Genomic DNA, 57,671 nt, shown 5'->3' on the forward strand with positions numbered 1-57,671 from the left:
CAAATCGAGCTGTTGTTCCGTTGGATCAAGCAACATCTCGACATCCGCAAATTTCTCGGCGCCAACGACAATGCGGTCCGGCTCCAGGTGTTTGCCGCAATGATCGCCTACCTGTTGCTGCGTATCGCCGCCAAAGCCAACTGCCTCGCCATGCTTCCGATTAGGTTCGCTGAACTCGTCAGCCAGCTTCTATTCACGCGCCGGGCCATCGCCGCAATCGACAAGCCTCCACCCATCAACCCAAGCAAACGCAGATCCCACAGCCACCCAGACCAGATCGAGCTATCCTATGCCTAACTTCCCCGGACAGCCCTGCGTTCTTACGGGGAGAGGGTTGGGGTGAGGGGCTGCTTCCGCAATCACGGTGAGAGTTGGACTCGCGGAGGGTCCCCCTCACCCGGAATCCGCGCTACGCGCGAATTCCGGCCTCTCCCCGCAAGCGGGGAGAGGCGAAGAAGTGCCCCTACTCCAAACTCTCCACCCGCCGCAGGCTCGGAAACAGCTTCATCCACAACAGCGCCACCGCAACGGTGCAGACGCCGCCGAGCACCGCCGCCGGCATCGCGCCGAACAATGCGGCCGCCACGCCGCTCTCGAACTGGCCGAGCTGGTTGGAGGCGTTGATGAAGAGGAAATTCACCGCGCCGACCCGGCCGCGCATCTCGTCGGGAGTGGACAGCTGCACCAGCGAGAAGCGGATCACGACGCTGATCGTGTCGGCGGCGCCGAGGATCGCGAGCGACAGCACCGACAGCCACATCCATGACGACAGCGCGAACACGATGGTCGCGATGCCGAACACGATCACGGCCTGGAACATGCGCAAACCCACATGCCGCGAGATGGCGTGGCGCGCCAGCACCATGGTCATCAGCAGCGCGCCGACCGCGGGCGCGGCGCGCAACACGCCGAGCCCGACCGGACCGGTCTGGAGGATGTCGCGGGCATAGATCGGCAACAGCGCGGTAACGCCGCCGAACAGCACCGCGAACAGGTCGAGCGAGATGGTGCCGAGGATCGCCGGATTGCGCCGGATGAAGCGGACCCCGGCAAAGATATTGTCCGAACTCGTCCCCTCCTTGGCCACCGCCTGCGGGCGCGGCCGGATGAAGCCGGTCAAGATCATCCCGAGAATCCAGAACAGCAGCATCACGGCATAGGCAAGATGCGGCGCGACCGCGTAGGCAAAACCGCCGAGCGCGGGACCTGTGATGGTCGCGACCTGCCCCGCGCCGCTCGCGACTGCCGTTGCCCGCTGGAGCGAGCCCTGCGGCGCGATCAGCGGCAGCAGCGCCGCGGTGGTCGGGCTTTCGAAGGCGCCGGCGATGCCGAGCACGAAGGTCGCGATGAAGATCTGCACTTCGCTGACCGCACCGAGATAGGTGATGATTGCGAGATAGAGCGCGGTCGCGGCTTCCACGAGCTGGCAGAGCTGGACCACGCGCTTGCGCTCGAAGCGGTCGGCGGCGTGGCCGGCGACGAAGACGAGCAGCGCGGTGGGCAGGAACTGCACCAAGCCGACCATGCCGAGGTCGAAAGCCGAACCGGTGAGGTCGTAGATCTGCCAGCCTATCGCGACCGCCGCGATCTGGCTGGAAAAGCGCGACAGGCTGCGCGAGAGCAGGAAGAACAGGAAGGCGCGGTGGGAGAGCAGCGCGCCGGCGCTGACCGGCGGATGATCGGATATTGGCTGCTCTGGCATCGCCTCTTGGATCGCCTTTTGGGTCACCCTCGACCGCTCGCCCCCTTGACGTCGACGTGCCCCCGCGTGACTGAGGCGGGCCTGCTTGTCAACAGCCGGACGTTTCCCGCGCGTCCCGGCATTGCCTTTGCAACGCACGCGCGGCCATAATCATGGAGGGATTGGGGACATCATGCTGCGGCTGCAATCGGCACTCGGCATTTTCGCATTGCTGCTGATCGCGTGGGCGTTGGCAGAGAATCGCCGCGCGGTCTCGCTGCGCCAGGCGGCGATCGGCCTTGTCATGACCTTCGTCACCGCGGCCGTGCTCCTGAAGCTGCCGGTCGTCGCCCATGCCTTCGGCGCCATCAACGACGCGGTCGGCGCGATCTCCGCGGCCTCGCGCGCCGGCTCCTCCTTCGTGTTCGGCTATGTCGGCGGCGGCCCCCTGCCCTTCGAGCTGAAGGCGCCCGGCGCCGACTTCATCCTGGCGTTCCAGGCGCTGCCGATCGTCCTGGTCATGAGCGTGCTGACGACGCTGCTGTTCTATTGGCGGGTGCTGCCGCCGATCGTGCGCGGCATGGCCTGGCTCCTTGAACGCACGCTCGGCGTCGGCGGCGCGGTGGGCCTGTCGACCGCGGCCAACATCTTCCTCGGGATGGTCGAGGCGCCGCTGTTCGTGCGGCCGTATCTTGTGCAGATGACGCGCAGCGAATTGTTCCTGGTGATGACCGGCGGCATGGCCGGCATCGCCGGCACGGTGCTGGTGCTCTATGCGACGCTCCTTGCTCCTCTCATCCCCGACGCTGCGGCGCATTTCGTCATCGCCTCGGTACTGGGCGCGCCGGCTGCGATCCTCGTCAGCCTGATCATGGTGCCGGAGACATCAGACAAGCGCACCGGCGGCGCGCTGGAGGATCCCGAGATGGAGGTCTCCGGCACGATGGATGCGATCGTGAAGGGCACGAGCGCAGGGATTGAGCTGCTGATCAACATCGTCGCGATGCTGCTGGTGCTGGTGGCGCTGGTCTATCTCGTCAACGCCATCCTCGGCCTGTTGCCTGATATCGGCGGCGCCGCGATCTCGTTGCAGCGCCTGCTCGGCCTCGTCATGGCGCCGGTGTGCTGGCTGATGGGACTGCCATGGGACCAAGCCGTCACCGCCGGCAGCCTGATGGGCACGAAAACGGTGCTCAACGAACTGATCGCCTATGTCGACCTGTCGAAGCTCGCGCCGGATGCGCTGGACACACGCTCGCGCCTGATCATGCTCTACGCCATGTGTGGCTTCGCCAACTTCGCCAGCCTCGGCATCATGATCGGCGGCTTAGGGGTGATGGCGCCTGAGCGCCGCGAGGAGATCAACGCGCTCGGGCTGAAGTCGATCGTCTCGGGGACGCTGACGACGTGCCTCATGGGGGCGATCGTGGGGGTGTTGAATTAGCTCTCTCCGCCCGTCATTCCGGGGCGCGCGTAGCGCGAGCCCGGAATCCATCTGGCCGCAGCACTCGGGGTGAAATGGATTCCGGGCTCGCGCCAAGAGGCGCGCCCCGGAATGACGGCGGAGAACGACAACGCGCGACCGCGCGTCAACTTACGCCTTCAGCTCCACCGTCTTGAACTCCGCCGGCAGGATCACCTCCAGCAGCTCGACGTCGTCAGAATAATCCAGGATCATGTGCTTGATCTTCGGTGGCTGGGTCCAGGCGCTGCCTTCCTTCATCAGCGTCTCGCCCTGCCCGTCCATGTAGGTCTTCACCCAGCCCTTGAGGACATAGACCATCTGGAATTCGACGTCGTGGAAGTGAAGCTTTGAGACTTCCGCGGGATTGCAGGGGCCTTGCAGGCGGATCACATGCGCTTGCGCAAGGCCGTGGCTCGCGTCAGCAATGCCGAGGTCGCGGTACTTTGCGTAGGCACGCAGGCCGTCGGCCTTGAAGTCTTCCTCGCGGTGATGGCTGATCGCGATGCGCTGCCTGGGACGCACGGGCTTCTTCGGCGAGGTCGTGCGAGCCTTTGCCTTCACCGCCTTGCGCGCCGAGGATCGCGCCGCCGCCTTGGCGCCGCTCCGCTTCTTCACCGCGGTCTTGGTTGCGGGTCTTGATGCCTTTTGCTTGGCCATTGTCTACCTCCCTGATCCGGGCCGTGCCCACCGGACGGGTACGACCCGAAGGCAGACTATCCAGTCTTGGACGAGGCAGCAATTGCGGGCTTGGGCCAGTAACGCCATGACCCCGATCGGTCGTAGCTTGTCCCAAGCTGGCGTCGCGAGCGGCCGTCGTCTCGTATTCGTTCCCTCGCTGAATTAGTCTCGCCGGGAGATTCTGGGGGAATTGATTCATGAGCAACAGCGTAGGCCAGCGTGCATTCAAGAATGCCCGGCTTCAGAAACGGCAGGAAGCCGAGGTGCTGCCATTGCTCGGGAACGCCCTCCAGTTGCATAAGAAGGGGCTTCTCCCCGAGGCCCGGGCGGCCTATCGCCAGCTCCTGCAGCTCGCGCCCAACCAGTTCATCGCGCTGCATATGCTCGGCGTTTTGGAGTCTGATGCCAAAAACTATCAGCAAGCCGAAATTCTGCTGAGCCGGGCGGTTGCCGTGGATCCGCGATCTGCCGATGCTCACATGAGCCGCGGCGTCGCGCTGAACGGGCAACGACGTCACGATGAGGCCCGCGAGAGCTATCGAAGGGCCCTCGCCTTGCGCCCCAACTACGCCCTCGCCCTGTCCAATCTCGGCAACGCGAGCGTGACCGTCGATCTTCAGGAAGCGCTCGAGTGCTACGACAAGGCGCTCGCAATTGACGGAAACCTTGCCGAAGCCCACAACGGCCGGGGTTGGGTGCTCTGCCGTCTGCGCAATTATGACGAGGCCATCGCAAGCTTGAACCGCGCGCTGTCGATCAAGCCTGGCTATGCCTCGGCGCTGGCGAACCGCGCCATCGCATTGCGGGAGCTTCTGCGATTTGACGAAGCCATGGCGGATTGCAATCAGGCAATCGCCCTTGCACCCGACGACGCGAACGGATGGCTCGGGCGCGCCAGTGTCTCGCTCCAAATCCGGCAACTGGCCGAAGCATTGCACGATTGCGAGAAAGCTCTCGCGATCGATCCCGATTCCGTTCAAACTCACTTGGTGCGGGGCCTTTGTCTCGCCGACCTTGGCCGGGTCGACGAAGCCCTGGCCAGTTTCGACAGGGCCCTTGACATCGAGCCCGACTACCCGAGCGCGATCTCCAACAAGATATTCACGCTCGATTTCTTGGCGGATGCCAGCGTCGAGCAGCATCAGCAAGCGCGGCAAGTCTGGTGGGAGCGGATCGGCGCGAAAATCGCTTCAGATGCGGCGAGACCGCACGACAACAGCCGCGATCCGGATCGCCCTCTGGTGCTTGGCTATGTCTCGTCGGATTTCAACGCGCATTCGGCCGCGTTCATTTTCAAGCCGGTCCTGCAATACCATGACCGGGCACAGTTCGAGATCGTGTGCTACTCATGCTCGTCAAAAGCGGATGCGGCGACCGACGAATTTCAAAAGATCGCCGATCGCTGGCGCGATGCCTCGCAATGGAGCGACGATCGCCTCGCCAGTCAGATCCGCGCCGATGGCGTCGATATCCTGATCGATCTGTCCGGCCATACCAAGGGAAACCGCCTCGGCGTGTTTGCGCGCAAGCCGGCGCCGATCCAGGTCCATGGCTGGGGCCACGGCACCGGCACCGGTCTGCCAACGATCGATTATCTGTTCTCGGACCCGGTCGCGATTCCACTCGCGGTTCGGCATCTGTTTGCGGAAACCGTTGTCGATCTGCCGTGCTTTGTGACGCTGGAGCCGCTGCCGATCGAGCTTGCGCGGGCGTCAACGCCGGCGACCTCGAACGGCTTCGTCACATTCGGTGTCTTCAACCGCATCAGCAAGATTTCAGACGAGGCCGCGGAAGCCTGGGCCAGGATTCTCGAGCGGGTGCCGGGGTCACGACTGCTGATCAAGGATGTTGCGCTGGACGATCAACTGGTCCGCGACAATCTGCTGGCACGGCTTGCAACTTGCCGATTGCCGGCCGAACGCATCGATCTGCTCGGAACCACCTTGCGAATCGAACATCTGGCATCATTCAATCGCGTCGATATTGCCCTCGACCCGTTCCCGCAGAATGGCGGCGTCAGCACTTTGGAAGCCCTGCAGATGGGCGTGCCGGTGGTGGCGAAGCTCGGGAACAGTCTGCCCAGCCGTGCCGCCGGCGCCATCCTCACCGCGCTTGGCCTGCCGGACTGGGTTGCGGACAGCGCTGAGGCGTATGTCGAGATCGCAGTGAGCCGTGCGTCGCAGGTCGGCGACCTCGACAAGTTGCGCCGCGAACTGCCCGGACAGATCAGGGCTGCGGTCGCCAGCAACCCGGTCTCCTACGCGCAGGCGGTGGACGAGGCCTATCGCGCGATGTGGAAACGCTACTGCAACGGCGGCACCTGATCGCTGCGTCAATGCAGCCTGAAGACGCCGTCGACCGCACGTAGCTCGGCCGGCTTGATCAGCTTGGAATGCGCGACGGTGACCGAGAACAAGGGACCGTCGAGCTTCTGCTGCCAGAACGCCAGGAAGTCGGTCAGCGCCGGGAATTTCGGGAAGAGATCGTAGTTCTGCCAGACATAGGTCTGAAGCAGCGAAGGATGATCCGGCATCCGATAGAGAATTTCAGCCGTCGTCAGCCCGTAACCCAGCACCTGTTTCCGGAAGTCGTCGGAAACAACCCCAACCCGCGAGACCATGCCAACCTCCTTTGCAGGAGCGCATTCAGGGGGCGGCTTGATCCGGTACGCTGCTTACGAGCCACCCGGTGGAGATGCGCTCACATGAGAGAAATGTGACGCAAACTGACAACTCATCTCAAGCCCAAAAGTTTAACAAGCTGTTGAAATTCAATGCGTTAGCAGCAGAGATGGCTCCGTGCTAATACGGTCCGGCTGACGGTTAACGATGGGAAAGAGATTCCGGCAGAGCGCGCTTCCGAGTGCCGATTTTTCTGCTAGAAGCCCTTGCCCCCGCAAAATTCCTGTCCTATTTCAGCCTCGCCTGTGCTAGCACTCGCGGGCACAGACTGCTAACAATCTGAAATCATCAACCCGAGCAATTGCTTAGGAGGACTGCATGAAATTCCGTCCGCTTCACGACCGCGTCGTGGTCAAGCGCATCGACGCAGAAGAGAAGACCGCTGGCGGCATCATCATTCCCGACACGGCCAAGGAAAAACCCTCCCAGGGCGAAATCGTCGCCGTCGGCCCCGGTGGCCGCGACGAAGCCGGCAAGCTGATCCCGATCGACCTGAAGGTCGGCGACCGCGTGCTGTTCGGCAAGTGGTCCGGCACCGAGGTCAAGATCGACGGCGTCGATCTGCTGATCATGAAGGAAAGCGACATCATGGGCGTCCTCGACGTCCCCGCTTCCAAGAAGAAGGCGGCCTAAGAGCCCCCCTCTCGCCCCCAGCAAAACACCTAAGGAAAAATCCAGATGGCAGCTAAAGAAGTCAAATTCTCGGTTGAAGCGCGCGACAAGATGCTGCGCGGCGTCGACATTCTCGCCAACGCGGTGAAGGTCACACTCGGTCCGAAGGGCCGCAACGTCGTGCTCGACAAGTCGTTCGGCGCTCCCCGCATCACCAAGGACGGCGTCACCGTCGCCAAGGAGATCGAGCTCGAGGACAAGTTCGAGAACATGGGCGCCCAGATGGTGCGCGAAGTCGCCTCCAAGTCCGCTGACGCGGCCGGCGACGGCACCACCACCGCCACCGTGCTGGCCCAGGCGATCGTGCGCGAAGGCGCCAAGTCGGTTGCCGCCGGCATGAACCCGATGGACCTCAAGCGCGGTATCGACCTCGCGGTCGAAGCCGTCGTTGCGGACCTCGTCAAGAACTCCAAGAAGGTCACCTCGAACGACGAGATCGCCCAGGTCGGCACCATCTCGGCCAACGGCGACCAGGAGATCGGCAAGTTCCTCTCCGACGCCATGAAGAAGGTCGGCAACGAGGGTGTCATCACCGTCGAGGAAGCCAAGTCGCTCGAGACCGAGCTCGACGTCGTCGAGGGCATGCAGTTCGACCGCGGCTACATCTCGCCCTACTTCGTCACCAACGCCGACAAGATGCGCGTTGAGATGGACGACGCCTACATCCTCATCAACGAGAAGAAGCTCTCCTCGCTGAACGAGCTGCTGCCGCTGCTCGAGGCCGTGGTGCAGACCGGCAAGCCGCTGGTCATCGTCGCCGAGGACGTCGAAGGCGAAGCCCTCGCCACCCTGGTCGTGAACCGCCTCCGTGGCGGCCTGAAGGTCGCGGCCGTCAAGGCTCCGGGCTTCGGCGATCGCCGCAAGGCCATGCTGCAGGACATCGCGATCCTGACCGGCGGCCAGGCGATCTCGGAAGATCTCGGCATCAAGCTCGAGAACGTCACGCTCAACATGCTCGGTCGCGCCAAGAAGGTGATGATCGACAAGGAGAACACCACGATCGTCAACGGCGCCGGCAAGAAGGCCGACATCGAGGCGCGCGTGGCCCAGATCAAGGCGCAGATCGAGGAAACCACCTCGGACTACGACCGTGAGAAGCTCCAGGAGCGTCTCGCCAAGCTCGCTGGCGGCGTCGCGGTGATCCGCGTCGGCGGCGCGACCGAGGTCGAGGTGAAGGAGCGCAAGGACCGCGTTGATGACGCGATGCATGCGACCCGCGCGGCCGTGGAAGAAGGCATCGTCCCGGGCGGCGGCGTCGCCCTGCTCCGTGCCTCCGAGCAGCTCAAGGGCCTGCGCACCAAGAACGACGACCAGAAGACCGGCGTCGAGATCGTGCGCAAGGCGCTGTCGGCTCCCGCTCGCCAGATCGCGATCAACGCCGGTGAAGACGGCTCGGTGATCGTCGGCAAGGTTCTGGAGAACAAGTCGTACGCCTACGGCTTCGACTCCCAGACCGGCGAATACGGCGACCTCGTCAAGAAGGGCATCATCGACCCGACCAAGGTGGTCCGCACCGCGATCCAGAACGCAGCCTCGGTTGCGGCCCTGCTGATCACCACGGAAGCCATGGTCGCCGAGCTGCCCAAGAAGGGCGGCGCCGGCCCCGCGATGCCTCCGGGCGGCGGCATGGGCGGCATGGACTTCTAAGTCCGGCCGTTCAGGCAAGACGCGAAATGCGAAACCCCGGCAGCGATGCCGGGGTTTTTGTTTTTGAATGATACACGCAAAAGTGGCAATCTTGGTCATTCCGGGGCGGCGCGAAGCGCCGAGCCCGGAATCCATTTCACCACTTGCTCATGGCCTATTACGTCTATCTTCTCGCCAGCAAGAAATACGGCACGCTCTATCTCGGCGTGACGAACGACATCGTTCGCCGCATCCATGAACATAAGAGCAAAGTCGTCGCAGGGTTCAGCAAGCGTTACTCCGTCGACAGGTTGGTCTGGTTCGAGATCTACGATGATCCCGTCACGGCCATCGAACGCGAAAAGGAATTGAATAAGTGGCGGAGGGACTGGAAGGTCCGGCTCATTGAGGAGAAGAATCCTCAATGGATCGACCTGTATCCGCAAATTGCGAGCTGAGCTTGCGGATCAATGGATTCCGGGCTCGCGCTTCGCGCGCCCCGGAATGACGGCCGAGACAGTCGGGCCTTACTCCACCTTCCCCAGTCGCTCCATATGCGGCTCGCCGTCTTCGTCGAGCGACCAGAAGATCCGCGTCACCTGGCCGACGAGATGGTCCATCGGGACGAAGCCCATCACCGACATCATGCGGCTGTCGGTGGAGTTGTCTCTGTTATCACCGAGCGCGAAGAAATGACCTGACGGCACCGTGTAGACGCTGGTGTTGTCGAGGTATCCATTGTCGACGCAGTCGTAGGTCAGATAGCTCCTGCCGTTCGGCAGCGTCTCGCGCCAGCGCTTGACCTTCGCGCCGGGCTCGAGCCCGCAGGTGGAGTCGCCAGGCACGCTCGCCAGCGCAACGCGGGTCACCGGCCTGTCGTTGAGGATGAGCCGGCCGTCGCGCATCTGGACCCGGTCGCCCGGCAGCGCCACCACACGCTTGACGTAGTCCACTGAGGCGTCCTTCGCCGTGCGAAACACGACGACGTCGCCGTAGTCGGGATCGGCGGCGAAGATGCGGCCCGAAATCCAGGACGGCGCGAAAGGAAACGAATAGCGGTCGTAGCCGTAGGCCGATTTCGCGGCAAAGACGTAGTCGCCCACCACCAGCGTCGGCGCCATCGAATTGGAGGGGATGTTGAATGGCTGGTACAGGAAGAAGCGAAACAGGAACGGCGGCGACCACAGCACCGGGATCAGCAGGATCAGGATGACGATCGCCTTCCATTCCCGCGATTGCGCCGAGGGGCGGATCGTTTGCTCAAGAGTGGTCATGGGCCTGCCCTGATCAAGACCGTGATCGTCATCGCGAGATTACGCAACCTTTGCGCGCGCGCAATCCCCTCGCAGGATTTGGTCGCACCGGCCCGCTTGCGCGTTCATCGCAAGCGAGGACAACGGAGATATGAAGGGCCGCCCGTAGGCGGCCCTTCTGCTTCACGCGCTCTCGGGCGCCTTGAGGCGCACGAGCCGGGTCAAGAGGGCATCGAGGCCCTCGCCGTTGCCGGCGTGGAGGTCGATGCGGCCGACCTTCTCGACCAGCCGCTCCAGCGACTCCAGCTCCTTGAGCCGCAGCAGCAGGGGGTTCTCCTCCATCAGGCGGGCGGTGTTCAGGAGCGAACGCGTCGCCGCGGTCTCCTCCTGCCGACGGATCAGGTTCGCCTTCGCAACCCGCTCCGCCTCCACCACCTTGTTCACCAGCTCCCGGATCTCGCCGGGCAGGATCACGTCCTTGACGCCGAGCTCGATCACCTCGACGCCGGACTCTGCGACGCGTGCGCGCACATAGTCGCGCAGCTCCGCATCCAGCACCGCCTTTGCGGACAGCACCTCGTCCAGCGTCCGGCCCGCAACCGCCTCGCGGATCGCGAACTGCACCAGGCGGTACAGCCACGCGTCCACGTCGGGCACGCTCGCAACCGTCCGCTCGGGATCAACCACCCGGCGGAACGCCGTCAGCGTCACCCGCAGCGCGATGCGGTCCTTGGTCAGCATCTCCTGCGCGGTGATCTCGACCGCCTGGGGCCGCAGGTCGAGGCGCTTCACCTCGATCTTGCGGCCGACGGTCCAGAAGGCGTGCCGGCCGGGCGCAAGCCGCTCCACGAGCCGGCCCTCGACATAGAGCAGGCCCGCCTCGTGGTTCTCGACCACCGCTTCCATCACGACGGTCGAGCGGTTGCGCTCGATCATGGTCAGGTACCGCGCGCCGACACGGGGATCAGCGGACACATCGATGCGCTCGACATCGATGCGGGTCGCGACCTTCCAGTAGACGCGCACCTGCCAGGGCGTCATCAGATGCACGGGCCGGCCGTCGAGGCTGACGATGGCGATCTCGTCCGCCTTGGTCTCGACCGCCTCGAACAGCTCGGCGGCAAGATCGAGCCGCGCGGCCTTCAGCACCGCATAGCGATCCGCAGGGAATTCGCTGCGGACCACGTCGAGCACCTCGGCCTTCAGCTCGTGCAGGGGATCGAACAGGCGATGCTTGCCGGGCGCGAGCACGCGCGTGAGCTGCCCGTTGCGCGTGAGCAACGCACGCTCGCCGTCCTTCACCGTCACGTTCAGCATCAGCAAATGCCAGCTCATGGCACGCCTCCTTCATGTTGCCTCCGGCCGAACGCGGCCGGACAGCGGGTTTCATTTGCAAAGGACGTGAGGACGCGGACGACGCTTCCCGGGAAATCGGCGGGCCGGGGCTTGAGCTTGCATGACGACGGGCGCACGCGCGCGATCGCTCGACGCGTGTCGAGCGGTCATGCGGAGCCACCCGGCATCAGCGCAAGCGGTATCTACCCGCGGCGCAAAGCCGGTCTCACAGTGTCTAGGTTCGGACGGAAAGCCTTTCGGCAAAACGGCCGGACTGCGACTGAAGCGCGCGTCCGGTCCTCGTCAGAGGTATCAGCTTTTCAGGCTGAAACGGAGCGCTGGAGCGGGAGTCGAACCCGCGACAGGATGAACCACAATCATCTGCTCTACCAAACTGAGCTATCCCTTGTGCAAGAGACCGGAATCGAACCGATGCCTTCGGGTCTTCAACCCGACGCTCTCCATGAGCTACGTCCTGCGTTTGCCCTTCATTCGGCGGAACACGAGACCGGAAACCGGATCGCGCCAGTCGGGATCTCAGAGAGCCCGAACCCATGGCCTAGCGAAGGAGCGGGCTAATAGACGAAGCAAGTTCGGGTTGCAAGGGGGTGGTTCAGGATTTTTCGTCGCGCATTGCGCACTGTGACGCGATGATCACAATGCGATGCGAGGTCATTTGCGAGACGTGTCCTGGAAACACGCCCTCACCCAGTCGATCGTCAGGCGCGTCGCGGGATCGCGCTTGAGGTGGTTCTGCACCAGCAGCCAGACGTCGCGGCGCCTCGGCAGAAGCGTGGCGCGCAAGCTGCGGTCGGCAAGCAGCGCCCCGCAGCTGTGCTCGGGCAGCACGCCGACGGCCTGATGCGACTGGATCATGGTCCTGATGATCCGGACATTGTCGGTGACGCAGCGGACGTTCTTCAGCCGTTTCGCGCGCAGGAACTGCTGTTCGGGAATGGCATCGAGCTCGTCCGGATAGACGCAGGCGACCGGCTCGCCGCCGCTGCGGTCCGTGGGCTCGAAGAAATACAGCCTGACATCGGCGAGCTTGGAGATGGTGAAGTCGCCCTTCTCGGGCTTGCGCAGGCGAATGGCAAGGTCGGCCTGCCAGCGCGAGAATTTGACGTTGCCGCTGGAGGTGAGGAATTGCAGGGTCAGGCCGGGGTGATCGCGCAGGAAGGCGCCGGCGCGCGGCGCCAGCAGCTCTTCGGCGACCGCATTGGTCGAGGCGATGCGCAGGCGGCCGACCGCCCCCGCCCGGCTCTCACCGATACGGTCGATCGCCGCGACATGCGCGGCCATCGCGCTGACATGCTCAAGCACCGCTTCGCAATGGCGCGTCGGCCGCCGCTGGCCGTCCACCGCATCGAACAGCGGCACGCCGAGATCGCGCTGGATGCGCGCGAGCCGGCGGCCGACGGTGGTTTCGTCGATGCGCAGCCGCGCGCTGGCGCCGGCATAGGTGCCCTCGTCCCTCACCGCGGCGATGATGCGCAGATCGTCCCAGTTCATGGGAATGAGCCTAGCAGGCGCCGCCTCGCCCTGCAAATCTGCAGCCATATGCTGCAACAATCCTGCACAATGGCAGGCTTCCGCCGCGCTAGTGTCGCCGCATCGATTGCTCCCGAAAGGCCTGACCGACATGACCGCTCCCAAGACCCTGCTCGAACTCGCCGGCGCCGATCTCACTCCGCCCAAGCTCGCCGATTCCTGCCTCGTGCTGATCGACATCCAGAACGAATATCGCGCCGGCCCCCTCGCCTTGCCCGACGCCGAGCCCGCGATCGCCGTCGCCGCGAAGCTGCTCGCGCGCGCCCGGCAGAGCGGCGCCGCGATCTTCCACATCGCGCACAAGGGCCGCGCCGGCAGCCTGTTCGACCGTGAGGCCGAGCGCGGCGCGATCGTCGCGAGCCTGGAGCCGCTCGCGACCGAGCCGGTGATCGAGAAGGCGCTGCCGAATGCGTTTGCCGGCACCGACCTGCAGGCACGATTGGCGGCGACCGGGCGCACGAACATCGTGCTGGCGGGCTTCATGACCCACATGTGCGTCTCATCGACCGCGCGCGCGGCGCTCGACCTCGGCCTGCGCACGACCATCGCGGCCGACGCCTGCGCCACGCGGGACCTGCCCGACGGCCGCGGCGGAGCCCTCTCGGCAAGGACCATTCACGACGTCGCGCTGGCGGAATTGTCGGACCGCTTCGCGATCATCGCGCCAAGCGATGCGCTGGCGTGAGGGAGGCGATTGCCACCGAGATGGCGCTACGCAAAACAGTGGCGGCTTGATTGTCTGAACATGATCTTTTCGGAAAACCGCTGCACGCTTTTCCGGATCATGCTCAGAGCACGCCTCACTCCACCCGCGCCAGCACCGCGAGCTTGCGGATGCCCTTGTTGCGGTAGGCGTCGAGGAACGCGTAATAGTCCTTGAACGACACGCAGCCGTTGGAGTCGCCGTTCGGCCCGAGCATGAAGGTGTGCGCGAGCAGGCCGTCGCGGCCGTAGATCGCGCTCTCGCCGCCGATCGGGGTCAGGCGCAGCGCCGGCACGCCGTGGAACAGCGCCTCGCGCGGCTTCAGCGTGTAGATGTGCGGCGGGGTCACGCCGCGCATGCGGACGCGCGAGGAACGGGGATCGTCGAGATTGGAGCCGAGGCCGGAATGCGCCTCGAGCTTGGTGCCGTCGGGCAGATAAACCATCTTGGCGGTGATGTCGTAGACCGCGGTGTCACGCTCATAGGGCGCCGAACCGCCGAGCATGGGGTTCTGCTCCCTCGGCGCGATGGACGCGGTCACGCTGGCATCGGCCGAGGCATAGGCCAGCAGCCCGCCGGAGGGCTCGCGCTTGCCCCAGAGCTTATCGACCATCGACTGGCGCGGCCCGGTGATCGACATCACCGCGGCCTTGGCGCGGTCGGCGAAGAATTTTGGCTTCGCTTCGGGCGCCGGCACGATCTCGGCCGGATCGGCCGAAGCCAATTGCACCGGCGCATCCGGAGCGCGCTTGGCCTTGGCGGCGTCGGCGATCTTTTCAGTGGTCTTTTCAGCGACCTTGGCCGGGGCGGACGGCTTCAGCGCTTCGGCGACCTTCGCGATCACGCTCGGCTTCGCGGTGTCGGCGACCTTCGTTGCGGGAGCCTGAGCTACGGCACTCGCCGCATTGGATTCCACGCCTTGCGTCGCAGCCGCGGCAAAGCGTTCGTTGAACATCTCGCGCGAGATGGGGGCTGCGACCTGCAAACGGTCGGGCAGGAGCGCAAAAGCTTCCTTGATGGCGTCGCCCGCCTCGCGCAGCGCGACCTTGGGCGCGCGCTTGACCACGGGCTCGTCGTAGCCGTTGCTGCCGACGGTCGGATAGACGCTGGCGGCGAAGATGTTGCTGTAGACGGTCCAGCCGGCGCCAAGCACGACGCAGCCGATCAAGGCGGCGCCAAGCACGTTTTGGGTGGTCATTTTCCGGGAAGGCTTCCGATGTGGATTCTTGCCAGGATTTTTGGACTTCCGTGCCGCGTTATTTTGCGCAGCGATACTCGTACTCATTCGCCTTGCGTCCAGGACGGTGTCACTCAGTCCCCCTTCGAAGTGCCGCTGCTGGCCACGTTCCGGGAACAGCATCTCGCAGAGGGTCGGAGCGTCATTAAGGCGACTTTTAGTTAAATGCGGATTAAGTTCGGGCGGATATGGGGCAACTCGTTAACGCCGTCCCATTTCGAGAAAAAAGCCCGCAGAACTACGGACTTAGCGGCGTCTGTTAACTATAATTCTCGGCCTGATCGGTGCGGTCAGGGGACGTCTTTGACGGCCTCTCTAGGCGCATCCAACCAAGTCATTTTCGTGGTCTTTAATACCGCTGGACCATAGCGGCGAAGCATTGCGCGAGGCTGGCGCGTGCGGGCGTTCCCTCCGTCATTCGGCGCACCGATGTCAGCGGAATGGCGGCAACGCTCACGCACATCACACAGCGCACCGCGCGCTCACGCAGCACGGCACCCTGACTGAAAGTTGATCGCGCCGGTCTGGAAAAGGCCGCGGCAACTAAATACCTGCGAGAAGCAGCACTTTTCAGCAGCCTCCGCGTGTGATACGGTACCGTATCAACATCGCCTTGAACTGTGCCACGCACGCAAACCACGCACGCTAACGGAGGCTGGCATGAGAGGGATCGCACGTGCCGGATTTTTCGCTCTGGCGTGGTCGTCGCTGTTGACGGGATACGTGGCCGCGCAGCCTGCCAATGCGGGCTGCACGCCGGCACCATCCGCCGCCGGCACGCAGACCTGGCGCTGCGACAACGGCATCACCATCGTTGCGGAAAACGGCGCCAGATTTGAACTTAAGGACGCCAACCGCGACGGACATATAGACTCCGTGGAGTTGAGCAGCAAAGCGCTGCTGGTCCAGGTGCCCAAAAAGCCCGGCGGCAATCCCTTCAAGGTGCTGACGCCGCAGGCGATCGCCGCGGTGCGGGGCACCAAATGGGCCGTCGACGTCGCCGACGCAAAAACCTCGGTCTTCGTCGCCGACGGCCGTGTCGGCGTGAGCCGCAGGAGCCGCGGACGCGGCGTCGTTCTGGGCCCTGGCGAAGGCGTCGATGTCGAGACAACCGGTCCATTGACCGTCAAGACATGGGGCCAGCCGCGCGTCGACGCGCTGATGGCAAGACTAGGTCAATAAGGCCCGGACCATAAGACAAAGAAGATTGCAGCACGTAATGACTAGACGCGTTCAGATCCTGGTGGCACTCGTCCTCACCGCGCTGTGGGGGGCAGGCATCTATGCCGCTCACGCCAACGGCCATCTGCGCTTTCTCGACCGCCTCGAAGCAACCCTGACCGACCTGCGGACGCAGGTCCGCGGCGTGCAGACTCCGCCCGATCTCGTCACCATCGTCGCGATCGACGACACCGTCGTCAAACGCGGCGGCAGCTATCCCCTGCCGCGCGCCGATCTCGCCCGTATCGTCGACACCATCGTGCAGTTCAAGCCGAAGGTCGTCGCGATCGACCTCTTGCTGGTCGACCGCAGCGCCGCGATCGGCGACGCCACGCTGGCCAACACGCTCGCCACCGGTCCGATGGTCCTCGCCGCCGCGGCGATCTTCCCGACTGCCAGCGAGACCGTGGCGCCCGGCAGCCAGGGCCCCCTCGCCGTCCTGCCGCAAGCCGAGCGCTTCCTGCTGCCCTTGCCCGCATTTGCCGATCACGCCGAGGTCGGCGTCGTCAACGTCGCGACGGGGCAATCCGGCTCGCCGCTCTCGGTCCCGATGCTGTTCCGGACGCACGACAAGGTCGAGCTGTCATTCCCCTTGCGCGTCGCAACCCGCGCGCTCGACAAGCCGCTGACGATCGCGCCGGATCACCTCATGCTGGGCGATCGCGCGGTGCCGACCGACACCGACTTCGCGCTGCCGATCACCTATTACGGCCCGCGCCGCACCATCCGCACCGTCAGCGCGCAGAGCATCTTCGACGGCACGCTCAGTCGCGCCGCCATCGAGAACCGGATCGTCGTGATCGGCGCCTCGGTCGCCGGCGGCGGTGATTTCTATCCGACGCCGTTCGATTCCCTCATGCCCGGCGTCGAGGTGATCTCCACCGCGATCACCCATCTCGTCGCCGGCGACGGCATCGTGCGCGACCGCAAGGTGCATATCGCCGACGCGCTCGCCGCGATCCTGCTGCCGATGTTGCTGGTGGGCCTGCTCGCCTGGCGGCGGAGCGCGATCGGCGTCGTCGCGGCAGCTGCCGTGATGCTCGCCTGGGCCGGGCTCAATCTGTTCGCGTTCACCCATGGCATCTGGCTGAATGCCGCGACCACGCTCGCAGCCGCGGTGCCGCCGGTTGCGGTGTTTGCCGGCGTGCAATTGTGGGCGGGAGGACGTCGCACGCAGTATTTCGCCGCCAAGAGCAGATCGCTTGCGCTGTTCCAGGCACCCGCCGTGCAGGAGTGGCTGGCGCGCGATCCGAACTTCCTGTCGAAGCCTGTCCGGCAGGATGCCGCCGTGGTCTTCATCGATCTCTCCGGCTTCACGGCGCTGAGCGAACGGACCGATCCGGACGCGCTCAGGGATCTCCTGAAGGCTTTTCACGCGCTGATCGACCAGGCGGCAGTCGATTGCGGCGGCATGGTCACCGGCTTTCTCGGCGACGGCGCCATGATCCTGTTCGGACTGCCACACGCAATGCCGGATGACGCGGCGCGCGCGCTGAAATGTTCGATCGACCTGCATCGCGGCGTCGAACGCTGGATCACCTCGCTGCCCCCTGCGATCGGGGGCCAGCTCGGCTTCAAGATCGGCGCGCATTTCGGCCCGATCGTCGCCTCCCGTCTCGGCGAAAGCCACCAGCACATCACGGCGACCGGCGACACCGTCAACGTGGCGAGCCGGCTGATGGAGGTCGCCGCCCAGAACGATGCGCGACTCGCGCTGACCGATACGCTGCTGGATGCCGCCGACTTCCACGGCGCTCCCGACGGCGTCCTGACAGGCCCCCTGCTCACGCAGGTCCGCGGCCGCTCCGGCGTCGTGACCGTCTGGTTCTGGCGCGACCGGAACGGGCCCAGCCAGGCCGCGACCAAGGCCGAGATGATCGATTGATAGCCGTTCTGCTCGCCAAATACTCCGCCGTCGTCCCGGCGGAGGCCGGGACCCATAACCACAGGGAGCGGTGTGGCGAAGACTGGCAGTGAATGGGTCTTCACGCGGTACAGATACCTGCGCTCATCGATAGATCACGCGGTATGGGTCCCGGCGTTCGCCGGGACGACGAGACGGCCCGCTATCGCGCTTCCGGTGGCGGCGAGCGGTCCAGCACGTCGCCCTTGGCGCCTTCGAGCAGATCGATGCCGTAGGTCTCGACCACGAGCGGCCCGCGCTTGCGCTGCAATTGCGCAACCTGCGTCACCTGCGCAAAGAGATCGTGGACGGCGGGATGGCCGCCCTCACGCAGCTCATCGATATAGAGCAGCTTGCCGGCAAGCAGCTTTGGATCGGGCTCGGGCATGTTGACCCAGCGGATGCGCTGGTTCTGCTGCACCACGCAGCTGCCGCGCGGCAGATAGAAGGCGAGCCAGCCGGTGGTGCCGTAATCCGGCGCCAGCACGCACGTCGCACCGGTGCGGGCGCGCACGGCTTCGATCTCCGCGGCGAGCTCGCGCCAGCCGACGCCGACGCTGCGCACGGTCGCATCGCGTCGATAGCCGGACAGCCAGCCGGTGTTGGCCTGCACAATGAGGGCTGCGAACATCACGATACCGGCAGGCGCGGCCCAGCGCAGACAAAAGTCGACCATGCGGCGCGCACGCGGTTTCCACTGCACGAGGTTGGCGGCGGCCGCAGCCGCAACCACGAAGGGCGGATAGACCGGCGCGAACCAGTTGGCCTCGACGCGGGCATGCAGCGAATGCCAGACGAAATAGGCGACGATGGTCCAGAACAGCGTCTCGATCAGCACGCGCGAGGCCAGCGCGCCGGCCCGGCGCCAGGTCAGCGCGTGCAGCCCCATCGCGCCGAGAATGAAGACCAGCGGCGTTGCGAACGCGATCTGGGTTGGGATCAGCTCGGCGATGAAGACGGGACGGAAATCCTCGATCCTGGCGCGCCCGAGCTGCTTTGCGAACGAGACCCATTGGTGATCCGCATTCCAGAGGATCACCGGCGAGAACAGCGCAAGGGCAACGAGGCCACCGAGATAGGGCCAGGGTGAGAGGAACCAGCGCCTGAGTTTCGGCACGGCCGCGAGCCAGATCAGGATCGCCGGCCCGAAGAACATCGCGGTGTATTTCGACAGCAGCGCCGCACCGACGGCTGCACCGACCGCGAGCCACCAGACGCCGCGGCCGGTTTCCAGCACTTTTGCGAGAAAGAACAGCACGAAGCTGGAGGCGACCAGCAGCGGCGCATCGGGCGTGACGATCAGCGTGCCGACCGCGGCCAGCAGCGTCACGTTGAGCAGGATGGCACTGGTGGCCGCGACGCGGGCGCCCCCGAACAGGATCGCGGCCGAGCGATAGATCGCATAGCTCATCGGCAGCGCGAGCAGGATCGAGGCGAGGCGGACGCCGAGCTCGGTGTCGCCGGCGATCATCGTGCCGGCGCGAATGACGTAGGCAACCATCGGCGGGTGGTCGTAATAGCCGCCCGCCAGATTCTTCGACCACATCCAGTAATAGGCTTCGTCGAAGGTGATCGGCGTGAAGGCGGCCGCGACCAGCCGCAAGCCGACCAGCGCAAGGATCACCAGCGCGGTATTGCGGACGACCCGCGCGTCAGTCTCACCCATCGTGAGCTATTTCTTGCGCCAGACGAACAGTCCGGACATCGCATAGTTCCACACCACGCCCATCAGCGCGCCGGCCATGCCGGCCAGCCACCAGATCGGCTCCTGGTCGTAGACCGAGAAGGCGACGCCGACATTGGCGAGCAGGCCGACGCTGCACACGATGTAGAACGCGATCAGGCCGCGTAGCAGTGCAAAACCCTTCAGCCGCTGATCGCGATAGGTGAGGAAGTTGTTGAGGATGAAATTGCTGGTCATGGCGACGATGGCGCCCGCGGCCTGCGCCTCCGCGAACGGCGCCTTGAAGACCTGAAGGGCGATGAACAGCGTGGTCAAGTGCACCACGAGACCGATGCCGCCGACCATCGCGAACAGGATGAAGCGCAGCGAGACGATGTCGTTGCTCAATTTGGCCAGCACCAGGCCAAGGAAGTCGAGCGCGACCATGGAATCCAGCTTGCTCTCGCCGTGCTGGCGGGCACCGAAGGTGTAGGGAATCTCGACGGCGCGCAAGCTGCCGTGGGCGGTGGCGACGAGGTCGAGCAGGATCTTGAAGCCATGCACCGAAAGTTTCGGTGCCAATTCCTCGAAACGGTCGCGGCGAACCATGAAGAAGCCGCTCATGGGATCGGCGATCTCGACCCGCAGCATCTTCCGGGCGACCTCGGTCGCCAGAGCGCTGGCGCCGGCGCGCTGCTTGTTGAAGCCTTCGCTCTTGTAGCCTTCGATATAGCGGCTGCCGACCACCAGATCGGCCTCGTCGCTGGCGAGCAGCAGCAGCATCTTCGGCAGCTGCGTCTCGTCGTGCTGAAGATCGGCGTCGATCACGGCGACAAAGGGCGCGCTGGAGGCCAGGATGCCCTCGATGCAGGCGCCGGACAGGCCGCGGCGGCCGATGCGGCGGACACAGCGCACGCGGCTGTCGCGCTGCGCCAGCGCGCGCACGACGTCCCAGGTGCCGTCGGGCGAATTGTCGTCCACGAACACGACTTCCCAGGCGACGTTGGCGAACGTCGCCTCCAGGCGCCGGTACAGCACCATGACGTTGTCGCGCTCGTTGAAGGTCGGGACGATGACCGACAGTTCCGGCCCCTCTTGAGCCTGGGGCGGATTGTCGGAGCCCGGTCTGATCGCTTCATTCATGACGGCAGCGTATATCCGCCGCGTCCTGCGCTGCCAAGCCGGGGTTTCCAAGGGGAAGGGCCTAAAAGCGCCCCAAAATGCCAACGACCCCGGAACGGCGGACCGCGCGTACATCCGGCGCAGTCTGAGCTATTCCAAGGTCGTTCCAGCGCCGGAGTCTTTCTCTCAACGTCGCCGTTAGTACCCAGATGGGGACGGCAAAACCGCTTTTCAAGGGGCAAGAGCACCCCTTTTTCAGGCCGACGACTAGTTCGGGACTTCCTTGATCACCGGGCCGCGCGGCGCGGGCGCGGCAGGGGCTGCCGGCGCGGCCGCCGGGGCCGGATCGACCTTGGCCGGCTTGGGCGGCTTGCCGTACTGGCCGATCGGCCCGAGGACGACGGCGACCGCAAGCACGACCGCCGCGACGATCGCGCCCAAAATGCCACCCACCGACTCAGACGACATGGAATCCCATCCCTGTTCCAGATACGATCATTGATACCATGGATGAGCGCGCAGCCGGAAGAGCCACGGGACCGCAACGGCGGTTCGAATCATTTCTGCGGCGGCCTGTGCTTTACGAAAGCCGTCACGATGTCCTTCTGCGCCGACTCCACCGCCCTGTTCGCGGTCGCGAGATGGGCGCCGGAATCGATGTTCGGATATTGCGTGGTGAGATAGTCGAGTAATGCCACCCGGTAATATTGCCGCTCCGACGGACAGGCGCCCGCAACCGAGCGGCCAAAATCCTGTTCCGACAGGCCCTGATTGCTGTCGCGCGAATATTCCCGCGCCAGGCAATGCCAGTAATCGTCGCGCCCCTGCATGGCGAGCTTCTGCGCGCCCCTGGCATCGTCGTCATCCGCCATGACAGAATATGTCATGGCAGCAGATGTCATCATGAGCGCCGCTCCCAGCATCAGCATCCGCATCTTGTTCTCCTTCTTCGCAGATGTCATCAGACAATATAGTTTTTGAAGATACGGCAAAACGTCCAATCATTTCAAAACCCTTTGAAGCGCGCCTATCTCTAGAGTTTTAGCGGCGAGGTCATTGTGCGGCTTGTGACTAGCAGAATAGTTTTTACCGGCCTCACAAGTTTATGCGACACAACGTTGATCGGCGGACAGCGCCATTCGCACTTCCCTTGCGATTAAAACGAAAGTCGACAAGCTTTTCTCGATCAAAATGCTTGATTTGTAGGTAGACGTCAGCAGCTGTATCTAATGTGCCAGGCTCCCCTTCGTCGCCACCCTACCCACACGAGATTTAGATAGAATCCTCGCGCACCGTGGCATTCTAGCTGATTTTGAATTTAGATTCTTGATGCCACATTCCCGCTCCAATGCAGCGTAAGAAAGCTGCTTGCTCCCAGGCTTCGACCTAAGCGCCACTATCGCCGATCGAATTACGGACGCGCATGCCTTATCCAATGCTTGCCAATCTTTCTTAGGCCCGGTGGAACCATGCCACCCCGACTTTCCCAGTGTCGTTAGCCAAACACGATCAAGTTTGTAGAGTTTATCGTACACATCTTTTGATCTTTTCTTCAGCCAATCTTTCCGCAGCTCCGTGATCGAGCGCTCATCGCGCGCGCGTTCGAACTTGCTAGCTTTTCCCGCGGCCAATCGCGCAGCAGTTTCGACGGACATACTCATTTGAGAAGCCACCTTCTTAATCGAAAGCCCATTATCCTTGAGACGTTTGACCTCCATCGCAATGTAAGGTCCCCACATCGATACCTTAGATATCTTTGGAACCAACGGATCTGCTGCGGTCCCCTCACGGAATGAAAATCCGAATCCGCACGAACACACAGCCGCGAAGTGCCACTTCTTCAGACGTGATTGCCATCGTCGCTCGACCATTGGAATACGGAATAGATTATCGTGGTGCGCGTAGACATTGGGACATTTCCATTCGCCGATCATCGACTCGTCACTCATCCCCGCAACCGCGCCACTGGGCGTTTGCCGCAACCTTTCCTCGAGAAAGATTTGAACCAGCGCATGCAGGAATGGATTCAAGTGCACTTGGCTAGGCCGAAAAATCCTTTTCAGCCAACTATCGTGATCGACCAAATTTGTGTTGCAGCAGCCCATTTTCATGATCAGTTCTTGACTAAATACATTTGTGAAATCCGATACTAATTGGCGATGGGAGACGAACCTAGGATTCCCTGTCTCGTGTGAGTACCCGCAACGTATTGCCGCTCGCCGGTACTGCAGGTGAACATCGACAGCATTCCACGCTGTTCCCACTGCGCCTAAAAACTCAACACATCGAGTCGCCACTCGCCGGGCAAGGACGCGCTCCCCATCTTCCAAACTGGCGCACTGAGGCGCACATTTGAGATCGGCAAATGCAGTCGCATCTTGCAACCTGCTTGTTTTTGCAACCACCTCCGCTCGACTCACCCTAAGGGTCTCGCCGTGAGCTGCGCAAACAAGTGCGCCACTTATTTGGTGCGACCTCCGCCAGAACGTTTCACCAAAAGTAGAAAGGTCGTTCTGAACACAGGATCTGCAGAACCTCATAAAAGTCGGAAATCGCACGTATCTTTGCGCCTGCAGTCCAAGTTTCGTCGTAACGATCCCCTTACCCTCAGACCCCATCGCCTTCATGCACTTGGCGACGTCGGACGACGAATGAAAGCGCCCATAAAATGGAAGCATGGTATGCTGATTAATTACATCTGAGGAAGATAACCCCCAGCACCGCTCTATCACATCTTGGAGCTGATCCACAGGTGGTCCGAAGAGAACAGAGGTGTACCGACGACCAAACACCTCGGCCAGAGACCGAGGCGCAAAATAAGCACGCGGCGCCGATGAAATTGCCGAATTCATTTTTGGTGAGCGCGGAAGTCGTCGCCAAGTCTATTACCTCGCCGAGCGCTCGCGGCTACCTGTTTTCGGGCTCGGCTCTGTCCTCTGTGCACGCAAGAGCGTATTGCTTAAATGGATATCGGGACAGGAAAGCCGGGTACTGGATTCATCGGGTTAGGCTAGTCTCGAGAATTAGCTCGCAGAAGCGGTCGATAACCAACATCTTTCGTGAATCCAAATCGGAACACGATCACGCCGCCGATCCAGTCATTCGGGAACTGTTGGATAGAGTAGAGGGCACGGAAGCGCGTTCGACCTTGGGCTCACCTTAAAAGATGTTCCGCAAGTCCGTACATTCCTACAACGAATATGAGCCGGCTGACAAAGCGCGATCCGTGTCCTCGGCGGCTTGCGCGAGCCAGTTTACCAGAACTTTGGTGTGTGGATCTTCCGTGCGATCCTGGCTCCAACGCGCAATGTGAACCTTGTTTGATAGCACATGGGGAACGTTTGCTAGTGCGGGCACAAGGCGCCCGTCGCTGATTGCATCGGCGACGAGGAGAGAGCGGCCGATGGCGACGCCAGCCCCCTCCACGGCAGCGGCCAGACAAAGGCCCATGTCCCCCAATAAAAGACCGCGCGGCTCGGTGCGTTTAAGCCCAAGTTTCCCGAACCAATAGGCCCAACTCCATTCTCCCTCGGGAGGATGACCTTTCTGTATCAACGGGAGATCCAACAGTCCGGTTGGGTCCGACAAGGGCATGCCATGAGGAAGCAGAGACGGAGCGCAGACTGGAAAGATACGTTCGCGTAGAAGTGGTTGTTGCAATGGCGTGGCGCGGGACTCGGCGAGAGTGGTCCACAATATCCGCACGTCCAGCGGCGGTTCACCGACAGCCTCTGACTCGACTAACCGGAAATCGATCTCAATTTCCGAGTTGAAATGGCGAAAGCTCCTCAACCGGCGAACCAACCACCATCCGGCCAACGACGAGCCAGCTCCCAAGCGCAGCGTCTGTCGGGCCGTCCTATTTCTTAAGCTAGGCCCAAGACCGGCAATCTCGTTGAGGAGTGGTCCAAGCTCGCCCTCTAACTTTGCCCCGTCATCGCTCAGTTCGACTCCCGGATTACGTCGTATCAAAAGTTGCGTACCGAAGAATTCTTCGAGGCGGCGTACCTGATGACTGATTGCGCTCTGGGTAACTCCCAGTTCGTCGGCCGCGCGCGTAAACGAGCGATGGCGGGCGACTGCGTCGAACGCGACAAGTGGGCCGAAGGGTGGCATGCGGCGGATCATTTGGGCCTCGTGTACATGATACAGATTCATCCCGTTTTGAGAAGGGATCATTCGCGTCCCTCGGAGCTGTACGGCATTAAAGCGGTATGACTGTTGCCCCTTCGAGAAACGAACATCGATCGCAAAGCCTGCATTTTATGCAACAGCAGAAGCCAATCCGGGGTAGGCAGCCCCAGCTGGGGCCCTAGCGCGTCGTCATGCAGATTGCCAATGCTGTCGCCGCTCGATCAGGGACTATCCGAGACTTCCGAAACCACGATCTCCGCATGAATATCGCACATCCGTTCCGCTCGAGCTCCCACCAAGGCACTCTGAAAAGCGCTTTGGCCCGACTGGTGGCAGATCGCGCGGGACTTCTCGTAGGATTGTTCATTATTGGAGGAGCCAGCTCGCAAGACAGGCAACGGCGCATGAGCGCTTTATTCGCGAAGCAATATCTGACCTTTCAAACGAGATGCCGTTTGAGCCGACGATTTACAGTCCTGCTTTCAAAGTTGTGATTGAAGTTGAGTGTCATGATGTTTTTTGTTCCTCAACAAAAGATGATTTTTATCGGCATATCTGGACACCCACAAATCGCAACCATAGGATGCAACGCTAAGTCGGAAGGTTGGACGTCGTCAATGAACATCAGTCTTTCTGCGCGAGAAAAAGAATGCCTTAGCTGGGCTGCTCAAGGAAAATCATCATCAGAGATCGCGGATATTGTATCGATAAGTGTCCACACCGTTAATTTTCATCTTAAGAACTCGATGAAAAAGCTCGGCGTCAATTCTCGAACGACCGCTTGTCTTCACGCGGTTCGCCTAGGATTCATTGATACCCCGGCAGCTATGCACCATATGACGTAGCTGAGGTGCCTTTAAGCTCAGATACAGCGTGCCTCTGGCCAACATCTGACCGAACTCTTCAAGGAACGGTCGACGAAAGCGAGTTGATAATTCGACACCGATGCCGCGCCCGCGAACGCCTGCCGTCTGGGCATGGTTACGCAACTAGGCCTCTGAAACTCTGATTATGTGGATGTCCATAATCTCCTGGGAGGTTCGAGGAACGACGTGGCGTCCGAGTACCGCGGGCCGCGGGTCATTGCGCGCGACACAAGCAGCGACAAGCATCTCGTCGCTGAGGCGGTCCCGCGAATTCCTTGAGCGCCCAATATTTGAAGACTTGATTGCGTCATTGTGGCGCTGGGTCGCGTTCAAATCTGCAAGGACGTCGGCGGGCATACAGAGGTCCCTCGATTTGCGATGTATTCGACATCTACACCGAGCGAGTTTCCTCGTGTGAGGCCGACAACGATAAGACTACTAGAATGCGCGATGTTGCACGAATTAAAGTCTATCCAAGAGTTCGCGCTCACAATCTCCGGCCATAGGAGTTCGTCTTGCACTGCCACGATTCTTCTGGAGCTCGCAGCGCACTTGCTCGCCCCTTCACTCTTGCTCTGATCGCGCCTTACGCTGGCTATGGTTATCCATGCCACTGACTGCCGCTGCAAACGGCAACTCTCAATCCGAAGAATGCCACCCAATCAGGACAAAAACCGCCACCGAGCCCACCACAGCAGCGATCGCGGCAATTGCAAAGATCGTGGTAAATACATTGATCCCGACCAAAATTGAATTGGGCTGTTCCAGCGACGTTCTCAGAACAGCACCGAACATCGCAATCCCGATAGCGAACCCACCCTGACGGAGAATTACACTTATCGCAGAAGCCGCTCCCGCCTGCTCGCGACGTACAGATCCGACAATCCTCGCCGTTAGTTGCGGATTGAGTACACCATTTGCACACCCCGCGATGGCCATGCCAATAAGGCCCATGACGAGATGCTGCATCTGCGCCGCCGCAGCCATCACAAAGGCACCGATCGAAACGATCAGAAGCCCGGCGCCAAAGAAGACTCTCGCTTGCATTGCCAGTGCAATTCGGGCGGAGAACATGGGCAATGCAACCATCGGCATGGTTGCAGCGAGCATCAAAACCCAGGCGTCACTGAAAGAGCGGCCCAACCGTTCTTGCAGAAAGAGGGGTAGATAAATTAGCACAGCCCAGTAGGCGACCGACAACGCAACCGGCACGAGACAGAATCCAACGAATGTACGGCTGGAAAACAAATCGAGTTCTATAAGTGGTTGAGTGCCAAAGCGTTGGGTTGACCAGAAGGCGATAAAGAGCGCCAGCACCCATAGAATTGCAAGCCAACTGGGAATTTCGAACGTTGAGATGCGTGGGCCATGGAGCAGGAGCCAGACGACCGAAACAAGCAGCGCACTCAACGTCGCGATGCCGCGCAGATCAATTTTTCGTTTGGCTGGATCGCGCGATTCGTCGACTACTACGATCGCAGCAATTGCAATAAATAGGCATATAGGAATGTTGATCAAAAACACCCAATGCCACCCTAGTCGGTCGGCGATCAGGCCGCCCCCGGCCGGACCCAGCGCTGTTGCGAATCCAGACATTGCTCCTGTCCAGGCGAACGCGCGAGCGCGACTTGCTGTATTTGTATAGCGATTACCAATTATCGCGAGCCCAGAGGACATCATAAAGGCCGCGCCGACACCCTGGCCTACGCGGCCAATGATCAGAGACGTCTGATCTCCAGCAAAGGCACATTGGAGGGACGCGAGAAGGAAGATGGCATCGCCACCGAGTAACATCATGCGTCTGCCAAAACGGTCGGCGAGAATTCCGGCGGCCAACAAGAAGGCCGTGAGCGCAATGCTGTAAGAATCCATGAGCCAAGCGAATCCGCCGACATCGAGTGCCAGATCCTGTTTTACGAGGGGCATCACCATCACGATCGCGGTGATATCGAAATTCACGACGAATAATACCATGCCGACAATCGTAGGAACCAACGTGTTCGCCAGCGATGCCGATTCGTCTGAGCGGGTCGCACTTTGCACGGTCACTGTAGTCCCCTATCTGTAGGTATTGCCACATTTCGTGTGGGTTATCGGAGCACTAGCGGATGAATTGATCCGATAGAGAACACGTACGTTGGGAGCACTTTCGAGAGTTGAAGACGACGCGTTCCAAATGAAGCCAGTTCGGAACGCAAGACGATTGCCCAAAAGAATCTGAACGCGCTCTGGCTTCAATCATTGAAACGCCGCCGGTCCAAGACGCCTACTTCGCAGCAACGAGGGAAGGTGAATGTGTCGCCGGTTTCATCGTTGGTGCAGGCAACAAGCCGCTTTCCGCGAGCCGTCCGTACATTCTTGCAAAGTAGCTGCGGTCGAGCACCGGATATGGCTGCCCGAGTCGTTCGCGGAAGTGTCTGGAATTGTCGACACCGAACCGTGGCCAATCGTGATTATCGACTCTGACGTTGTCGAGCATATCTGTCAGAGGCAGGAGAGCATTGTCGCTCCCCGATTCAAGCTTTCGAACGAAGGCCGCGTGCCACTCGTCCCACGAAACGAGCGGTGCTTCATATCCGAACTCATTAAAATGACCGAACATATCTTCCCACGCTAGCGTTTCGGGATGGACAAGATGAAATGTGCGGCCGATCGCATCTTCTTGCAGCGAGAACAGCACCAGCATCCGGGCGACATCGTCCACGGTTCCGACTGGATAGGCTGCACGCCGGCGCGGAGCTAAGCCGAGATCGATGCACCCCTGAGTAAACTTGGTGAAGAAATCCTCCGGATTGGAAATCCCGGTATGCTGATGGCAGAGAACGTTACCGGGCCGATAGACCACGACGGGTACGCCTCGTTCAGCGGCCAGACGACAGAGGCCTTCGGCAACCCATTTGCTCTCTGTGTAGGACGATGAATGTCCGACCGGAGGTGGAAGCGGATCTTCTTCGCCAACGAACGTTGCGCCGGTTGTAAACGCTCCCGCGTTGACGAACAGCGTCGAAACGTAGTGGACGGTCTTGAGACGATGACGAGTCGCCAAGCGCAAAATCTCTTCGGTTCCGAGCACGTTTGCGGTCTTTAAGACCGAATATGGCCGGACGAAATTTACGCGTGCTCCGCAATGATATATTGCATCGAGTCGACCAGCCAGAACCTCGTAGTCAGCGGCTGGCACGCCCAGCCTGGGCTTCTCAAGGTCACCAGGAACGACGACAAGGCGACCGGGCTTCGGGGCTGGCAATCGGTTGCTTCGTAATATCTCCAGCAAGCGGAGCTCCCCTTCTACCGGATCGGCAGCCCTGACCAGGCAATAGACAGTTGCTTCCGTCTGCTGAAGAAGCTCCGACAGCAGGAAAGCACCGAGGAATCCCGTAGCGCCGGTAAGTAACACTGCTGATGCTTCTCCTGGCCGGGCGGCGGGAAGGCCGGATGCTCGAATTGTCGGATCCAGAACCACTTCCGCGGAAAGATCGACGGCGGATCGAATCCCTGCTGCGTCAATCAGTGCGGCCAATTTGCGGATGGTTGGCGAACCGAAGAAGTCCGTTATCTTGATAGGTGCGTCGCTTAGTGCGCGAAGATGTGGCAGCATTTGTGCCGCAAGCAGCGAGTGGCCGCCGACGGACTCGAAATTGTCATCAAGACCGATCTCGTTATAGCCTAAATGGCTCCGCCAAATCGCCGCGACGGCTCGCTCGCGTTCGGACATATCGGCGTTCTCGATATTGTCCGACACTTCGATCGGATCGGCTTCCGGAGAGAATGCTCTTTCTGCGGCATGACCTGACTCTTCGCCACTTGATCCGGGGCCGATAGCTCTGCCACGGTTGATCCAATAGCGCTTGCGTTGGAACGGATAGGTCGGCAGCGATTCACGGTGCGGCGCGTCAGCCCCAGTCAGGGATTTCAAGTCAATGGTTGCGCCAGACTGCCACAATCGGCCGGCTGCACCCAGCAGGCTTTCGAAGTCGGTACGCGGATCATTTGGGTGCCGCAACGATGGGATGGCATTCGGGCGTGATTTCGCATGTTGTGCGCCGGCAAGTGTGCAGAGCGTATTGCCCGGTCCAACCTCGAGCAAAATCGTGCCCGGCTGAGAAAGGGCTGTGCGAACCATGGATTCGAATTGAACGGGTGATCGAAGTTGTCGAGCCCAATAACCAGGATTTGTTGCTTCTTCGGGTCCGATCCAATCCCCAGTGAGGCAGGAGATATAGGGAATTGTTGGCGGTGAAAGGTGGTATTCACCCACGGTTTTTGAGAAATCCTCAAGATAGGGATCAACCAAATAGGAGTGGCTTGCCATTCGCACGGGCAGGACGCGACACGTGATCGCGCGCTGCGCCAACTTCTCGCTGAGGGCTTCGAGATCGGCATTGAGTCCGGAGACCAGACAGAGTCCAGGGCCATTTACCGCCCCTAAGGATAGCTTATCGCCAAGGAATGGTTTGATTTCAGATGCGGAAAGAGGAACGCCCATCATACGGCCTTCCGGAATGAGATCAAAAAGGCGCCCTCTCCTCACGCTTAGGTCCAACGCATCGGGTAGTGACAAAACTCCGGCCATGCATGCGGCAACATACTCGCCGAGGCTATGACCGAGCATGGCGTCGGGCTTGACGCCCCAAGACTGCCAAAGCCTGGCAAGGGCGTATTCGACGGTGAAGATAGCCGACAGCACGTTCGGCACCGACTCCCGATCCAACTCGATGCCAGGATAACGAGACGGAAACAGGTAGTGGCGGACGTCCATACCAAGACGCTGCAAAACAAGAGAGGCGCATAGATCGACCTGCTTCCGGAATTCAGGCTCACTTTCATAGATGTCGAGTGTCATGTCGGGATACTGGGTGCCTACCCCAGGAAACATGAATACGATTCGGGGCTTTGCCCCTTCGGGGGTGACCACCTGTGCGGGCTCGCGCAAGGCGCACACCGCACTGGCCGCGTCTGCGGCGACGACAAAGCGTCGCGATTGCAGTTTCGACCGTCCCTCCGAGAGGGTGAAGGCCACGCTCGCAAGGTTCTGATCAGGATGTTCATCGATGTGGTTGGCGAGACGCCCTGCCACCGCATCAACAGCCTTCTTATCGTGCCCGGATAGTACGAGTAATTCGTGCGTTCGGTGCCGCGGGCTAGCAACGGCTCTTGGCGGTGCTTCTTCGAGAATAACATGGGCATTTGTGCCGCCCACCGCAAACGCACTGACGGCAGCTCGGCGAGGCCCGTCAACAGATTTCCATTCCTGGGGTTCTGTTGGCACATAGAAGGGAGATGTATCGAGCTTGAGTTCGCGGTTCGGCTCTACAAAATTCGCCTGTGGCGGGATACATTTTCGTTCGAGCGCCAACACCGCCCGGATTAGTCCAGCCGCCCCGGCTGCGGCATCGAGGTGCCCGATATTGGCCTTTAACGAACCCAGAGCGCAGAAATTCCGGCGTTTCGTGCGGAGACGAAAGGCGTCCGTCAATGCCGACACCTCGATGGGATCTCCAAGACGCGTACCGGTTCCGTGCGCCTCCACGTATCCGATCGTGTCTGGATCTACCTCGGCCATGGTGTGTGCCGCGATGATAGCCCGCATCTGCCCTTCTGGGTTAGGTGCTGCGAAGCTGACCTTGTTACGTCCGTCATTGTTGATTGCCGCAGCTCGGATTACCGCTCGGATGTTGTCGCCATCGGCGATCGCGTCGCTCAGCCGTTTCAATGCGACAATTGCGCACCCCTCACCCGGAACCGCTCCGTTGGCAGCGGCATCGAATGGCCGGCAACGGCCATCAGGCGAGAACATCGCTCCTTCCGGCGCTAAGTAACCGGCGCTTAACGGCACTCGTATGGTAACGCCCCCTGCCAGCGCGATATCGCAGTCGTGCGAAAGCAGCGCCTGACATGCCAAATGCGTCGCGACCAGCGATGTCGAGCAAGCCGTCTGGACGGTGATGGCCGGACCTCGAAGATTGAGCTGATAGGCCACCTGTCCCGTGATGAAGTCCTTGTCATTGTAACGCCACGCGTAATGGACCAGGGGTGACCGTGCGAATTCCTCGTTGGTATAAAGGTTCAAGATATAGCGGTTCACGTAGCAGCCGCCATAGACGCCGATCATTCCCTCGAATCGGTGAGGGTCATAACCAGAGTCCTCAAGCGCCTCCCAAGCGCATTCCAGGAACATCCGATGCTGCGGATCAAGCATCGTCGCCTCACTCCGGCTGATGCCAAAGAACTCCGCGTCGAATTGGTCGGCATCGGTGAGGACTGCCGCGGCTGGAACATAGGAGGGATCACCATAAAGATGGCGTGGAACTCCGGCTGCATCCAACTGGGCAGGGTTGAACCATGTCACCGATTCAACCTTACCGTAAATATTGCGCCAGAGTTCGTCGGCTGTCCGTGCTCCGGGGGCGCGCACTGTCATGCCGACGATTGCAATCGCCTCTATATCCTCGTAGCTCATGCTGAATCTCCCGTAGTACCGATCCGTGTTCGTCGACCGCGTGAAGCGGCGAGGCGGCGTGTCGCCGCTTCCGCAGCGCGAGACGCGGAGCTGTTATGGACCTCTTGTGGTTGAGCGCGCGCCGCGAATGCGGCGGCGAGTGTCGCGATCGTCGGGTGGCGGAATAAATCCACGAGAGAGACATCCCCAACGCGGTCGAGTAGCAGACCCCGAGCTCCAACAATCAGTACGGAATTTCCGCCAAGGCTAAAGAAGTTGTCGTTCCGGCCGACTCTATCGATCTCCAGAACCTCTCGCCAAATCGCTGCGATCTTCTCTTCGAGATCGCCGAGCGGCGCCATATCCCCCTCGTTAGCATTGTGATGCACGACCGGATCTGGGAGCGCCTGCCGGTTAATCTTTCCGTTAGGCGTCTGCGGCAGGGCGTCAATCCAGACAAAGTCCGACGGGACCATGTAGTCCGGTAAGGTGCGTGAACAGAGAGCGCGCAACTCAGCAACAGTTGGGGGCGCATGCCCGGCAACAACCTCGCCATAGGCAACAATCCGCCGTCCATCGCCGTCTCCACGTACGTCGCAGACGACACGCTTAACCGCTTCGTGCGCGCCGATCGCAGCTTCGATTTCTCCCAACTCGATTCGCCGGCCTCGCAGCTTGACTTGGTGGTCAACTCTTCCGAGGAACTCCAGGTCCCCGGATGGGCGCCATCGGACCAAGTCACCGGTGTGATAGAGGCGCCCATAACCGTCGGCTGACAGATGGTCTGATGTGAACCGTTCGCTGGTTAGTTCGGGCCGGGCATGATATCCATCAGCGACGGCTTCGCCTCCGATTATCAATTGACCCGCCACACCGATCGGAACTGGGCGCATCGCGGCATCGACGACATAGGCGCGATAACCTGGCAGCGGCCGTCCGATCTTTGGCGCCTGATTGGGCGACACAGCGCAAGAAGTTGCCCACACGGTAGCCTCAGTCGGCCCATACATGTTGTGAACTGTGCCGCCAACGGCGTTGGCAAGGGCAGAAGCCAAATCCGGCGGTAGTGCTTCGCCGCCGACCAGGAACCGGTGCAGATGTTGCATTTGATCGCCCGAGTCGCGCTCCGCTAGGAGCATGCTGGCGAGAGTGGGTGTGCACTGGATGTGACTGACGCCATAACGTCGCATATCGTCGACAACGCTGCTGTCACCTTGGTACGCGGCCTCGTCTGCCGCCCGCTTGTTCAGGTACAATTCTTTAACTGAGGCCAATTCTGACAGGGCTTCTAGGACGATCTTGTCATCGATGCCGAAATCGATCAGACACCCGACTTCGTCGACACCGATCTCAGACAGCCTTGCCACGGTCGTCGCGGCGTCGCCGATGGAGCCGAGGAGCCCATATTCCTTAAAGAAGCGCTCGAACCCAAGATCGAGCAGACCCTCCAGTTCCTGCTCTGGGAGGTCTCGTATATTGACCCCACGCGCAGCGCCCAAACCGGCCATGAGATCATATGAAGAGCGGATGTAGTCTTTGAGTGGTTGGCGAACCAAGTCTTTAACTCGGTGCACGTCATTACCCACGAAGGTGTGTAGCATCAGGGTGACATGTCCACGCCCCGGCCAGCCGCTCCGGCTCCATGCGTCTCGATAGAGACCAATTTTCTCAGCAAGTTCGTTGAGACTCTGACCGATTAAGTGGGTAAGAACTCCGGCGCCGGCTTCCCCAGCTGCGACAAATGTTTCGGGGTGACGCGAGCTCGTCAACCAGATCGGCAATTCGGCCTGAACCGGCCGCGGATATACGGAAACGTCAATCTCCTTACCAACACCGTTCCGCCGACGTACCGTCCCGCCCTTCCACAACTTTCGAACTTCTCCAATACCGTGGAGCATCGCCTGCTTTCGGCCTTCGTATCGATCGCTGGCGAGCACGAAGTCATCGGGCTGCCAGCCCGATGCAAACGCAACGCCAATGCGGCCGCCGGATAGATTGTCCACGAGCGCCCATTCTTCGGCGACACGTAAGGGATCGTGGAGCGGTAGCACAACACTTCCCGCGCGAATGCTGATCCGTTCAGTTGTGGCGGCCAACGCTGCCGATAGGACGGATGGATTCGGGTAAAGTCCACCGAAGGCGTGGAAGTGGCGTTCCGGAGTCCATATGGCGGTGAAGCCGTTTTGGTCTGCGAATTTCGCGGCATCGAACAACAGGCGATAACTATCGGCTTTCATATCCCGGTCAGACGTGGCATTGCCGAAAAAGAAGAGACTGAATTCCATCGGCCGCTCCGAAGCGGAAGGCAGACGAGCAGGCAACGGTGGCGAGGAGGCAGCATTTATGAGTTTCTGATCGGCTCTGATCACCACCCGAAAGCCCTTCGTCAATGTCCAGAAAATCTCCAATACTGAGATGTCAAAGGAGATGCTTGTAACCGCGAGCCACGTGCCTGGCGCGTCGCCGCCGAATTGGGAATCCATCGCAGTGAGGAATGTCGCGAGGTTTCCATGTGTGACCCGAACGCCCTTTGGTCGTCCTGTCGAACCCGAGGTGTAAATCAGATAGGCAAGGTGTGTCGAAGCGGTCTTGACTGGCTTCAGTTCGAAGCCGGAATTCAAGACCATATCGACCGGCACCACGCTGGCTCCAAGGGAACGAGCCGCAGAAAGCATTGATAGCGTCGAAACGACGATCGCGGCTCCTGAATCGGAAACCATAAAGGACAAGCGGTCGCTCGGATATTCAGGATCAAGGGGCAGATACGCCGCGCCAGCTCTTAGAATTCCGAGCAACGCCACGACTGTTTGAACGGAGCGTCCCATGTAAACGCCGACGACGGAGTCAGGACCGACGCCGAGAGATTGGAGGTGTACTGCCAAGGCGTTCGCAGCCCCATTGAGTTCTCCATATGACATCGTACGCACGGCATCGACAACGGCTGGGGCGCTGGGAGTGCGCTCGACTTGAGCCACAATGCGTTCATGAACGAAATGGGGATTTTCCCTTACAGCTGTGCCGTAAGCCCACTCTGTGAGGAGAAGGTCACGCTCGGTCGTTGGTAAACTCTCCAGAAGTGCAAGATCAGCTTCCGGGCGGTTAACGCCTTCGGTGAGGATAGTTATGAAGTGCCCGACGATACGGCTTGCCGTCGCTTTATCGAATAGAGCCGTCGAATAGGCGAGCCGAATGCTGAGTGAAGAGCCATTACGGATAACGTTCAGCGAGAGATCCCCATGCGCCACGCTGCTCAGCCCCATGGGACGAAGTCCATCGCTCGTCGCTTCGTCCTCAATCAGATCGGGCTGGTCCTGCAAAAAAGCGAAGAATGCTTGGCAAACCGCGCCGTGTGCGGCATCGGAATCCGGTCGCAAAACCTCGACGAGGTCCGCGAAAGGCATTCGGTGCTCTTCATCGCGGCTCACCTCTGTCGTCAAGCGGTCGGTGAACTCGGAAAAGCAGCGCGACATGGAGACTGCTGGCCGCACGACGACGACATCCGTGAAGACACCACCGTTCGATTGAATTAGAGCGCCCTGCTTCCGCGGGAACAACGTGCCAATTGCGATATCCGTATCGCGATTATATCGCTGTAGGACCAAGGCGAAGGCCGCGAGACAAATCGTCTGCACAGACGCGTTGTGCCTCCTGCTAAAAGCGGCGACGCTAGCTTCCACCTCAGAAGGAAGGGTGTTCGTGATGCTCGCGTATCCAGTGTCTAGTTTTGGCGCGCGAGGCCTGTCTTCTGGCAGGTCGATGCACGGGGCGAGGCCCGTCAGGCGCTCGCGCCAGTAACTAATCAGCTGGCTCCGTTGTGGTTCAAATACGTGCGAGATCTGCCACTCGGCAGAAACAAAGATCTCTTCACGGCCAGCTGGTGTCCTCCAGCCCTGCGCCTCCGTCTGTACGAGGGCTCCAGAAGGTGAGCGCAGCCAAACATGGCCAACCACTCCGGGCGCGACCCGTTCGCCGAATCTGTCGGCAATAACTAACAACGCATCGCCGTTAGCTTCGTGAATCGCGACTAGCGGATCACTGTCAGCTGCGCTGATCGGCAGAAGCAGTTCGGGTGTTTGTCCGAATACCGCGAGTGCGACAAGGGCGTGGTGCTTTTCTGCGTGTGCAGCAATTGCCGCAGAATGTGCGGGATTCAACCCCGTCCCATGGATTATCAGCCCGTCAGCGGCTCGCAGTAGACTTGGTATTGCGGCCAACAGAATATCTGCCGTAGCCGGCGTCAAAAAGATGGACATGCCTCCATGCTCATCCGCCTCGGAAGACAGCGTTTTGACGAGCGTCGCCAAAGACTCGGTCGCGGCCGGCATTAAATGGGTGACGGAGCCCAAAAGTAATCCGGCCCAGAGCTCCAGCTGGAACTCTCTTGAGTGAGTCTCCGAGAACAGCGCAATTCGCGTCGCGTGGAAGCGGCGTTGCTTCAAGCCGTGCACAAAGGTCACAATTGGATCCTGGGCAACAATCGCCTTGCTTGATCCGGCCGCCAAAAGCTCGCCCGATTGAGGCGGCTCTGGATCGACGTGATCAGCGCCATTCAATGGCTCAACGCTGTGACAATCGTCCACGCAGATGACCGATGAAGATGGAAAACTCGTCAGTAAGTTGCCTTCTGTGAGAACGATCTTTCCCGATGTCGCCGCAATAAGGTCGCGTCGCCACATCGACGGCGACAACACTGAACTACTCCGCCCCGACAAGGCTGCGCCGATGATCGCAGCCACGAGATGAGGGCCTCGACCAGCGACGATGGCAATTCCCTGCCCGTTCTGGGAAACCGCCAAAACACGATCAGCGATTGCCTTGGCTCGCTCGTTGAGCGCACGATTCGTAAGGACGACATCTCCGCATCGGAGCGCGATCGCTTCAGGGTTCTCCTCGATGCGCCTCAACCACAGGGATGCCAGTGTCGGCCCAGGCGACCCATCCCACGAAGCCGAGAACGACTCCGGAAACTCTGATCTTCCATCATACGAGCGCGCTTGTCCGGCAAAAGCGCAATCAACTCCAGCCGGTTGGAAGTGGTCTATCATGTCCGCCTCACAACGCCTTGCGGTGAGGAAGAAACGTCCACAAGGCCGAGCAATCGTCAGGGCCTGCGGGCGACAATACGAGGAATGACTCGGAGCCGAAATCAAAGCGGCGGCCAGGTGCGGGTCTGGCCATCTTTATCGTCAGCTCCACGGTTCCTTCTCGTGGGGACTCATCCGCGAGGAAGATAAATTCGGCATCTATTCCACGCACGCGGATGCCAGATTCCATGGTCGACACTTCATATCCCAGGGTCGAGAGGATGGCCGAAGCCCGTTCAATTCGAGCGGGACGCAATCGGACAGTCACCAGGGCAATGTCTTCCATGAGGTGGTCAGCCGTATGCAACCGGCCAAGGGCCGCGTTGAAACGTTCCGACCGATCCTGCCGGCCACCGGGCCCGGCCTTCGCACCGATCTCTGCCAGGAAACCGGGTTGCATTTCATGCAGGAATAAAGCGACCGGGCTGATCCCGCCCAGTTCGGGTCTGGTGAATTCATACCAAGGGCTTCGGTTACGGCCACCATCAGCCGTTGGCGTAACCCGTTGCACGATCTCGCTGCTAAACGGAATCCCGGCCGAACGAAGTTCTCTATGGGCTCCTTTCATTTCGCCGGGATGATCAAAGCTGAGTACAATGCCTGCACAGTGTTCAATAAACGTATCGTTGCCGCCGAATCTGTCTTGGAATATCTCGACAACAGTGTTTTTGCCGTAGGCTCGTGTTGCCGTGTAAGATGACAGCAATGAGCTCTCCGAAGAGCGGGTTGCAAATCGACTGAACTGTTCACCGCGAAGGAGTTCGCATTCGTTGATGAGTTTCAACGCTTCGGCGCCGACCGTCAGGAAGACGTGGTCTAAATGCGGAGGGGTCGCAAATGCCACGTCACGGCTGTCGATCTCATTGTTGCGATGTTGAGTCATTGCGTGATTACCCTTCCCTCGAGAGGTCGCTGCTTCGCTTTGGAGTTATTGCGTATCTGGTCTCTGTCGACCGGAGCACGCGTGACGTCGTCATGCGCGGTGGCACATGTGCGCTTCAAGTCCATCAAATGTTGGCACGAGGACAAAGCCAGTTGGCGCAGTTAGTGCGCAAAAGATACGAACCGGTGGTCCATTGCCAAGATCAATCGTGTGAACTGGCATTCGTGCATAGTTTGTCGAGACAACGTCCGTTTGATTGTTGAATATATAGGTATCTGGAGCGCTCAACTCGATCCGGTCGTTCCGGATATGAAGGGCCGACGACAAGTAGTCCGGATTTCGCACGCTGTTCACAGCCTCGTGTATTCTTCTCGCAGTGTCACGTGCCGCTAACGGCGAGTCGATCACGTCTGCAACGGGCACGATTGACTCCAGAAACGCATTGCCAATGAACGTGCGAGTAATATTTGGATGTACATTTCTCACGTTTACCGGGACGCGAAGACGGAGCGCCGTAGCACCGCCCAGAAGTGTTGGGCCGTAACGATGAACCAAAAATGCCGTCAGTGCTTCGTTGAGGGTTGGCACGAACTGATCTGTCGCAAGCTCGGCGCGTAGCGAATCCAAAAACTCTCGGCCAAAAGCGATTACGCTGAACTCGCGCTTCACGCGGAAGTTTTCTTGTCCAGATGCGATCCGCGCATCCGGCGTGTTAGATTGGATTATTTGGTCTAGCTGTTGCTCTGGGGATAGACGAGACGGAGGTGCCGCTGCCAACTGTTCGAGCAAATACGACATAAAGAGATAGAACGAATAGCCATCGCCAACCGCGTGCGACATGCTTAATCCAATCACAGCTCCACCGTTCACGGGGGTCAGAGTGGCGGTGAAAACCGGATCTCCTGGCGCCAGGTCTAAGCCAGTCACGAAAAGTGGAAGGTGGTTCGCGGTATCTGAATCAGGGTCCCAGATCACCGGTGATCGTACTATCAGGCGTTGCGGGCTCTCTAGCGGTACCAGCTCGGACGATCCACGCTGCGATCGCGCGAGCGCGGTCGCAAATTGCGGAAATCGTTCGAACGCCCGACTGAGTGCGAAGTTGAACCGCTCGATGTCGGGCACGTATCTGTAACTGAGCACACGAATGACCGACGGTGCCAGACCGAACGACTGGTCATAAGCGGAGAGCGGGATCGGAGCCGAGCATCTGATCATCGCTGCTTTCCTCAATATGCAGTCGCTTCGATTGCGCGGTGACGTCGTGCCGAGTGAGCACAGGTTTGCCCGCTGGAAGCGGTCGCCCGATTTCACGACAAGCGGCACTGCTCCGTGAATTCATTTCAATCACAGGATGATTTGCGCGTGCAACTACCACACTAGGTAGGTGCGATGAAGAACATCTGAATTGACCGGCACCATAGGAGAGTGCGACGAAAGCAGAGCCTCAGTAGCGGAAACACCCCATGATGGAATCGGGAGATAGGTGGGATAATCCAATCTAGCGATCGCAACCCCGATGGATTGATTGTCCGATGCTTTTCAGATCTGCAGCAGAGCTGTCGATGCGTCATTTGTCCGTCATTTGCGCGACATCGGAAACCGCATCCGGGCTCGTGGTCCGTTGGTTCCGCCTTGTCCAACGAGCTGAGCGAGTCTGAGTATTCGGCATCCGTTTGACCAAATCTGATGAGGACGTGTTATGACAATGCGTGAACACTTCTTGGAGGGAATGAGCAAGGTCGCGGCCACGGTCAGCATAGTAACAACATACAGTACAAAAGGACGGCAAGGAGCCACCGTTTCCGCAATGTCATCTGTGTCTGCTGACACACCGAATCCGACGTTGTTGATATGTATCAAGGAAACTAGCGCTACTGCGGAAGCAATAAGAGCCTCGGGTGTGTTCTGTGTGAACGTTCTACAAAATAGCCAAGCGCATATCTCGGATCGTTTCGCAAGAACTTCGCAAACCCTAGATAACGACAAGTTTTCCTGCGCCGATTGGAATTTGGACGCGCTTGGCTCTCCACAAATCGTTGGGGGACTTGTTGCCTTTAGCTGCATCCTTTCCTCGTGGCAAAAGGTGGGCACTCACGTTGTTCTTTTTGGTGATGTCAAAGACGTTGTTATTGCAAATGAGGGGTCACCGCTTATCTATCTGCATCGCTTATATTCCTCTGCTGTTCCGATTTATGGACCGCCACAAGAAGACCACGCTAGACCCGACGCGGTAGGTTCGGTCGCCATTCATGCCGGGACCGCGCTCGGCGTGCTGCGCCGACCGGAGCAAGTGAAGGCGGGCTTCTTTGCTAGCGCCGATGCCGCCGGGATGGCCGGTGCCCCAGGCCTTGATCAGATCAAGTGCTTCAGCGCCGCACACGTCGCCGATTGGGATTCAGTCCGGTCGCAAACGAAGTGACGACCGCACGAGATTTGACGGTGAAGCCACGCCGCCCTTGGTGCGCAAGGCCCTGAGGTTCGGCGCGTTTGCACTACAATTCGCGCGTATCCTCGATCAGCGCCACCCGATCGGACGTCTTTGCAATTTCCGCAAGAAGGGCGTTGGTCAGCGTAGTCTTGCCGGTCGACGTACCGCGGCGACCAGAACGTTACTGCGCTCACCAACCGGAGACCGCAGGGCCTCGGCCTGGTCAGAGGTCATGATGCCGGTGGCGACGTAGTCGTCGAGCCTGAACACGGCTGCTGCTGGTTTGCGGATAGCAAAGGCCGGGCCCGCGACCACGACCACTGGCGGCAACAGACCTTCGAAACGCTCGCCGGTCTCGGGCAGTTCAGCGGAAACGCGCGGCGCGCCAGCATGCACTTCGGCACCGGCGTGGTGCGCCACCAGCCGAACGATGCGTTCTCCGTCAGCGGCCGAGAGGCTCTCTCCCGTGTCGGTCAAGCCGCTCGACAGCCGATCAATCCACAACCGGCCATCGGGGTTGAGCATCACCTCGGAGATCGAGGCGTCCTCCAGGTATCGCGCAAGAGCGGGGCCAAGCGCGCTACGGAGCACGCGAGCGCCGCGCGAGATCGCCTCTGCTTGAGCCGAATGAATTGCCATCGCCGCCCCCAGCAACGAGGCCGCTTGAGAAGCGCCCTCAGATGGGGGGAATAGGCAAGGCAAGAACTAGCCCGGCGCAACAACACTCCCAAGGTGATCGTAGAATGGCGTAGAAAGAGAAAGTCTAGGCGAGATGATTGATTCCGAAGACACTGCTATCGACGTCTTGGCCACGAAGATTTGGCATGATCTGATGACCCAGTTAATTTCCAATCCAAGCCGAAGCGCGCCAGTTTTCGCGCGACGCGAAAATGCGATCCGGCACGCTGGGACCAGAAATCGTCCGGTCGAACACGGCCGCTGTATCCAGGGCCTGGCATGGGGTTTCTCTTATTGTTGCCTATCGTAAAGCTGATGATGCTGGGGATTATCCCGGCGCGACCGACGATCAATGGCGTTACGATGAAAGAGGTTGGCATTCAAAAGCGAAGACATCGCCATGTGCAACGAACCGGAGTTGACGCTTGCGCAGCAGAGCGGCAACGCGCCCGATCCACATCTCGTCAAATTCGTGCGTCTGCTGACTCGCCATGCGGCACGGCGCTGGTACGAACAAGACAACAAGGAGTCGAAGCGCTCCTGACTCTACCGGAGACCATTTCATGAAGGTCGCGCTTTACGCCCGCTACTCCAGTGACAACCAGCGCGGCGCGTCGATCGCGGACCAATTTCGCGTCTTCAGGTTATGAGCCTGACGATTGCCGAACGGCTATTCGACAAGCCGACCCGCGCGCCAGCTCATCTCCCAGAAATCTGCCTCAAGTCGGGTGGCTTCCTTGAAGATCGCAATCAGCTCTGCTTCGCGGGCCGGCGTGGCGTAGAAGTCGGCGAGATCCTCCAAGTGCGCTCGCGCTTTCGCCGCGACCTCCTGGTATGGCGCGCCGGCGTACTCGGCGATCCAAGCGCGAGAGGGTTTGTCGCAGCGTTCGCATTGGGTCGTGCGGCTAGCGTGCTTTAGACGCTCGAAGAAGCTCACGATCTATTTCGCCTAGCTTGCTTTCCCATGAATCTCGTTTGCTCGCTACCAATAGCGCGCGAACCGGGACGCTGACCTTGACAGGCCGCGGCGATCGGCCGACGGCGATGCCGCACGGAATTCGGCTGCCGTCGGTCGCCGACTTACGTTCTCACGTTATCACCAACAGAACGCAATGCCCTAAGTCCAAGTTTCGATTGCAGACGAGCCGCACCAGTTTCGCACCAGAAACAACCCGCACGAAGCGCGGCGAATTTGGTCGAATTCTACGAAAAGCGCAAGAAACTCAACGGCGGCGGCCATTATCCCGCCGCTCATAACGGTCTGGTTGCAGGTTCGAGTCCTGCCGGGCCCACTAGGAATATCAGTATCTTGCTCAGTCTTCGTTGCGTCCACCGCGACGACCGCACCAGAAACCGCACCAGATACGCCACTTTTCGTTTGTGCGCTGTTCGTGAGGGCGTCAGGCAAGCTCGCTTACTGATGAGTGGATGCGACAGTCCATCCACAATCCTCGCCTTTCCGGCCGCCGGAGAAAGACCGACATAAGCAGTCTCTGCCTTCGGCGATGGAGTCGGACATCTCGCGTGAAGCGGAAGTCAGCTCATAACACCAATCATGCCCACTAAGGGCCAAAAGCCGAAGTAAGGATCGGCAATAAGCAGACGGTCGTTAATGGTCAGCGGAGGGACCACAAGCTGCCGCAAAGCCTAGAAGTGCCTCCTGAGGCCCCTTTTGGGGCCGAATTATTTTCGCGGACTCGCAACTTTCGATCGAACCAGTTTAGCGCGAGACGTCACGAAGGGGTAGCGGCGGCCACCTTCGCGTTGTGGTTGTTCGCTCAAGGGACACATTTTCAACGGGGACAAGTCATGAAGTCACTGTCGCGCTCGCTCACTCTCGCTTTGCTTTTCGGTTCTGCTTCGATGCCCGCGAACGCGGGCCCGCTAGACTTTGTCACCAAACCACTCACGGCGCCCTTCGAGGCGGCGAAGAAGGTAATTCAAGGTCGTCCCCCTGGAGAGATCATCCAGGATCAGATCGACCGGCATGTTGATCCCGCTCGCGAGGCTCTGAATCAGGTCCAGAGGGCACACGACTTCATCAACAACGCGCAGAGAGACCTCATCAGTCGCAACCTTGGCCCCGGATGGCGCGAGGGCTTCGACACCCTTACCGCTGCTCAACGGATTCAACAGGAGATCGGCTTCACTACTGGGCGCTATCTCGCTGACTGCGCCCAGAAGGGCCAGTGCGGCCTGGATCAGCTCGCCGCGGTGCCTGTAGCGGCGGCAATGCGAGACGCGTACAAGGTATACGCGCCACGTTCGCAGCCGCTAAGCCCTCAGCTCATAAATTACCTGAGGGGTGTAGTTCCAATAAACGTGCTCGCGTCTGCGCGCTGGACGGTCGGCAACGTCCCCAACTTGACTGTGCCTGGTTTCTTAAACGCGGCGAACGAAGCTGGCGGCAACGGATTTGCCGTGACGCTCGGCAACGTGATGATCTTTTCTCGGATGCCAGATCCCAACACAGACATGACGTGGCTGCTGCACGAGATGTTCCATATCGAGCAGTACATGCGCTTTAGCGACAACCCTCTTGAATCCATCGACGGCTTTGCTGTCGCCTACATCCAGCACTACAACGCAATGGAGAACGAGGCGGAGACCAACGCCGAACAACGAGAAGCACTTCTTCCCCAGTACTATTCGATGCGATAAGCGCCTCCAAAGAGAACCCAGTCCTCGTCAGGTCCTACTTGCTTTGGATGATCGTGGCGGAGACCGTGGTGTTCGTAATGGCCACGGTCCCGCTGACTTTGACCCATTGGACGTTCAACGGCACGTTGACGTGAACAACCTGAGGGGTCGCTTTGGCGGTAACGGTCGTGCCGCTCACTTTCAGACCGATACCTCCGCTCCCATTGTCGAGATAGGTATCGACATTCATCAGTGTGTTGCTGGAGGCGGTCAGCAGCACATCGAGATTGGCCGACGTGTCGTCAACCGGAGCGGCCGTCGGCTTGGTCACGGCAGTGATGGTGGAGGCCGAGCGGACGGAGAACTTGCCGCTTCGTGAGGCTGCAGGCCAGGTCTGGGCATTTACGGACAGGCAAACAACAAACGCGAGCAACAGAGACAGAACGTACTCCAAGTATTTATCCCTTTCATTGGTACACCGCGTTGCGCCTTCATAAATTGCTCGATTTGTATCCAGAAGAATTGAACGTGCAGTTCGCCTACGAGGCTCAGCAATTAGTCGCTATCGGCTTCTCGCTATTTCCGGCATGAAGAAGCGGCGAGAAGAAAGAACAAAGGCAGCCGGTTTGTCGGAATAGCCACGACCCGTCTGTCGGAATGACGACCGCGACAAACCCCTAAGCTATTGAAAAGCTTGGTGGGCGCACCAGGGCTCGAACCTGGGACCCGCTGATTAAGAGACACCCTTACAACATTGATTTCTCGAGAGAATTTTCCCAACCAAGCCAAAATCCGATCGTTACGGACCATTGGCTTACAGCGAAAAGTCCAACCACGAGAACGCACATAGTTGACGGCGCAAGGAATGGAGCCGCCAGTTCGTTGATCGACAGCTTACCCCCACGTCCAAAGCAGACGATATGCCCAGAGCGTGTCGGCCGTCACTACATCGCGCGCCTCCAATTGCGGAGCACGCTCTATCGCCATCTCACGCAAGGCGCATCCGCAGACAACACCAGCGTCAGCCTGCGCAATAGTGCGAGAGCGATTCACCAATTGCTGCCATCCACCTACTCCAAGGTAGGGTGGTCACGCCCATACACTTCGCGGCAGCTCTTCTTCGCCATGCTGCCGAAGTAGGTCGAGCAGCCTCTTGCGCATGATCATTCCGGGGCGATCGGACGGCATATGCATCTCGATCTTGCGGCCCATATCAACGATCGCATCGGGGTCGGTTGATTCCAGCATATCGCGATCTTCGGCGATGATCGCCGCGTCCCAATCGATCAACTCCTGCGTGGAGCAGTCGGCTTCGGTGTCGTTACGAAACAGCAACTGCACGACCTGGATCTGGCCGTCCGAGATCGGCGTCGCGCAGTTGAAGATGATGTGGCGGATACCGGACGGATATTCCATGTCGAGGCGCCGGCAGAACGGCATGAACCATTTGTTGCGTTGATGCCGCCTGGTCGTCGGCTCGGTCGTTCCGGTGATCCTGTAAGCGCCAGGCGGATTTCGCACCGTGACGATGGTTTCAGCATCGAAGCCGAATTCGGTCTCGACGATCTCGTATTTCTCGGGCTTCGGTTGATTGATGTCACCGAAAGTGCCCTTGTGCACAAAGGCAAAGTGGGCATTGTCGAAGGAGTTCTCCATTAGCCGCAGCGCGGCGGTATTCCACTTGTCGTAGAACTGGTTGATGCGCCGATAGCCCGTCATCCCGTCTTCAGGAATTGCAGGGATGTCGCTCAAGGGTTCGCCGAGCGCGACCCAGACATAGCCATAGCGGGCCTGGGCTCGAAACGAGCGCGCCTTGGCATCGGGGACCGGTTGCTCGAACGGAAATTGCGGGATCATCACGAGCTTGCCGTCGCGATCATATTCCCAACCATGATAGCCGCAGACGATATTGCCGTTATTGCACCAGCCTTTCGACAGCTTCGCAGTGCGATGGCAGCAACGATCTTCCAGCGCAGCGGGTTCGCCCCTGGCATCGAGGAACAGGACGATCGGCTCGCCGAGCAGGGTGAACGGCTTTGGTCCGTCCTTGAGATAATCGAGAGGCATCAGCGCATACCAGAACCGGCGCAGCACGGGTTGCCTGGTGCTCAACATAAACTTCCTCCGTTAAACTAGGCAGCGAGTCGAGTGACGACGCGCGCGGCATCCGACTTGAGCTTTTGCAGGTCGAGACCCGGAATGGCGCCGTCTTCGACGACGATGCGGCCGCCGATCAGGAGATAGCGAAGCTTCGCCGAGCCGCCGCAGGTCACCGGCGCAATCAGGGGATCGTGCATGCCGAAATGGCGGGGTTCGTCGAGCTTGAAGATCGCGATATCGGCCTGTTGCCCCGGCGCCAGCGTGCCGACGTGGGGCATGCCGAGCACACGCGCACCGCCTGCGGTCGCCCAATGCACGACGTCCTCGGCCGTCACCGCACTTGCCCCCTTCACCGCGCGATGGGTGTGCCAGGCGCTGTGCATTTCGCAGAGCATGTCGGCCGCTTCATTGGAGGCCGCACCATCAACGCCGAGGGAGACGGCGCCGCCGAGGCGCGCCATCGCATCGGCGGGCGCGACGCCTGAGCCGAGGCGGCAATTGGACTGTGGGCAATGCGCCATGCCGGTGCCGGTGCTCGCGAGAATCCGCACCTCGTCTGCGTCGAGATGCACGAGATGCGCAAACCACACGTCTTCGCCGAGCCAGTCGTGGTCGGCGAGCCAATGAACCGGGCGTCTGCCGTGGACCGACAGGCAGAAATCGACGTAGTCCGAGGTCTCGGAAAGATGACTGTGCAGCCGCACCCCGATTCTGCGCGCTGCGGCGATGACCTCGCGCAGCTCGCCGGGATCGAGCGACCAGGTCGGCGTGGTCGGTGCCAGCGCAACCCGCGACAGACCGCCGGGCGAAGCATCGTGGAAGCGCTGCGCGCAGCCCTCCACCGACTGCAGCATGCGATCGAGGGTTTCGACCGGCATCGCTGCAAACCTGTCGGTAGCGACATGGCGCGCCGTGGTGCCGCCGCCGCGACAAAACACCAGGCGAATGCCGAGACTGCGCGCGACATCGAAGATCACCTGCGCCGGGTCGAACCCGAACGTGTCACTGAAGAGATAGTGGTGATCCGCAACGGTCGTCGTTCCCGACAGCAGCAGCTCCGCCAGCCCGATCCGGGCCGCGACAGCAAGCGCCTCCTCGTCGAATCTCGACCAGAACCGGTAAGGCACCGCGCGCAGCCAGCCGGCCAGCGGCAGGTCGATGCCCGGCTGCACGCCCTTTAGGACGCTCTGGAACAGATGATGATGGGTCGAAACCAGGCCGGGATAGACCACCCCGCCGGCAGCATCGAGCCGTTGCTCGCCCGGTTCTGGTGCAAGCGCGCCGATCTCGACGATCACACCGTCATGGATCCGGATTTGGCCGGCGGTGCGCATGGCGGCACCGGGCAGGCCGGTAAAGATACCGGCGGCATTGTCGATCAGCATCGCACTCATGCCTCCGCCTGGGTCTCGCTGTCGTGCCAATTCGACAGTGCCAGCTGCGACAGCGCGACCATGGCCGCGAACAGCAGGACCCCTGTCAAGGTGATCAGGAACAGTGCAGCGAACATGCGGGGGATATCGAGCGTAAATCCCGCATCGAGAATTTCATAGGCCAGCCCCGACGAGCGGCCGCCGGTGCCGGCCACGAACTCCGCGACCACCGCGCCGATCAGTGCAAGGCCGCTCGAGATCCGCAAACCGCCGAAGAAGTAGGGAAGCGCGCCGGGGATACGCAGCTTCACCAGCGTCTTGAAGCGACTGGCACGATTCATTCGAAAGAAATTCGCAAGCCCCGGATCGACGCTACGTAGGCCAAGCGTCGTGTTGGAGATGATCGGAAACAGCGCCACAAGCGTTGCGCAGATAGTCAGCGACAGCTGGGTGTTCTTCACCAGAATGATGATGAGAGGCGCAATCGCAACGACGGGCGTCACCTGGAGGAGTACCGCGTAAGGAAACAGGCTGACCTCGATCGCCCGGCTCTGCACGAACATGAAGGCGATCAGCGTGCCCAGAATGACCGCTGCCACAAAGGCCTGCAAGGTCACGCGTAAGGTCACTAGCAGCGCACGCAAGAGCGAGGGGCCGTTGTGCAGGAGGCTTGCAAAGATGTCAGTCGGCTTCGGAAAAAGATAGACGGGAACGGAAGCCAGTCGACAGCCGGTCTCCCACACAGCGAACAGGACAATTCCGACCGCAACCGGCGCCGCGATCCGCACAAAGGCTTCGGATTCGAGAAGCGGCTTCACGTTCCTCCTCCGGCCGACTGCAGGGATGCTTCGGCAAGCCAGGTCGACAATTCGCGACAATAGGCCGCGAATTTCGGGCTGTCGCGAAATCCCTGGTCGCGTGGCTGCGGATGATCGATTGTCATGATGCGGAAGATGCGGCCGGGATTCGCGGCCATGACGACGATCCGGGTCGAGAGGAACACGGCCTCGTAGATCGAATGCGTGACGAAGGCTGTGGTCAGCTTGCGTTCCCACGACAGGTTGACGAGATCATCGTCCAGCTTGTTGCGGGTGAACTCGTCGAGGGCACCGAACGGTTCGTCCATCAAGAGAAGGTTGGGATTCGTGACCAAGGCGCGCGCAATGGAGACACGCATCTTCATTCCGCCGGACAGCTGCCGCGGAAAATGCCGGTTGAATGCGGAGAGGCCGACGCGAGCAATGGCATTCGCGACCTTCGGATCGGCCATGGCTCTCGGCATGTTTGCGAACTCGAGCGGCAGGCGGACGTTGGCTTCGATCCGGGCCCAAGGCATCAAGGTCGGCTCCTGGAATACGAACGCGAGGCGCCTGCCCTCCTGCCCCACTTGCGCGAAATCACCGCGCCACCACAGCAGCCGGCCATCAGACGGCTCGATAAGATTGGCGATCAGCTTGAGCAGCGTGCTCTTGCCGCAACCGGACGGACCGATCAGGGTCAGGAATTCGCCATCAGCGATGGAAAGATCAATCGGCGCAAGCCCCCGCGCGCCGTTGGAAAAGACCTTCTCGGCGGACAAGACCTCGACGGCCGGCCCTGGATCGCAAGCCGTCGTCATTTGCTTCGCGTCCTGGTCGAGCGGCTCAACGGGCAACAGCATCCTCGTGTCGGCTCCACTAGTTGACGCCGATCTTCAGATTCTTGACGAAGCGATCGTCAAAAGCCTTGTGCCAGTCGACCTTTGGGTCGAGCAGGCCTCCGGCGACGAGGAATTCATAGATCTGCCGATAACGATCAGCCGTAATGATCCCCAGACCGAGCGTTGCCGCGTCTCCACGGTCGATCGCCTTTATCTCCCGCATTCTTTCCAGCGCAAAGGCAATCTGTCCGTCCGTCATTTTGGCGTTGGCGGCCTTGATCAAGGCATTTGCCGGCGCGGGGTTCTTCATGTAGTCGCGCCAGCCTTCGAGCGATGCCTGGACGAAACGCGCCACCAGATCGGGCTTGTCGGCGATCATCTTCTCGGTGGTGACGATGGTCGAGCCATAAGGCGGATAGCCGCTGTCGGCGAGCAAGAAGAACTTGACCTTCTCGTTCTGCTGCTCGGCCTGATAGGGCTCGGACGACGGATAGGCCTGCTGCGCTACGGTCTTGTCGGCGAAGAAGGGTTGCAGGTTGAACGTATAGGGACGGATCTGCTCGTCGGTATAGCCGTATTTGATCCGCAGCCAGGGCCAGAATGTCGTGCGTGACGATCCCGCGATCAGGATTGGCTTCCCCTTGAGCGCAGCGAGATCGACTATGTCGTCGTGGGTCATGATCCCCTGCAGATCGAACTGAAACGACGAAGCGACCGTCACCAGCGGCAAGTTCTGCTCACGGCCCTTGAGCACCTGGATGTCGTAGCCCATCATGAAATCGGCATCGCCCGCCAGCAGAAACTGCGAGCTGTTCACTTGCGGACCGCCCATCTTGATGGTGACGTCCAGACCAGCCTTGTCATAGAGCCCGGTCGCTTTGGCTTGGTAGAACCCACCATGCTCGGCCTGCGCGAACCAGCTCGTCAGGAATGTCACCTTGTCGGCAGCCGCGGCAGGCGCGAGTGCGGCGCCCAGGGCTGCGCCGACAACCAAACCGGCTACGACCATTCGGGACAGACTTCTCTTCGCCATGCAGGTGCCCCTTGGGGTATCGCGCCGGCGCGGCCGGCGAGCTCGGTGCTGGGAGACGTTCCAGGCTTGAGGATGCACAGGCCGCCTGTCGCCTGAAAGCATTTTTATTCGAGCCATCCGTTGCCTTTCCGGCAATGCCTTTTTCATGTGCAGACGGGGCGGGCTTCGGATAGCAGGATGGATCGGCCGCTAATCCGCTTCGCGGACGCAACTATGGTGCGACCGACGTCACCTTGGCGACACGCGGAATCGCCATTGGAGCTGCCGAATATCGCGTGCAAGCCAGCGCCCGGCATTCCAGCGGCGTCGGGCGGGATGAGCGAACGCGGGAATGGCATTTTCCCGCCCATCTGTCGCCTTTGAGGCGGCGCCGATTTCATGGGCAATGGGCTGCTAGCGACACAGGCTGCGGAAAGAGCAGGAGTTCGACCGACGGCGCTCGCCGAACGTCCATTCCAGCATTCGTCCAACTCCACGCGATCCAGAGATCGACAAAGTGGGAATATTTCGGTTCCCAGATTGCCTTGCTCGCGTCGAACGTCACGCGAATGGGCTCCGAGTTCAACGACGTTACGGTCGGCGTGCTAACGACTGGATTCTTCTCATAACCTTCGCACCCCTGCCGGCACGTCCACCGACCACGCCGATCCTGTCGATGAACGAGCACGAACGGATCGACGCTGACAATGTCAGCGAATTCGGGTCAGCTATTCAAGTGATGCAATCGTGAGGCGGGCCGCTACATCAGGGCCTGTCGCTAACAAAGCTTCTCATCTTCCCAGGATTAAGCAGGCCGTGCGGGTCGACCTCGTGCTTGAAGCCGAGTTGATCCGCATCTGCGCGTTTGTACCGGCTGCCGTCCTCGACGGTAAAGACGTGCGGATTGGCGATAAAGACGCCGCGGTCTTCATGCAACCGGATGATCTCGTTCAGGCGATCTGCATCGGTGTAGCGTATCACCGGCAAGCTGCTGCATGTCACGCGCCCGCCGAAACGAATGAACTCAAGGTGCAGCAGCACTTCGTCCGGAAACAGTTCCCGCATTTCGGCGACCTTCTCCAGGACGCGATCATGCGGGTAGAGACATTGCAGGTAGGTGACAGAACGATCGCTCTTCAGCACCTGGAGCGTCGTGTGGTTCCAGCAATATTCGTAGAGCGGAACCCGGCTGGGACTCTCATCTGTTGGCGTCTCGAGCGTGATAATACCGCGACGGCCGAGTAGCGATTTGAAACTCTCGAACGAAGGCTCGGCGATCATCGCCATGAGCACACTCTTTCCGTCGGGACAGTAGGGTTTCAACGCGCCGAAATAGGATGGCAGCGGCCAGGTGATCGGCGAGAGAACCTTCTTCACGATCCCGTCGGCCATTGCAGCCTCGTAGCCGAAAGCCGCCGCCTCGAGAAAATCATCGAAGGCCACAATGACATCGATCCATTTCCACGCGGGTGCGAGCGGCATTTCCAGCGCCGTGATGATGCCGGTCGTGCCATAAGCGCGATTGACCTTTTGCGCCGCGTCGCCGCGCAATTCGATGACACGGGGCTGCTCTTCGACCGTGACCACGCGAGCAGCCAGGATGTTTCCAGGGTCTCGCAAGCCGCCATAGGTGATCGAGCCGATGCCCCCCGATCCGCCCGCGACAAAACCGCCGATCGTCGCCATGCGCTTCGTGGACGGATGCATCCGTAGTTCCCACCCCTGGGCCTGCGCGACCGCATCGATCGTGTGCATCTTGGCGCCCGCGCCGACACGTACGGCGCCGGGCTTGATCCATTCGATGCTCTCGAGCCCGGAGACATCCAGCAGGACACCGCCCCTGAGCGGCACAGCCTGTCCATAGTTGCCGGTTCCGCCCCCGCGCGCGGTGATCGGTACGCGATGATGCGCGCAGGCGCCCGCGACTTGGATCACGTCTTTTTCGTCGCGCGGCAATACGATCAGATCGGCCGACTTGCCGTCGAGCTGCGCGTTCAGGATCGGACTGTACCAGAAAAAGTCGCGCGAGCGGCGGCGCACGACCTTCTGTTCGGTCACGACGGGGATATCGCCGAGATCGGCGACAAGGCGGTCTAAAGCGTCGGATGCGAGATCGTTCACGATCGATCACTCCCCAATGCAAGATGCACGAGCTCTGCCACGATCACGTCCGACCTGACGACGAATCCAAAGCACTGGTTGACATTGTAGACGGTCGCAGCCATGCAGTATTCCGGCGACGTCGTAGCCGCGCAGTCCTCCAGGAAAACGCAATCGTAACCGCGGAAATTTGCATCCTGGAGCGTGCAAAGCACGCACTGATCGGCGTTGACACCCGCGAACATCAATGTGTGCACACCGAGATTGCGAAGGATGCTGTCAAGCTCGGTATCCTGAAAGCCTGACATCCGGAATTTCTCAACATGGATGTCGTCCGGCTCCACCGGAAGCTCCTCGACGATCGCCGCCGACCAGCTCCCGCGCTCCAGCACCTTGGCGCCTGAGCCCGGTAGCGCATCGCCTAGCCCGGTGCCGGCGCCGCTTGGATTGTACACGTGCAGCAGCGACGGGCTGAGATTGAGCCGGTCGGGTCGGTTGCCCCAGTTGACCCAGATGATGGGTACGCCGGCGCCGCGGAGAACCGGCAGCAAGCGCCGCAAGGGCGCAATTGGACGGCGCGCCGGCGCTATATCGACGCCAATATGGGCCAGCCAGCCCCCGGGATGGCAGAAGTCGTTCTGCATATCCACGACAATAAGCGCGGTGTGCGCGACATCGAATGTGACCAGCTTGGTCTGCGCTTGAACCGACAATGGCCGCGGCAGGACCGGCTGGCGCACCAGATTGGCTTGCCGCTCGGCAACCATCCAGCGGTTCGAGACGCTCGAGCCGAGCGGAAGCAATTCTTGATCGCCCTCGGCAGGGTGGAATGGCCGCATGTCCATCGACTAGAGTCCTTGCAGGACGCGCAAGTCCTCGGCATCGAGCTCGACAGGCTGGCCGCTGCGGATCAGCTCGGAAAAGCCCTCGTTGGGAGTCATCACGGTGAGCGTGTAAAGTTTGCCCGGCCCGGTGTTCTCGACGACGTGCTCGGAGCCGGGATGCAATAGCAGCGAGTCACCCTTCTTGATCGGCAGGCTCTTGCCGTCGCATCGCGCAACGCCGACGCCGTGCAGTACATGAAAGAATTCATACGCCGAGGCGTGCTCGTTCGGAGGCGTCGCCCCTCCCGGCTGGAAGATTTCGATAACGAAAATGCTGCCGATCCGGTCGGTCACCTGATCGAACAGCACTGCGAAATAGTTGGTGTCCCTCGGCGAGATGCGAAAGGCTTTCGCACGCGTGAGTTCGGCGACGCTAAACGGCATGTGATGAATTCCTTGAACGGTGCGCCTGTCGTCATGATGGATGTCGCATGCCGAAGCGTCACGTCAAAGCGCTTTGATTCGACAGACCCGTTGCCTTTTTGGCAACGTGGCGCCATTCTGCCCGGAGATTGGGGGCGAGGATGCTTCACAGCCGGCTGCTAAACTACATCGACGAGGTTGCCCGCACCGGCTCGATCCGCAAGGCTGCGGACCGTCTCAACGTCGCGGCATCGGCGATCAGCCGGCAGATTCTTGCACTCGAAACGCAATTGGGGACGCCGATCTTCCAGCGCCTCCCGAAGAAGCTGATCCTCACTGCCGCCGGCGAAGTCTTGATCGGACATGTCCGTCAGACGCTCAAAGAGCTGAATCGTACCCAGACAAAGATCGAGGAGCTGAAGGGCCTGCGACGGGGAGAAATCACGGTGGCGATGATGAGCGGTCTCGCCTCCAACCTCGTCCCGAGTACGGTGAAGGAGTTTCGAGCTGCCAATCCGCGGGTCAAGCTGAGCCTCACCCTTTTCAATACCGGGGCGGAGATCCAAGTCGCGGTTGCCAGCGGCGAAGCCGATATCGGCATTGGATTTGACTTCGGCAAGGACAGCAATCTGAAAGTTCTCGCCCGCGGCGTCGGACGGCTTGGCGCGGTGATGGCGCCAAATCATCCACTGGCAAAGCGAAGCAGCATCCGTCTCAGCGATTGCATCGATTACCCGCTCGTCATCGCCGACACGACCAGCGCGATCCGGCCTTATCTGGACGCGGCGTTCGCCCGTGTCGCGATCGACCTGCAGCCTGCCATCGAGACGAATTCGATCGAGATCATGCGGCACGCCGTCATCTTGAATGATGGCATTACGTTCCTGACTCCGTTCGACGTCGAGTCCGAGCGACGCGCCGGGCGGCTCACCTACGTGACGGTTCGGGAGCTCTCCCAGGATGCGCAGGCGCTGATGCTGATCGGACATAGCCGCGGCACCAGCGCGATCGCGAGCGTTCTGGCGGAGATGCTGAAGGCAATGATCCGGGAAGTTGCGGGCTGATCCGGTCGGCGGGGCAACATCGAAATCGGTCGGTGGCGTCATGATCCTGTTGCCCAAAGGGCAACGCTACCGACGAAATTCGGCGCTTTTCATGTTCTTGCCGATATTCAAGAATGATCGGCGGCCGCTCGAAGCACAGGAATCGTCGGCTTCTCCGTCAATCGAGGCTAGGCAACCGAGATGAAACTGAAATCGCATTGGTGGTGGGACCTTTCCACAGAGGACTTCCGTCAGCTTGACATGAGCAGGATCGTCGCCGTGCTGCCGGTCGGCGCCGTCGAACAGCATGGACCCCATCTGCCCGTTCGCGTCGATACCGCGATCAATGATGGCATTATGCAGCACGCGGTCGCCCAGATGACCGACGACTTTCCGGCTCTCATCCTGCCAACGATCTCGATCGGAAAATCGAACGAGCATTCAGCGTTCCCGGGTACGCTGACGCTTTCTGCGGAAACGCTGGGCCGCGTCTGGTACGAGGTCTGCGAAAGCGTTCATAGAGCCGGGGTCCGCAAGGTCGTCTTCGTCAACTCGCATGGAGGGCAGCCCCAGGTCATGGAGATCGTCTGCCGCGAGTTGCGTGTCAGGCTGGGCATGCTGGCCGTCTCATCACAATGGTCTCGCTTCACTGATCTGTCGGACCTTTTCACTGCGTCCGAACGCAAGCACGGTATCCACGCGGGAGAAATCGAGACGAGCGTGATGCTCCATCTGCATCCCCGCCTCGTTGACATGACGCTTGCGGAGAACTTCAGGTCCCTGTCGCAGACCCTCGAGACGGAATGCGAGATCCTCATGCCGGAGGGCCACGCAACTGGGTTCGGCTGGCAAATGCAGGACATCAATCCGAAGGGCGCCTGCGGTAACGCCGCCCTCGCGGATGGTGAGCGCGGCCGCGCCACCATCGACCGTGCGGCAAGTCGCTTGATCAAGCTGATCTCGGAGGTTGACCGGTACCCGCTCTCGCGGCTGAGGCCGACAGCGGACTACGAACGCCCGACTGCGGGCGGCGCGCCGCGAGACGCCTGAGCCAAGCCCAAACGCATGAATTCACGTCGATGAAGTCCAGGCAGATGTCCCCAAACTCCTCCCGACTGCCCATCCTCCCGCCGCAAGTCGAGACCATGATGCTGAAGGATGGCACACGGCTCGACGCGGACGTGTACCGCCCGGCGGTGCCGGGATCGTATCCGGTTCTGCTTCAGCGTCAGGCCTACAGCAGGCGCATCGCCTGCAGTATCTGCTATGCGCATCCTGCGTGGTACGCCTCACACGGCTACGTGGTCGTAGTGCAGGACGTCAGGGGGCGCGGCACATCGGAAGGAACATTCCGACCCGGAGAAACCGAAGTCGAGGACGGCGCGGAAGCGGTCGAATGGGCGGCGCGTCTCGATGGCGCCAATGGCGATGTCGCGATGTACGGCTTTTCCTATCAGGCCTACAACCAGCTCCTTGCGGCTGCGGGAGACTGCCCATCACTGAAAGCCCTCGCACCCGCGATGGGCCCGTGGAATCCGGCGCACTGGGTTTACGAGAACGGCGCGCTACAGATGAAGCACATGATCGGTTGGGGCATTCAAATCACGGCGGAAGCAGCACGACGCGCCGGCGATGACGAGGCCTTCAGCGCCCTGCAAGCCGCGTCCGCGAACCTGCCGCTTAGTGGGCCCGTCACGGCTATGCCGCAGCTCCTGCAGAAGTATCGTCACTATTCGCACGTCATGGACTGGCTCGAAACGCCCGTCGATTCACCGTATTGGGACCGCATTTCGCCCGTGAAGAGCGTGGAAGCTATTCGCGCGCGCCATCTGCCGATGCTGTTCGTAGGCGGCTGGTTCGACCCGTTTCTGCCGGCCACGGTCGAGGCCTACCGGGCTCTCGCGACCAGCAACAGCGACACCAAGCTGATAGTCGGACCCTGGATCCATTTCCCCTGGACGAGGAAAGTCGGCGCGGTCGATTTCGGACCGGAGGCGCAACGCAACGTCGACCTTGATCACATCCAATTCTTCGACCGCGCCCTCAAGGGTCTGCCAGGCAAGGCCGAGCACGGAAGGATCGAGCTGTTCGATATGGGACTGAAAACCTGGCGGCCGTATGATCAGCTGCCGGACCGTACGCATCCCCTGTTTCTAAGCGGCACGGGGCGGACATCGATGGACTCCCAGGATGGCGTTCTCAGCCCGCAACAGAGCACGCAGGAGAATGTGGAGCATATCGTGCATGACCCGTGGCGGCCCGCACCGACCGTCGGCGGCTACTATGGCGCTCCAATGGGACCAGTCGATCGTCGGGTCGCGGATGAACGGGGCGATGTTCTGACCTTCACAACAGAAACGCTTGAACAGGCCATGGAAGTCGTTGGCGAACCCGAGGTCGAGCTCGACCTGAGCTGCGATCGCCCAAGCTTCGACCTCTCTTACATCCTTTCGGTCGTGAAGCCCGACGAGATGACACTTCAGATCTCCAGCGGATATGCGCACTATCGCAACGCCGCCCCTGGACGGTACCGGCTGACGTTAGCTGCCACGTGTGCAACGCTGAATAAGGGCGAGCGGCTCCGCTTGTCCATCGCAGGAGCGGACTATCCTGCGTATCCGGTAAATCCCGGAACCGGTGAGGATCCGGTCATTTCACCGAAGACGCATGCTGTCGTAACCACGATTGCGGTCTGGCATGGTCCCTCCTGCCCATCACTTCTCCGGCTACCTCTCGGACGGGGCGGCGAGATCGCTAAATAGGCTGTTTTCTCTGACCGCCGCATCCAAGGCGTTGCGCCGCCCGCACCTCCCCGTAGCAACCGGATTTCTTCTCGGCGTCCCTGGAAGACCACGGGCCGCCGTTCGATGAAGGACTGGATGCCCTCGCGCGCGTCGGCTCTCTTGAGCACGCGATCGCGGATGGCGGGAATGAGCCAATCGCAACCGCTTCGCCTGCTCGGCATATTTCGCAGCCGCCTCCTTGGTGACCTGAATGCCAAGCGGTGCGTTGCGGGCGATGATCGCCGCGATCTCCATGGCGCGGGCGACCTGCTGACCCGCCGGCACGACCTCCTGGACGAGACCAATCTCCCGGGCGCGCTGTGCAGTGAATTCATCACAGAGCAAAAGGTGGTATATGGCATTGCCCCAGCCTGCGCGGGACAGGTAACGGAAGTGCGCGCCGCCCAAGGGGGCGATACCGCGCTTTGCCT

The 57,671-nt window shown here is 60.7% G+C and carries 42 protein-coding genes, 2 tRNA genes and 5 pseudogenes (1 of these 49 running past the window's edge); 17 read left to right on the forward strand and 32 right to left on the reverse strand.

Annotated elements, in window-relative coordinates; genetic code table 11:
• A pseudogene (locus tag BM118_RS36310) lies at positions 1–297 on the forward strand (IS4 family transposase); the annotation flags it as partial.
• A gap of 166 nt (positions 298–463) precedes the next feature.
• Here the strand turns inward: BM118_RS36310 and BM118_RS36315 are convergent.
• Positions 464–1,702, reverse strand: a complete 1,239-nt coding sequence (locus BM118_RS36315; protein WP_092192559.1) for an MFS transporter — start codon at positions 1,700–1,702, stop codon at positions 464–466.
• Positions 1,703–1,874: 172 nt separating this feature from the next.
• Between BM118_RS36315 and BM118_RS36320 the strand changes: the two genes are divergently transcribed.
• Entirely contained in the window at positions 1,875–3,125 is a 1,251-nt protein-coding gene (locus BM118_RS36320) for a NupC/NupG family nucleoside CNT transporter (protein WP_092192323.1), read from the forward strand.
• A gap of 150 nt (positions 3,126–3,275) precedes the next feature.
• On the opposite strand, the gene BM118_RS36325 is transcribed toward BM118_RS36320, so the two are convergent.
• On the reverse strand, positions 3,276–3,803 hold the full coding sequence (locus BM118_RS36325) for a cupin domain-containing protein (RefSeq protein WP_092192325.1): 528 nt from the start codon (positions 3,801–3,803) through the stop codon (positions 3,276–3,278).
• Between the two features lie 218 nt (positions 3,804–4,021).
• On the opposite strand from BM118_RS36325, the gene BM118_RS36330 reads away from it, so the two are divergent.
• Entirely contained in the window at positions 4,022–6,148 is a 2,127-nt protein-coding gene (locus BM118_RS36330; protein ID WP_092192327.1) for an O-linked N-acetylglucosamine transferase, SPINDLY family protein, read from the forward strand.
• 8 nt (positions 6,149–6,156) lie between these two features.
• On the opposite strand, the gene BM118_RS36335 is transcribed toward BM118_RS36330, so the two are convergent.
• The gene (locus BM118_RS36335) at positions 6,157–6,444 is read right to left on the reverse strand and encodes an usg protein (RefSeq protein ID WP_092192329.1); all 288 of its coding nucleotides are present in this window, start codon (positions 6,442–6,444) and stop codon (positions 6,157–6,159) included.
• 379 nt (positions 6,445–6,823) lie between these two features.
• On the opposite strand from BM118_RS36335, the gene BM118_RS36340 reads away from it, so the two are divergent.
• The 3 genes from BM118_RS36340 to BM118_RS36350 all read left to right on the forward strand — a co-directional run bounded on the left by BM118_RS36340 (position 6,824) and on the right by BM118_RS36350 (position 9,261).
• On the forward strand, positions 6,824–7,138 hold the full coding sequence (locus BM118_RS36340; protein ID WP_092192331.1) for a co-chaperone GroES: 315 nt from the start codon (positions 6,824–6,826) through the stop codon (positions 7,136–7,138).
• Between the two features lie 45 nt (positions 7,139–7,183).
• Positions 7,184–8,824, forward strand: a complete 1,641-nt coding sequence (groL, locus tag BM118_RS36345; RefSeq protein WP_092192333.1) for a chaperonin GroEL — start codon at positions 7,184–7,186, stop codon at positions 8,822–8,824.
• Positions 8,825–8,973: 149 nt separating this feature from the next.
• Entirely contained in the window at positions 8,974–9,261 is a 288-nt protein-coding gene (locus BM118_RS36350) for a GIY-YIG nuclease family protein (protein ID WP_092192335.1), read from the forward strand.
• A gap of 69 nt (positions 9,262–9,330) precedes the next feature.
• Here BM118_RS36350 and lepB read toward each other — a convergent pair whose 3' ends face one another.
• From lepB to BM118_RS36375, 5 genes are all read right to left on the reverse strand, one after another.
• The gene (gene lepB / locus BM118_RS36355; RefSeq protein ID WP_092192337.1) at positions 9,331–10,077 is read right to left on the reverse strand and encodes a signal peptidase I; all 747 of its coding nucleotides are present in this window, start codon (positions 10,075–10,077) and stop codon (positions 9,331–9,333) included.
• A gap of 162 nt (positions 10,078–10,239) precedes the next feature.
• Complete coding sequence (locus BM118_RS36360) at positions 10,240–11,391, reverse strand: slipin family protein (protein ID WP_092192339.1); 1,152 nt, start codon at positions 11,389–11,391, stop codon at positions 10,240–10,242.
• Positions 11,392–11,730: 339 nt separating this feature from the next.
• A tRNA-His gene (locus BM118_RS36365) sits at positions 11,731–11,796 on the reverse strand.
• Between the two features lie 4 nt (positions 11,797–11,800).
• Positions 11,801–11,870, reverse strand: a tRNA-Phe gene (locus BM118_RS36370).
• Positions 11,871–12,063: 193 nt separating this feature from the next.
• Positions 12,064–12,903 carry a LysR family transcriptional regulator gene (locus BM118_RS36375; RefSeq protein WP_092192341.1) on the reverse strand — a complete coding sequence of 280 codons (840 nt, stop codon included), beginning with the start codon at positions 12,901–12,903 and terminating at the stop codon, positions 12,064–12,066.
• A gap of 130 nt (positions 12,904–13,033) precedes the next feature.
• On the opposite strand from BM118_RS36375, the gene BM118_RS36380 reads away from it, so the two are divergent.
• Complete coding sequence (locus BM118_RS36380; RefSeq protein WP_092192561.1) at positions 13,034–13,627, forward strand: cysteine hydrolase family protein; 594 nt, start codon at positions 13,034–13,036, stop codon at positions 13,625–13,627.
• A 115-nt stretch (positions 13,628–13,742) separates the two neighbouring features.
• Here the strand turns inward: BM118_RS36380 and BM118_RS36385 are convergent, their stop codons facing one another.
• Positions 13,743–14,843 (reverse strand): DUF2778 domain-containing protein, encoded by a 1,101-nt coding sequence (locus tag BM118_RS36385; protein ID WP_177235013.1) that lies wholly within the window; start codon positions 14,841–14,843, stop codon positions 13,743–13,745.
• Positions 14,844–15,542: 699 nt separating this feature from the next.
• Here BM118_RS36385 and BM118_RS36390 point away from each other — a divergent pair.
• Positions 15,543–16,064, forward strand: a complete 522-nt coding sequence (locus tag BM118_RS36390) for a FecR domain-containing protein (protein ID WP_092192344.1) — start codon at positions 15,543–15,545, stop codon at positions 16,062–16,064.
• 37 nt (positions 16,065–16,101) lie between these two features.
• Positions 16,102–17,988 (forward strand): CHASE2 domain-containing protein, encoded by a 1,887-nt coding sequence (locus BM118_RS36395; RefSeq protein WP_092192346.1) that lies wholly within the window; start codon positions 16,102–16,104, stop codon positions 17,986–17,988.
• Positions 17,989–18,169: 181 nt separating this feature from the next.
• Here BM118_RS36395 and BM118_RS36400 read toward each other — a convergent pair whose 3' ends face one another.
• From BM118_RS36400 to BM118_RS36430, 6 genes are all read right to left on the reverse strand, one after another.
• Entirely contained in the window at positions 18,170–19,672 is a 1,503-nt protein-coding gene (locus BM118_RS36400; protein ID WP_092192348.1) for a glycosyltransferase family 39 protein, read from the reverse strand.
• Between the two features lie 6 nt (positions 19,673–19,678).
• The gene (locus tag BM118_RS36405; protein ID WP_092192350.1) at positions 19,679–20,812 is read right to left on the reverse strand and encodes a glycosyltransferase family 2 protein; all 1,134 of its coding nucleotides are present in this window, start codon (positions 20,810–20,812) and stop codon (positions 19,679–19,681) included.
• Between the two features lie 246 nt (positions 20,813–21,058).
• Positions 21,059–21,259 carry a hypothetical protein gene (locus tag BM118_RS36410; protein ID WP_092192352.1) on the reverse strand — a complete coding sequence of 67 codons (201 nt, stop codon included), beginning with the start codon at positions 21,257–21,259 and terminating at the stop codon, positions 21,059–21,061.
• Positions 21,260–21,348: 89 nt separating this feature from the next.
• Positions 21,349–21,726, reverse strand: a complete 378-nt coding sequence (locus BM118_RS36415) for a hypothetical protein (RefSeq protein ID WP_092192563.1) — start codon at positions 21,724–21,726, stop codon at positions 21,349–21,351.
• A 291-nt stretch (positions 21,727–22,017) separates the two neighbouring features.
• Positions 22,018–23,643, reverse strand: a complete 1,626-nt coding sequence (locus BM118_RS36420; RefSeq protein WP_092192354.1) for a TnsD family Tn7-like transposition protein — start codon at positions 23,641–23,643, stop codon at positions 22,018–22,020.
• Between the two features lie 337 nt (positions 23,644–23,980).
• Positions 23,981–24,919: a LysR substrate-binding domain-containing protein gene (locus BM118_RS36430; RefSeq protein ID WP_177235015.1), complete on the reverse strand. Its 939-nt coding sequence runs from the start codon at positions 24,917–24,919 to the stop codon at positions 23,981–23,983.
• Positions 24,920–25,434: 515 nt separating this feature from the next.
• On the opposite strand from BM118_RS36430, the gene BM118_RS36435 reads away from it, so the two are divergent.
• On the forward strand, positions 25,435–25,770 hold the full coding sequence (locus BM118_RS36435) for a helix-turn-helix transcriptional regulator (protein ID WP_143099581.1): 336 nt from the start codon (positions 25,435–25,437) through the stop codon (positions 25,768–25,770).
• A gap of 660 nt (positions 25,771–26,430) precedes the next feature.
• On the opposite strand, the gene BM118_RS36440 is transcribed toward BM118_RS36435, so the two are convergent.
• The 5 genes from BM118_RS36440 to BM118_RS40940 all read right to left on the reverse strand — a co-directional run bounded on the left by BM118_RS36440 (position 26,431) and on the right by BM118_RS40940 (position 39,412).
• Entirely contained in the window at positions 26,431–27,840 is a 1,410-nt protein-coding gene (locus tag BM118_RS36440) for an MFS transporter (RefSeq protein WP_143099582.1), read from the reverse strand.
• 217 nt (positions 27,841–28,057) lie between these two features.
• Positions 28,058–32,251, reverse strand: coding sequence for a type I polyketide synthase (locus BM118_RS36445; protein WP_092192362.1), 4,194 nt, complete (start codon positions 32,249–32,251; stop codon positions 28,058–28,060).
• A complete protein-coding gene (locus tag BM118_RS36450) occupies positions 32,248–37,275 on the reverse strand; it encodes a MupA/Atu3671 family FMN-dependent luciferase-like monooxygenase (RefSeq protein WP_092192364.1) in 5,028 nt (1,675 codons plus the stop codon). Before BM118_RS36450 ends, BM118_RS36445 begins: the two co-directional genes overlap by 4 nt.
• 7 nt (positions 37,276–37,282) lie before the next feature.
• Positions 37,283–38,197, reverse strand: coding sequence for a DUF5829 family protein (locus BM118_RS40935; RefSeq protein ID WP_143099583.1), 915 nt, complete (start codon positions 38,195–38,197; stop codon positions 37,283–37,285).
• Positions 38,198–38,287: 90 nt separating this feature from the next.
• On the reverse strand, positions 38,288–39,412 hold the full coding sequence (locus tag BM118_RS40940; protein ID WP_143099584.1) for an acyltransferase: 1,125 nt from the start codon (positions 39,410–39,412) through the stop codon (positions 38,288–38,290).
• Between the two features lie 514 nt (positions 39,413–39,926).
• Between BM118_RS40940 and BM118_RS36460 the strand changes: the two are divergent.
• Positions 39,927–40,361 (forward strand): annotated as a pseudogene (locus tag BM118_RS36460) (flavin reductase family protein); the annotation flags it as partial.
• Positions 40,362–40,511: 150 nt separating this feature from the next.
• Here the strand turns inward: BM118_RS36460 and trbB are convergent.
• Positions 40,512–41,264 (reverse strand): annotated as a pseudogene (trbB, locus tag BM118_RS36465) (P-type conjugative transfer ATPase TrbB); the annotation flags it as partial.
• 412 nt (positions 41,265–41,676) lie between these two features.
• Between trbB and BM118_RS41950 the strand changes: the two are divergent.
• Both BM118_RS41950 and BM118_RS42805 read left to right on the forward strand, forming a co-directional pair.
• The gene (locus tag BM118_RS41950) at positions 41,677–41,847 is read left to right on the forward strand and encodes a hypothetical protein (RefSeq protein WP_177235012.1); all 171 of its coding nucleotides are present in this window, start codon (positions 41,677–41,679) and stop codon (positions 41,845–41,847) included.
• 19 nt (positions 41,848–41,866) lie between these two features.
• A pseudogene (locus BM118_RS42805) lies at positions 41,867–41,950 on the forward strand (resolvase); the annotation flags it as partial.
• Between the two features lie 23 nt (positions 41,951–41,973).
• Here the strand turns inward: BM118_RS42805 and BM118_RS36470 are convergent.
• Positions 41,974–42,212: pseudogene (locus BM118_RS36470) on the reverse strand (thiaminase II); the annotation flags it as partial.
• A 900-nt stretch (positions 42,213–43,112) separates the two neighbouring features.
• On the opposite strand from BM118_RS36470, the gene BM118_RS36475 reads away from it, so the two are divergent.
• Positions 43,113–43,964, forward strand: a complete 852-nt coding sequence (locus BM118_RS36475; protein WP_092192369.1) for a hypothetical protein — start codon at positions 43,113–43,115, stop codon at positions 43,962–43,964.
• Positions 43,965–43,998: 34 nt separating this feature from the next.
• On the opposite strand, the gene BM118_RS36480 is transcribed toward BM118_RS36475, so the two are convergent.
• From BM118_RS36480 to BM118_RS36525, 9 genes are all read right to left on the reverse strand, one after another.
• A complete protein-coding gene (locus BM118_RS36480) occupies positions 43,999–44,397 on the reverse strand; it encodes a hypothetical protein (RefSeq protein WP_143099585.1) in 399 nt (132 codons plus the stop codon).
• A 635-nt stretch (positions 44,398–45,032) separates the two neighbouring features.
• The gene (locus tag BM118_RS36485) at positions 45,033–46,058 is read right to left on the reverse strand and encodes an aromatic ring-hydroxylating dioxygenase subunit alpha (protein ID WP_092192373.1); all 1,026 of its coding nucleotides are present in this window, start codon (positions 46,056–46,058) and stop codon (positions 45,033–45,035) included.
• A 17-nt stretch (positions 46,059–46,075) separates the two neighbouring features.
• Positions 46,076–47,437, reverse strand: a complete 1,362-nt coding sequence (locus tag BM118_RS36490; RefSeq protein ID WP_092192375.1) for an amidohydrolase family protein — start codon at positions 47,435–47,437, stop codon at positions 46,076–46,078.
• Positions 47,434–48,234: an ABC transporter permease gene (locus BM118_RS36495; RefSeq protein WP_092192377.1), complete on the reverse strand. Its 801-nt coding sequence runs from the start codon at positions 48,232–48,234 to the stop codon at positions 47,434–47,436. The genes BM118_RS36490 and BM118_RS36495 overlap by 4 nt, the downstream gene beginning before the upstream one ends.
• Positions 48,231–49,076, reverse strand: coding sequence for an ABC transporter ATP-binding protein (locus BM118_RS36500; RefSeq protein ID WP_092192379.1), 846 nt, complete (start codon positions 49,074–49,076; stop codon positions 48,231–48,233). Before BM118_RS36500 ends, BM118_RS36495 begins: the two co-directional genes overlap by 4 nt.
• Before the next feature lie 16 nt (positions 49,077–49,092).
• Entirely contained in the window at positions 49,093–50,235 is a 1,143-nt protein-coding gene (locus tag BM118_RS36505; protein WP_244550317.1) for an ABC transporter substrate-binding protein, read from the reverse strand.
• A 597-nt stretch (positions 50,236–50,832) separates the two neighbouring features.
• On the reverse strand, positions 50,833–52,188 hold the full coding sequence (locus BM118_RS36515) for an FAD-binding oxidoreductase (protein ID WP_092192385.1): 1,356 nt from the start codon (positions 52,186–52,188) through the stop codon (positions 50,833–50,835).
• Entirely contained in the window at positions 52,185–52,970 is a 786-nt protein-coding gene (locus BM118_RS36520) for a cysteine hydrolase family protein (protein WP_244550318.1), read from the reverse strand. The genes BM118_RS36515 and BM118_RS36520 overlap by 4 nt, the downstream gene beginning before the upstream one ends.
• Before the next feature lie 45 nt (positions 52,971–53,015).
• Positions 53,016–53,435 carry a cupin domain-containing protein gene (locus tag BM118_RS36525; protein ID WP_092192387.1) on the reverse strand — a complete coding sequence of 140 codons (420 nt, stop codon included), beginning with the start codon at positions 53,433–53,435 and terminating at the stop codon, positions 53,016–53,018.
• A 140-nt stretch (positions 53,436–53,575) separates the two neighbouring features.
• Here BM118_RS36525 and BM118_RS36530 point away from each other — a divergent pair, with 140 nt between their 5' ends.
• The 3 genes from BM118_RS36530 (at position 53,576) to BM118_RS36540 (ending at position 57,219) form a co-directional block, all read left to right on the forward strand.
• On the forward strand, positions 53,576–54,478 hold the full coding sequence (locus tag BM118_RS36530; RefSeq protein WP_092192389.1) for a LysR family transcriptional regulator: 903 nt from the start codon (positions 53,576–53,578) through the stop codon (positions 54,476–54,478).
• A 180-nt stretch (positions 54,479–54,658) separates the two neighbouring features.
• The gene (locus tag BM118_RS36535) at positions 54,659–55,507 is read left to right on the forward strand and encodes a creatininase family protein (protein ID WP_092192391.1); all 849 of its coding nucleotides are present in this window, start codon (positions 54,659–54,661) and stop codon (positions 55,505–55,507) included.
• A gap of 95 nt (positions 55,508–55,602) precedes the next feature.
• Positions 55,603–57,219, forward strand: a complete 1,617-nt coding sequence (locus tag BM118_RS36540; protein WP_177235016.1) for a CocE/NonD family hydrolase — start codon at positions 55,603–55,605, stop codon at positions 57,217–57,219.
• Here the strand turns inward: BM118_RS36540 and BM118_RS36545 are convergent.
• Positions 57,184–57,671: the 3' portion of an enoyl-CoA hydratase-related protein gene (locus BM118_RS36545; RefSeq protein WP_244550319.1), read on the reverse strand. 31 nt of this gene lie beyond the right edge of the window; only the last 488 of its 519 coding nucleotides appear in the window; its start codon lies beyond the right edge, outside the window; it ends in the stop codon at positions 57,184–57,186. The genes BM118_RS36540 and BM118_RS36545 overlap by 36 nt on opposite strands.

Origin of the sequence: Bradyrhizobium sp. cf659 (assembly GCF_900113725.1) — a bacterium.
Lineage (GTDB): Bacteria > Pseudomonadota > Alphaproteobacteria > Rhizobiales > Xanthobacteraceae > Bradyrhizobium.

Excerpts from the sequence above, each read along its gene's own strand:
- BM118_RS36315 (WP_092192559.1), bottom strand. The coding sequence starts at position 1,702 with ATGCCAGAGCAGCCAATATCCGATCATCCGCCGGTCAGCGCCGGCGCG.
- BM118_RS36320 (WP_092192323.1), top strand. The coding sequence starts at position 1,875 with ATGCTGCGGCTGCAATCGGCACTCGGCATTTTCGCATTGCTGCTGATC.
- BM118_RS36325 (WP_092192325.1), bottom strand. The coding sequence starts at position 3,803 with ATGGCCAAGCAAAAGGCATCAAGACCCGCAACCAAGACCGCGGTGAAG.
- BM118_RS36330 (WP_092192327.1), top strand. The coding sequence starts at position 4,022 with ATGAGCAACAGCGTAGGCCAGCGTGCATTCAAGAATGCCCGGCTTCAG.
- BM118_RS36335 (WP_092192329.1), bottom strand. The coding sequence starts at position 6,444 with ATGGTCTCGCGGGTTGGGGTTGTTTCCGACGACTTCCGGAAACAGGTG.
- BM118_RS36340 (WP_092192331.1), top strand. The coding sequence starts at position 6,824 with ATGAAATTCCGTCCGCTTCACGACCGCGTCGTGGTCAAGCGCATCGAC.
- groL (WP_092192333.1), top strand. The coding sequence starts at position 7,184 with ATGGCAGCTAAAGAAGTCAAATTCTCGGTTGAAGCGCGCGACAAGATG.
- BM118_RS36350 (WP_092192335.1), top strand. The coding sequence starts at position 8,974 with ATGGCCTATTACGTCTATCTTCTCGCCAGCAAGAAATACGGCACGCTC.
- lepB (WP_092192337.1), bottom strand. The coding sequence starts at position 10,077 with ATGACCACTCTTGAGCAAACGATCCGCCCCTCGGCGCAATCGCGGGAA.
- BM118_RS36360 (WP_092192339.1), bottom strand. The coding sequence starts at position 11,391 with ATGAGCTGGCATTTGCTGATGCTGAACGTGACGGTGAAGGACGGCGAG.
- BM118_RS36375 (WP_092192341.1), bottom strand. The coding sequence starts at position 12,903 with ATGAACTGGGACGATCTGCGCATCATCGCCGCGGTGAGGGACGAGGGC.
- BM118_RS36380 (WP_092192561.1), top strand. The coding sequence starts at position 13,034 with ATGACCGCTCCCAAGACCCTGCTCGAACTCGCCGGCGCCGATCTCACT.
- BM118_RS36385 (WP_177235013.1), bottom strand. The coding sequence starts at position 14,843 with ATGACCACCCAAAACGTGCTTGGCGCCGCCTTGATCGGCTGCGTCGTG.
- BM118_RS36390 (WP_092192344.1), top strand. The coding sequence starts at position 15,543 with ATGAGAGGGATCGCACGTGCCGGATTTTTCGCTCTGGCGTGGTCGTCG.
- BM118_RS36395 (WP_092192346.1), top strand. The coding sequence starts at position 16,102 with ATGACTAGACGCGTTCAGATCCTGGTGGCACTCGTCCTCACCGCGCTG.
- BM118_RS36400 (WP_092192348.1), bottom strand. The coding sequence starts at position 19,672 with ATGGGTGAGACTGACGCGCGGGTCGTCCGCAATACCGCGCTGGTGATC.
- BM118_RS36405 (WP_092192350.1), bottom strand. The coding sequence starts at position 20,812 with ATGAATGAAGCGATCAGACCGGGCTCCGACAATCCGCCCCAGGCTCAA.
- BM118_RS36410 (WP_092192352.1), bottom strand. The coding sequence starts at position 21,259 with ATGTCGTCTGAGTCGGTGGGTGGCATTTTGGGCGCGATCGTCGCGGCG.
- BM118_RS36415 (WP_092192563.1), bottom strand. The coding sequence starts at position 21,726 with ATGCGGATGCTGATGCTGGGAGCGGCGCTCATGATGACATCTGCTGCC.
- BM118_RS36420 (WP_092192354.1), bottom strand. The coding sequence starts at position 23,643 with ATGAATTCGGCAATTTCATCGGCGCCGCGTGCTTATTTTGCGCCTCGG.
- BM118_RS36430 (WP_177235015.1), bottom strand. The coding sequence starts at position 24,919 with ATGATCCGCCGCATGCCACCCTTCGGCCCACTTGTCGCGTTCGACGCA.
- BM118_RS36435 (WP_143099581.1), top strand. The coding sequence starts at position 25,435 with ATGATGTTTTTTGTTCCTCAACAAAAGATGATTTTTATCGGCATATCT.
- BM118_RS36445 (WP_092192362.1), bottom strand. The coding sequence starts at position 32,251 with ATGAGCTACGAGGATATAGAGGCGATTGCAATCGTCGGCATGACAGTG.
- BM118_RS36450 (WP_092192364.1), bottom strand. The coding sequence starts at position 37,275 with ATGATAGACCACTTCCAACCGGCTGGAGTTGATTGCGCTTTTGCCGGA.
- BM118_RS40935 (WP_143099583.1), bottom strand. The coding sequence starts at position 38,197 with ATGACTCAACATCGCAACAATGAGATCGACAGCCGTGACGTGGCATTT.
- BM118_RS40940 (WP_143099584.1), bottom strand. The coding sequence starts at position 39,412 with ATGATCAGATGCTCGGCTCCGATCCCGCTCTCCGCTTATGACCAGTCG.
- BM118_RS36475 (WP_092192369.1), top strand. The coding sequence starts at position 43,113 with ATGAAGTCACTGTCGCGCTCGCTCACTCTCGCTTTGCTTTTCGGTTCT.
- BM118_RS36485 (WP_092192373.1), bottom strand. The coding sequence starts at position 46,058 with ATGTTGAGCACCAGGCAACCCGTGCTGCGCCGGTTCTGGTATGCGCTG.
- BM118_RS36490 (WP_092192375.1), bottom strand. The coding sequence starts at position 47,437 with ATGAGTGCGATGCTGATCGACAATGCCGCCGGTATCTTTACCGGCCTG.
- BM118_RS36500 (WP_092192379.1), bottom strand. The coding sequence starts at position 49,076 with ATGCTGTTGCCCGTTGAGCCGCTCGACCAGGACGCGAAGCAAATGACG.
- BM118_RS36505 (WP_244550317.1), bottom strand. The coding sequence starts at position 50,235 with ATGAAAAAGGCATTGCCGGAAAGGCAACGGATGGCTCGAATAAAAATG.
- BM118_RS36525 (WP_092192387.1), bottom strand. The coding sequence starts at position 53,435 with ATGCCGTTTAGCGTCGCCGAACTCACGCGTGCGAAAGCCTTTCGCATC.
- BM118_RS36530 (WP_092192389.1), top strand. The coding sequence starts at position 53,576 with ATGCTTCACAGCCGGCTGCTAAACTACATCGACGAGGTTGCCCGCACC.
- BM118_RS36535 (WP_092192391.1), top strand. The coding sequence starts at position 54,659 with ATGAAACTGAAATCGCATTGGTGGTGGGACCTTTCCACAGAGGACTTC.
- BM118_RS36540 (WP_177235016.1), top strand. The coding sequence starts at position 55,603 with ATGATGCTGAAGGATGGCACACGGCTCGACGCGGACGTGTACCGCCCG.